Annotated in this window: 51 protein-coding genes (1 of these 51 only partly in view); 33 read left to right on the plus strand and 18 right to left on the minus strand. The window is 46.8% G+C overall.

What is annotated here, in order from left to right; genetic code table 11:
* From K5Q92_RS00280 to K5Q92_RS00310, 7 genes are all read left to right on the plus strand, one after another.
* Positions 1-1,359, plus strand: partial view of a YhdP family protein gene (locus K5Q92_RS00280; RefSeq protein ID WP_220767056.1) — the final stretch only. 2,919 nt of this gene lie to the left of the window's left edge; the window shows 1,359 of its 4,278 coding nt (coding positions 2,920-4,278); the start codon falls outside the window, past its left edge; it ends in the stop codon at positions 1,357-1,359.
* Positions 1,283-2,113 (plus strand): carbon-nitrogen hydrolase family protein, encoded by an 831-nt coding sequence (locus K5Q92_RS00285; RefSeq protein ID WP_220767057.1) that lies wholly within the window; start codon positions 1,283-1,285, stop codon positions 2,111-2,113. The genes K5Q92_RS00280 and K5Q92_RS00285 overlap by 77 nt, the downstream gene beginning before the upstream one ends.
* Before the next feature lie 87 nt (positions 2,114-2,200).
* A complete protein-coding gene (tldD, locus tag K5Q92_RS00290) occupies positions 2,201-3,649 on the plus strand; it encodes a metalloprotease TldD (protein ID WP_220767058.1) in 1,449 nt (482 codons plus the stop codon).
* Positions 3,650-3,768: 119 nt separating this feature from the next.
* Entirely contained in the window at positions 3,769-5,160 is a 1,392-nt protein-coding gene (locus tag K5Q92_RS00295) for a TolC family protein (RefSeq protein WP_220767059.1), read from the plus strand.
* A complete protein-coding gene (locus K5Q92_RS00300) occupies positions 5,150-6,121 on the plus strand; it encodes an HlyD family secretion protein (protein ID WP_220767060.1) in 972 nt (323 codons plus the stop codon). The genes K5Q92_RS00295 and K5Q92_RS00300 overlap by 11 nt, the downstream gene beginning before the upstream one ends.
* Before the next feature lie 30 nt (positions 6,122-6,151).
* Positions 6,152-7,315 (plus strand): ABC transporter permease, encoded by a 1,164-nt coding sequence (locus K5Q92_RS00305; RefSeq protein ID WP_220767061.1) that lies wholly within the window; start codon positions 6,152-6,154, stop codon positions 7,313-7,315.
* A 1-nt stretch (position 7,316) separates the two neighbouring features.
* Positions 7,317-8,453, plus strand: coding sequence for an ABC transporter permease (locus K5Q92_RS00310; protein ID WP_220767062.1), 1,137 nt, complete (start codon positions 7,317-7,319; stop codon positions 8,451-8,453).
* Between the two features lie 79 nt (positions 8,454-8,532).
* On the opposite strand, the gene K5Q92_RS00315 is transcribed toward K5Q92_RS00310, so the two are convergent.
* Both K5Q92_RS00315 and yjgA read right to left on the minus strand, forming a co-directional pair.
* Entirely contained in the window at positions 8,533-11,091 is a 2,559-nt protein-coding gene (locus K5Q92_RS00315) for an Ig-like domain-containing protein (protein WP_220767063.1), read from the minus strand.
* A 171-nt stretch (positions 11,092-11,262) separates the two neighbouring features.
* Entirely contained in the window at positions 11,263-11,805 is a 543-nt protein-coding gene (yjgA, locus tag K5Q92_RS00320) for a ribosome biogenesis factor YjgA (protein ID WP_220767064.1), read from the minus strand.
* Positions 11,806-12,011: 206 nt separating this feature from the next.
* Between yjgA and pmbA the strand changes: the two genes are divergently transcribed.
* A complete protein-coding gene (gene pmbA, locus K5Q92_RS00325) occupies positions 12,012-13,352 on the plus strand; it encodes a metalloprotease PmbA (protein ID WP_220767065.1) in 1,341 nt (446 codons plus the stop codon).
* 119 nt (positions 13,353-13,471) lie between these two features.
* Here pmbA and K5Q92_RS00330 read toward each other — a convergent pair whose 3' ends face one another.
* Positions 13,472-14,776, minus strand: coding sequence for an alpha/beta hydrolase (locus tag K5Q92_RS00330; RefSeq protein WP_259649441.1), 1,305 nt, complete (start codon positions 14,774-14,776; stop codon positions 13,472-13,474).
* A gap of 191 nt (positions 14,777-14,967) precedes the next feature.
* Between K5Q92_RS00330 and K5Q92_RS00335 the strand changes: the two genes are divergently transcribed.
* From K5Q92_RS00335 to K5Q92_RS00355, 5 genes are all read left to right on the plus strand, one after another.
* Positions 14,968-15,312, plus strand: coding sequence for a metalloregulator ArsR/SmtB family transcription factor (locus tag K5Q92_RS00335; protein ID WP_220767129.1), 345 nt, complete (start codon positions 14,968-14,970; stop codon positions 15,310-15,312).
* Positions 15,313-15,370: 58 nt separating this feature from the next.
* Positions 15,371-16,408, plus strand: a complete 1,038-nt coding sequence (arsB, locus tag K5Q92_RS00340; RefSeq protein ID WP_220767066.1) for an ACR3 family arsenite efflux transporter — start codon at positions 15,371-15,373, stop codon at positions 16,406-16,408.
* Between the two features lie 97 nt (positions 16,409-16,505).
* Positions 16,506-17,516: an ArsJ-associated glyceraldehyde-3-phosphate dehydrogenase gene (locus K5Q92_RS00345; RefSeq protein WP_220767067.1), complete on the plus strand. Its 1,011-nt coding sequence runs from the start codon at positions 16,506-16,508 to the stop codon at positions 17,514-17,516.
* Positions 17,517-18,298: 782 nt separating this feature from the next.
* A complete protein-coding gene (gene arsJ, locus K5Q92_RS00350) occupies positions 18,299-19,525 on the plus strand; it encodes an organoarsenical effux MFS transporter ArsJ (RefSeq protein ID WP_220767068.1) in 1,227 nt (408 codons plus the stop codon).
* A 251-nt stretch (positions 19,526-19,776) separates the two neighbouring features.
* Positions 19,777-21,156, plus strand: a complete 1,380-nt coding sequence (locus K5Q92_RS00355) for a sodium:alanine symporter family protein (RefSeq protein ID WP_220767069.1) — start codon at positions 19,777-19,779, stop codon at positions 21,154-21,156.
* A 64-nt stretch (positions 21,157-21,220) separates the two neighbouring features.
* Here K5Q92_RS00355 and K5Q92_RS00360 read toward each other — a convergent pair whose 3' ends face one another.
* The 5 genes from K5Q92_RS00360 to K5Q92_RS00380 form a co-directional block, all read right to left on the minus strand.
* Complete coding sequence (locus K5Q92_RS00360; protein WP_220767070.1) at positions 21,221-21,400, minus strand: PA3496 family putative envelope integrity protein; 180 nt, start codon at positions 21,398-21,400, stop codon at positions 21,221-21,223.
* Positions 21,401-21,730: 330 nt separating this feature from the next.
* Positions 21,731-22,423: a TorF family putative porin gene (locus K5Q92_RS00365; protein ID WP_220767071.1), complete on the minus strand. Its 693-nt coding sequence runs from the start codon at positions 22,421-22,423 to the stop codon at positions 21,731-21,733.
* Positions 22,424-22,769: 346 nt separating this feature from the next.
* Positions 22,770-23,042, minus strand: coding sequence for an HU family DNA-binding protein (locus K5Q92_RS00370; protein ID WP_202721201.1), 273 nt, complete (start codon positions 23,040-23,042; stop codon positions 22,770-22,772).
* 136 nt (positions 23,043-23,178) lie between these two features.
* Positions 23,179-23,976: a response regulator gene (locus tag K5Q92_RS00375; protein WP_220767072.1), complete on the minus strand. Its 798-nt coding sequence runs from the start codon at positions 23,974-23,976 to the stop codon at positions 23,179-23,181.
* A gap of 100 nt (positions 23,977-24,076) precedes the next feature.
* On the minus strand, positions 24,077-24,469 hold the full coding sequence (locus K5Q92_RS00380) for a hypothetical protein (RefSeq protein WP_220767073.1): 393 nt from the start codon (positions 24,467-24,469) through the stop codon (positions 24,077-24,079).
* A 166-nt stretch (positions 24,470-24,635) separates the two neighbouring features.
* Here K5Q92_RS00380 and K5Q92_RS00385 point away from each other — a divergent pair, with 166 nt between their 5' ends.
* A complete protein-coding gene (locus tag K5Q92_RS00385) occupies positions 24,636-25,145 on the plus strand; it encodes a DUF4240 domain-containing protein (RefSeq protein ID WP_220767074.1) in 510 nt (169 codons plus the stop codon).
* An 83-nt stretch (positions 25,146-25,228) separates the two neighbouring features.
* Here the strand turns inward: K5Q92_RS00385 and K5Q92_RS00390 are convergent, their stop codons facing one another.
* Together K5Q92_RS00390 and K5Q92_RS00395 are read right to left on the minus strand one after the other, a co-directional pair.
* Complete coding sequence (locus tag K5Q92_RS00390) at positions 25,229-25,537, minus strand: hypothetical protein (protein ID WP_220767075.1); 309 nt, start codon at positions 25,535-25,537, stop codon at positions 25,229-25,231.
* A gap of 315 nt (positions 25,538-25,852) precedes the next feature.
* On the minus strand, positions 25,853-26,194 hold the full coding sequence (locus tag K5Q92_RS00395; RefSeq protein ID WP_259649442.1) for a hypothetical protein: 342 nt from the start codon (positions 26,192-26,194) through the stop codon (positions 25,853-25,855).
* Between the two features lie 210 nt (positions 26,195-26,404).
* On the opposite strand from K5Q92_RS00395, the gene K5Q92_RS00400 reads away from it, so the two are divergent.
* A complete protein-coding gene (locus K5Q92_RS00400; protein WP_220767076.1) occupies positions 26,405-26,929 on the plus strand; it encodes a DUF3016 domain-containing protein in 525 nt (174 codons plus the stop codon).
* Between the two features lie 3 nt (positions 26,930-26,932).
* Here the strand turns inward: K5Q92_RS00400 and K5Q92_RS00405 are convergent, their stop codons facing one another.
* On the minus strand, positions 26,933-28,687 hold the full coding sequence (locus tag K5Q92_RS00405; RefSeq protein WP_220767077.1) for a bifunctional diguanylate cyclase/phosphodiesterase: 1,755 nt from the start codon (positions 28,685-28,687) through the stop codon (positions 26,933-26,935).
* 103 nt (positions 28,688-28,790) lie between these two features.
* Positions 28,791-29,102, minus strand: coding sequence for a prephenate dehydrogenase (locus K5Q92_RS00410; protein WP_220767078.1), 312 nt, complete (start codon positions 29,100-29,102; stop codon positions 28,791-28,793).
* A 45-nt stretch (positions 29,103-29,147) separates the two neighbouring features.
* On the opposite strand from K5Q92_RS00410, the gene K5Q92_RS00415 reads away from it, so the two are divergent.
* The 3 genes from K5Q92_RS00415 to K5Q92_RS00425 all read left to right on the plus strand — a co-directional run bounded on the left by K5Q92_RS00415 (position 29,148) and on the right by K5Q92_RS00425 (position 32,953).
* Positions 29,148-30,032, plus strand: a complete 885-nt coding sequence (locus K5Q92_RS00415) for a TraB/GumN family protein (protein ID WP_220767079.1) — start codon at positions 29,148-29,150, stop codon at positions 30,030-30,032.
* A gap of 104 nt (positions 30,033-30,136) precedes the next feature.
* Positions 30,137-31,003, plus strand: coding sequence for a MaoC/PaaZ C-terminal domain-containing protein (locus K5Q92_RS00420; RefSeq protein ID WP_220767080.1), 867 nt, complete (start codon positions 30,137-30,139; stop codon positions 31,001-31,003).
* Positions 31,004-31,240: 237 nt separating this feature from the next.
* A complete protein-coding gene (locus tag K5Q92_RS00425; RefSeq protein ID WP_220767081.1) occupies positions 31,241-32,953 on the plus strand; it encodes a formate--tetrahydrofolate ligase in 1,713 nt (570 codons plus the stop codon).
* A 79-nt stretch (positions 32,954-33,032) separates the two neighbouring features.
* Here K5Q92_RS00425 and K5Q92_RS00430 read toward each other — a convergent pair whose 3' ends face one another.
* Positions 33,033-34,652 carry a mechanosensitive ion channel family protein gene (locus tag K5Q92_RS00430; protein ID WP_220767082.1) on the minus strand — a complete coding sequence of 540 codons (1,620 nt, stop codon included), beginning with the start codon at positions 34,650-34,652 and terminating at the stop codon, positions 33,033-33,035.
* Between the two features lie 180 nt (positions 34,653-34,832).
* Between K5Q92_RS00430 and K5Q92_RS00435 the strand changes: the two genes are divergently transcribed.
* Positions 34,833-35,168, plus strand: coding sequence for a hypothetical protein (locus K5Q92_RS00435; RefSeq protein ID WP_220767083.1), 336 nt, complete (start codon positions 34,833-34,835; stop codon positions 35,166-35,168).
* Between the two features lie 92 nt (positions 35,169-35,260).
* On the opposite strand, the gene K5Q92_RS24155 is transcribed toward K5Q92_RS00435, so the two are convergent.
* Positions 35,261-35,386: a hypothetical protein gene (locus K5Q92_RS24155; protein WP_259649443.1), complete on the minus strand. Its 126-nt coding sequence runs from the start codon at positions 35,384-35,386 to the stop codon at positions 35,261-35,263.
* 231 nt (positions 35,387-35,617) lie between these two features.
* Between K5Q92_RS24155 and K5Q92_RS00440 the strand changes: the two genes are divergently transcribed.
* The 6 genes from K5Q92_RS00440 to rraB all read left to right on the plus strand — a co-directional run bounded on the left by K5Q92_RS00440 (position 35,618) and on the right by rraB (position 40,387).
* Complete coding sequence (locus K5Q92_RS00440) at positions 35,618-35,899, plus strand: ABC-type zinc uptake system zinc chaperone (RefSeq protein WP_220767084.1); 282 nt, start codon at positions 35,618-35,620, stop codon at positions 35,897-35,899.
* A 78-nt stretch (positions 35,900-35,977) separates the two neighbouring features.
* Positions 35,978-37,174, plus strand: a complete 1,197-nt coding sequence (locus K5Q92_RS00445) for a hypothetical protein (protein ID WP_220767085.1) — start codon at positions 35,978-35,980, stop codon at positions 37,172-37,174.
* Positions 37,175-37,193: 19 nt separating this feature from the next.
* A complete protein-coding gene (locus K5Q92_RS00450; RefSeq protein WP_259649448.1) occupies positions 37,194-38,084 on the plus strand; it encodes a metal ABC transporter solute-binding protein, Zn/Mn family in 891 nt (296 codons plus the stop codon).
* Between the two features lie 111 nt (positions 38,085-38,195).
* Positions 38,196-38,981 carry a metal ABC transporter permease gene (locus K5Q92_RS00455; RefSeq protein WP_220767087.1) on the plus strand — a complete coding sequence of 262 codons (786 nt, stop codon included), beginning with the start codon at positions 38,196-38,198 and terminating at the stop codon, positions 38,979-38,981.
* Between the two features lie 240 nt (positions 38,982-39,221).
* On the plus strand, positions 39,222-39,950 hold the full coding sequence (locus K5Q92_RS00460) for a 1-acylglycerol-3-phosphate O-acyltransferase (RefSeq protein WP_220767088.1): 729 nt from the start codon (positions 39,222-39,224) through the stop codon (positions 39,948-39,950).
* A 29-nt stretch (positions 39,951-39,979) separates the two neighbouring features.
* Positions 39,980-40,387, plus strand: coding sequence for a ribonuclease E inhibitor RraB (rraB, locus tag K5Q92_RS00465; RefSeq protein WP_220767089.1), 408 nt, complete (start codon positions 39,980-39,982; stop codon positions 40,385-40,387).
* A 97-nt stretch (positions 40,388-40,484) separates the two neighbouring features.
* Here rraB and K5Q92_RS00470 read toward each other — a convergent pair whose 3' ends face one another.
* Together K5Q92_RS00470 and K5Q92_RS00475 are read right to left on the minus strand one after the other, a co-directional pair.
* Positions 40,485-41,447, minus strand: a complete 963-nt coding sequence (locus K5Q92_RS00470) for a sensor domain-containing diguanylate cyclase (RefSeq protein ID WP_220767090.1) — start codon at positions 41,445-41,447, stop codon at positions 40,485-40,487.
* A gap of 13 nt (positions 41,448-41,460) precedes the next feature.
* Positions 41,461-42,456: a response regulator gene (locus K5Q92_RS00475; protein WP_220767091.1), complete on the minus strand. Its 996-nt coding sequence runs from the start codon at positions 42,454-42,456 to the stop codon at positions 41,461-41,463.
* Positions 42,457-42,460: 4 nt separating this feature from the next.
* Between K5Q92_RS00475 and K5Q92_RS00480 the strand changes: the two genes are divergently transcribed.
* From K5Q92_RS00480 to K5Q92_RS00490, 3 genes are all read left to right on the plus strand, one after another.
* Positions 42,461-42,625 (plus strand): hypothetical protein, encoded by a 165-nt coding sequence (locus tag K5Q92_RS00480; protein ID WP_220767092.1) that lies wholly within the window; start codon positions 42,461-42,463, stop codon positions 42,623-42,625.
* A gap of 206 nt (positions 42,626-42,831) precedes the next feature.
* Positions 42,832-43,638: a crotonase/enoyl-CoA hydratase family protein gene (locus tag K5Q92_RS00485; protein ID WP_220767093.1), complete on the plus strand. Its 807-nt coding sequence runs from the start codon at positions 42,832-42,834 to the stop codon at positions 43,636-43,638.
* Between the two features lie 173 nt (positions 43,639-43,811).
* Entirely contained in the window at positions 43,812-44,303 is a 492-nt protein-coding gene (locus K5Q92_RS00490) for a YqhA family protein (protein WP_220767094.1), read from the plus strand.
* Positions 44,304-44,334: 31 nt separating this feature from the next.
* Here K5Q92_RS00490 and K5Q92_RS00495 read toward each other — a convergent pair whose 3' ends face one another.
* Together K5Q92_RS00495 and rapA are read right to left on the minus strand one after the other, a co-directional pair.
* On the minus strand, positions 44,335-45,114 hold the full coding sequence (locus K5Q92_RS00495; protein ID WP_259649444.1) for an alpha/beta hydrolase family protein: 780 nt from the start codon (positions 45,112-45,114) through the stop codon (positions 44,335-44,337).
* A 243-nt stretch (positions 45,115-45,357) separates the two neighbouring features.
* Positions 45,358-48,264 (minus strand): RNA polymerase-associated protein RapA, encoded by a 2,907-nt coding sequence (gene rapA / locus K5Q92_RS00500; protein ID WP_220767096.1) that lies wholly within the window; start codon positions 48,262-48,264, stop codon positions 45,358-45,360.
* A gap of 330 nt (positions 48,265-48,594) precedes the next feature.
* Between rapA and K5Q92_RS00505 the strand changes: the two genes are divergently transcribed.
* The 5 genes from K5Q92_RS00505 (at position 48,595) to K5Q92_RS00525 (ending at position 57,562) form a co-directional block, all read left to right on the plus strand.
* Entirely contained in the window at positions 48,595-49,989 is a 1,395-nt protein-coding gene (locus K5Q92_RS00505) for a PhoH family protein (RefSeq protein WP_220767097.1), read from the plus strand.
* Positions 49,990-50,191: 202 nt separating this feature from the next.
* Positions 50,192-53,896 carry a response regulator gene (locus K5Q92_RS00510; RefSeq protein WP_220767098.1) on the plus strand — a complete coding sequence of 1,235 codons (3,705 nt, stop codon included), beginning with the start codon at positions 50,192-50,194 and terminating at the stop codon, positions 53,894-53,896.
* A 200-nt stretch (positions 53,897-54,096) separates the two neighbouring features.
* A complete protein-coding gene (locus tag K5Q92_RS00515; RefSeq protein WP_220767099.1) occupies positions 54,097-56,505 on the plus strand; it encodes a zinc-dependent metalloprotease in 2,409 nt (802 codons plus the stop codon).
* Between the two features lie 143 nt (positions 56,506-56,648).
* The gene (locus K5Q92_RS00520; RefSeq protein ID WP_220767100.1) at positions 56,649-57,110 is read left to right on the plus strand and encodes a hypothetical protein; all 462 of its coding nucleotides are present in this window, start codon (positions 56,649-56,651) and stop codon (positions 57,108-57,110) included.
* Positions 57,111-57,247: 137 nt separating this feature from the next.
* Positions 57,248-57,562, plus strand: coding sequence for a hypothetical protein (locus K5Q92_RS00525; RefSeq protein WP_220767101.1), 315 nt, complete (start codon positions 57,248-57,250; stop codon positions 57,560-57,562).
* Positions 57,563-57,671: the final 109 nt, after the last annotated feature.

Genomic DNA, 57,671 nt, shown 5'->3' on the forward strand with positions numbered 1-57,671 from the left:
TATCCAAACTGGGTCGATCAGGGATTAAAAGTGGTGGCGAGTAAATTCCATATGGCCCCCGAGATGCGTAGTGAAGAGAATGCTCATTATACGTCAGATACCGTCATGGCTAACCTGCCGCCACTGGCGATAGATGTGGATGATTTCTCACTTTATGGGCGCTCCTTAGGCCACTTAGTGCTGCAGGGGACTCCAAAAGGGGAGTCATATCAGATCCAGACGGTGTCTATGACGACACCTAATGTAGAGCTGAAAGGTACTGGTGCTTGGGACATGAGTGAAGGCAAGAACTTAACCTCATTTAAGCTCACGCTAGACGCCGATAAGTTTGATTACCTATCTGAGCAACTAGGTATCGATCCTGGACTGAAGAATGCACCGACAGAGGTAAAGGCCGAGATCTCTTGGGTTGGCGCGCCCTATGCGTTTTCGTTAGAGACACTCAATGGCGATGTGAGTTTTGAGTTAGGTAAAGGGCATCTGTCTGAGGTCAGTGACAAAGGGGCACGGATCTTCTCGCTGTTCAGTCTCGACTCATTATTAAGAAAGCTGTCATTGGACTTTTCCGATGTCTTCGGTAAAGGTCTCTATTTTGACTCGTTTTACGGTACATTGAAGCTCGATAACGGTGTGGTAAAAACCACTGATACCGAGATGAAAGCCGTTGCTGGTGATATGCGAGTTCGTGGCTATACCGACTTAACCACCGAGAGCCTAAATTACGATATTCGCTTCGTGCCGCAACTGGCCTCTAGCGTACCCACGGTTGTATTACTCAGCACTGGCGGTTGGACCTTCGGTTTGGGGGCATTTGCGCTGACTAAGGTACTCGAGCCTGTGATTGAGGTGATCTCTGAGATCCGCTTTAGGCTAACGGGCACCATGTCTGAGCCGAAGCTTGAAGAGCTTGAGCGCAAGAGTAAAGAGATTGAGATCCCTGAATCTGTGCTACCGAAGAAGGTCACAGAACCTGAAACAAAACAGGTGCCAGTGGGGCCGCAAGTCATAGGGCAAACCGCCACCGATGAGAGTATTCAGGCGGAGCCTCAGAATAAGATTACTTCTAAGGCTGTAACAGCAACAGGCATGCAAGCATCAGGAGTGGAGCTAAAGGTTGTTACTCCACCAAATACTGATTTTGTCGATAGTAGCAAGGAGCCTGCAAAGCTAACCCTGATAGAGGGGAAGCTAAGTGAGCAAGCTAAGCACGCTGAGCCAAGTGAGACTCAAACTGAGTCGACACCAAAGCGCTCGCTAGATGAAAATAAAAAGGGAGAGTTAGATGCAAGTCAGCCTACTGCAATGTCAAAGCAGCCGCAGCGTTTCGGACAACCTAGCGTTTATCGAATCGCAGCTTAGCCAGCTCCCCCGTCAAGCGGATGAACCACAGCTGGTGGTGCTGCCGGAATGTTGTCTGCTCTTTGGCGGGCATGAAAGCCAACAACTGCAATATGCCACCGATGCGGAGCAAAGCCCGCTCAAACAGGCACTAGCCGAGCTCGCTAAACACCATCGAGTTGTGATGGTTGCGGGCAGCATTCCCATTTTGGCCGAAGATGGCCGTGTCTATAATCGCTGTTATGTATTCGATACCGATGGCAGCGTATTAGGCCAATACGATAAGCTACATCTATTCGATGTCGAGGTGTCCGATGGCACTAAGCAGTATCGTGAAAGCGATGCCTTTTGCCCTGGCAAGCAGATAGTTGTGGTCGATACCCCGATGGGGAAGTTGGGATTGGCGATCTGCTATGACATTCGCTTCCCTGATCTTTTCAGGGCGCTACGTGAGGCGGGGGCGGAATTGATTGCTGTGCCAGCCGCATTTACTAAGGTGACTGGCGAAGCGCACTGGCAGGTGCTATTACAGGCAAGGGCTATCGAAACCCAGTGTTTCATTTTAGGCGCTGCACAGTGGGGACAACATAATCAGGGTAGCCGAGAGACCTGGGGGCAAAGTATGATAGTCAGTCCGTGGGGAGAGGTTATTGCACAGAAGCAACAACAGACTGGTTGGCTACAAGCCGAAGTGGATCTGCAAAGCCTACAAAGGATCCGCGCTAAAATGCCAGTGATGACTCATAATCGATTTGCATCACCAAGGCTAAAATAGGCTAGAAATTCAGGGTAAATCGAGAATCTCACCGAGAGTGTTCGGTCTGCCGCAGTACTTTATTGAATTAATATTAAGAGAGAATAGATGTCACTTTTAACCCAAGTTGGACAGAGCTTATTACAAGATGGGCTAGCAATCGATGATCTGCAAAGCTATTTGAAGCGGATCCATGAACATCAAATTGATTTCTCAGATCTATATTTTCAAGGTAGCCGTCATGAGTCTTGGGTATTGGAAGATGGCATAGTTAAAGATGGCAGCTTTCATATCGAGCGTGGTGTGGGTGTACGCGCCATTACTGGTGAGAAGACAGGTTTTGCCTATGCCGATGAAATTACCCCTGCAGCATTAGAGGCGGCAGCCACCGCTGCACGTGGTATCGCTATTGCGGGTGGTGAAGGGCAAGTTAATGCTTGGAAACAGCAGCAGAGTAAGGCGCTTTACATTAGCTCAGATCCTATCGCCGCAATGGAAGAGATAAAAAAGATAGAACTGCTTAAGCAGGCTGATGCCTATATTCGCAGCTTAGATAGTCGCATTATTCAGGTAGTGGTGAGCCTGTCTGGTGTTCATGAAGAGATTTTAGTCGCAGCAAGTGATGGCACGCTCGCTGCTGATATCCGTCCTTTAGTGCGCTTTAACTGTAGCGTTATTCTTGAGGACGACGGTAAGCGTGAGCGCGGTGCATCTGGTGGCGGTGGCCGTCATGATTACAGCGTGTTATTGGATGAAGATAAAGATGGCCTACCGTATTGCTTCGGTTTTGCCCGTGAGGCGGTGCGTCAAGCTCAAGTAAACCTACATGCGATCGATGCGCCAGCAGGCGAAATGCCTGTGGTACTCGGCGCGGGCTGGCCGGGTGTCCTGCTGCATGAAGCGGTGGGTCATGGTCTTGAGGGTGACTTTAATCGCAAAGGCAGCAGTGCATTTAGCGGCAAAGTGGGTCAGCAGGTGGCTTCAAAGCTTGTGACTGTGGTCGATGATGGCACGATTGCTAATCGCCGTGGTTCATTGACTATCGATGATGAAGGTGTACCGACTCAGAAGACGGTATTGATCGAGAACGGTATCTTAAAAGGATATATGCAAGATAAGCTCAATGGACGCTTGATGGGTGAGCAGTCTACAGGCAATGGTCGTCGTGAGTCTTATGCTCACCTACCTATGCCACGTATGACCAACACCTATATGGAAGCGGGAGAGTCTGATCCTGCCGAGATCATCAAATCGGTTAAGAAAGGGGTTTATGCGCCTAACTTTGGTGGTGGTCAGGTGGATATTACTTCGGGTAAGTTTGTGTTCTCTGCATCTGAAGCCTACTTGATTGAAAATGGTGAGATCACTCAGGCGATCAAGGGCGCAACCCTGATTGGCAATGGTCCTGAGTCGATGAGTCAGATCTCTATGGTGGGTAATGATTTAGCCCTAGATAAGGGCGTGGGCGTATGTGGTAAAGACGGCCAAAGCGTTCCCGTAGGTGTCGGCCAGCCTACGCTGAAACTAGATAAATTGACAGTCGGTGGCACCGCATAGCGCTATAGTTTTATAAAGCCTAGGGTTTAGTTGTAGATTTTATAGCTAGATCCTAGCGAGCAATATTTAGCAATGCTAGTATCTACCAATTAATTAGAGTAAAAACTCTAGAGGTGTTGATGAAACGTTCGCTGTGTGCGCTGTTGCTACTGTTACCTTTAACCGCTCAGGCTAAGACAATGGCCTTCGATGAGGCTTGGCAACAGCTGATTAAGGTCAGCGATAAGCTGCAAGCTGGGGCTCAAGAGGTGAAACGAGCCGAGGCTGAGCGAGAGGCGGGTGAAGATATGAATCTTCCCTCGATAAATCTCACAGGCAGCTACACTCGTCTAGAAAAGCCAATCGAATTAGATCTGCGCGATCTTAACCCTCTAGCTTCTCTCGATCCCGCCACCTTACCTCCCGCTCTTGGCGGTGCGCTTGCGGGTATTCCGGGTTCGATGTTTGTCACGCCCTTTACCGAGCAAGATATCTTCCGCTCAAGTCTGCAAGCCATGTGGCCCATCTACACGGGTGGTAAAATTACTGCCGCTCAAGGGATCCATGAGGCCGAAGTGGCCGAGAAAGAGCAGCAACTCAAGCTGACCATGCGTGAGCTTTTTGTGCAGCTCGTGGACCGTTATTATGCGGTTGCGGTGACCGAGGCATTAGCGCAAACCCAAGCGGAACTCGTCGACTCACTCACTCTGCATGCATCTCACGCCGAGAAGCTTGAACAGCAAGGACAGATCGCTCGAGTCGAGCGCCTCAACGCTCAGGTTGCACTGGAAAATGCCCGCGTGAGTTATGGCAGTGCCAAGCGTCAGTCTGAGATGGCGATGATCGCCCTGTCGAGAATGTTGCATGAGCAGCAGGTCGATACCACCTCTCCAATGTTTATGTTGAATAAGGCTCCCTCGCTGCCGCAGTTGACTCAACTGACAATTAATCAGCATCCGGCGCTTAAATTACTGGCGGCGAAAGAGGCTCAGGCTCAGGGATTAGTGGATGTGGAGAAAGGTAGCTATCTACCGACGGTTTTCCTCTACGGTAATTACACCCTCTATGAAGATGACAGCCTGTTTGCGCAGATAGAGCCTGATTGGATGTTAGGGGTGGGGGTCAAAGTTCCATTACTGAGCCGAGACGGACGCAGTGGCAAGGTTGAAGCCGCTAAGAGCGCTCTGTTACAGGCGAGATACACCAAAGCGCAGACCCAACAGGATTTGAACTTATTGCTCGACCAGAGCTATCGCCAGTTGCTACAGGCGCAAGAGGAGGTGGTGTCGTTAAATACCTCCATGAGCCTAGCTGAAGAGAATAAACGCCTTAGGGATATCGCCTTTAAGCAGGGGTTATCGACTTCAATCGAAAAGGTGGATGCGGAGCTGAAGTTGAATGCGGTAGCCACCCAACAGTTGGGGGCGCAATATCGTTATGTACAAGCCTATGCAAGATTGATGGCCATCAGTGGTCAATTAGATGAATTTATTGGTAGAAGTATTAAGCAAGGGGAACCTAATGCGCACTAACCGTATCTTGGCCGCAGTGGCCTTAATCGTATTAATTGGTGCGCTGGTATATGGGTTAATCCTTGCTTACACACCAAAGCCGCAGCTGCTACAGGGGCAGATTGAGGCCCGTGAATATAACGTCTCCTCTAAGGTGCCGGGTCGAGTCGAAGAGGTATTGGTTAGACGTGGTGACAAGGTTAGCGAGGGCGATCTACTGTATGCCATCTATAGCCCTGAACTGAAAGCCAAGTTGATGCAGGCTGAAGGCGGACGTGATGCAGCACTAGCGATGCAACAGGAAGCGGATAACGGTGCGCGTAAGCAGCAGGTTGCGGCTTCAAAAGAGCAGTGGCTTAAGGCACAAGCGGCAGCAAAGTTAGCTCGTACCACCTTCGATCGGGTCGAAGTGCTGTTTAACGAGGGCGTGCTAGCCAGACAGAAGCGCGATGAGGCCTTTACTCAGTGGCAAGCGGCCAAGTATACCGAGCAAGCTGCACTGGCCATGTATCAGATGACAGATGAAGGTGCCCGTGTTGAGACTAAGGCTGCGGCAGCGGGTAATGCACGCATGGCGGAAGGTGCGGTAAACGAGGTTTCTGCAATCCTCGCCGATAGCCAGATGCGCTCACCTAAAACAGGTGAGATAAGTGAGGTATTGCTGCAAGCGGGCGAGTTGGCTCCTAGTGGTTTCCCTGTAGTGAGCTTGATCGATATGAGTGATGCTTGGGCGGTGTTCCAAGTGCGCGAAGATCAGCTGAAGAAATTTAAGCAAGGTGATCTGCTTAAACTCAAAATCCCTGCTCTAGATCGAGAAGTGGAGTTCACCGTGAGCCATATTAGCGTCATGGGTGACTTTGCCACGTGGCGAGCGACAGAGAGCGGTCATGACTTCGATATGCGCACCTTCGAGGTAGAGCTACGTCCGAATGAGACAATCGCCGATCTAAGAGTCGGTATGTCGGTGCTATTCACCCTTTAAGGTGAGTCGTACAACTAAGAGGTTAAGGCTTTGATAAAGGTGCTCAAACGAGAGTTTACCGCCCTGCAAGATGACCCATGGCAGTTGGCGTTGATAAGCTATATCCCGCTACTGAGCATTATCGGCTTGTGGCTGCTGTTTAGTGCGGGTTTACCAAGGCAGCTCCCGGTTGCAGTGGTCGATCTGGATAACAGTCAAGTGAGCCGCTCTTTAGCAAGGCAGTTACAAGCCAATCCTGTGACTAAGCCCGTCAGTTATAGCGAACTTTCGAGTGCAGAAGCAGCAATGAAGCAAGGGGAAGTTTATGCCTTGCTCGTATTGCCATATGGCCTTAATCGCGATCTACTCACCTCAAAAACGCCGATTATTGATATCCGCTATAACAGCCAATTTCTGCTGGTGGGTAAGTTGTTATCTAGCCAGCTGCTTGCAACGATGGCCGATGGACTCAAACCGCTCGGTGAGCTGAAACTGCTCGCTGCCGGAGTGCCTGCAGAGCGGCTCGCAGTTAACTTAAGCCCTGTTAGTAGCCAAACTACGGCGCTGTTCAACCGTAATACTAACTATGTGGGCTTTTTGGTGCCGCCAGTGCTGATCGCGCTGCTGCAGTTGTTGGCCATGATGGTATTTGCCAACAGTCTTAATAGGGAGCTGCGCTGGAACACCACTAAGCAGTGGTATGAACTGGGCATATGGAAGGTGATTGCGGCTAAGGTGTTGTTCTATACGCCGCTAGTATTACTCCATGGCAGCTTTATTCTAGCGCTTATCTATCTGTTTCTTGATCTACCTATAGCAGGCAGTATCGCTGTGTTATTGCTTGCCCAAATCGTGATGTTACTTGCGGTTTGGTTGATAGTGCTTACCATCTTCTTCGCCCTTAAAGATAGCGCGAGAGTGATTAGCTTTTGCACCGCGATGTTTGCGCCGGCCTTTGCCTTTATGGGGGTGACCTTCCCTGTGCATGAGATGCCTATTGTGGCGCAATGGTGGCGAGTTATCATGCCAACCAGTCACTATATCGAAACCCATATTGCGGTGGTCAGTTATGGCCAAGGCTTATTGGCTAGCTTGTCACAAATGAGTGGTTATTGGGGATTCCTGTTGCTGCTTATTCCAATTGCTCTGCTGGCTAAAAAAGGCTTGCCTGAGACTGAAGAGAGCGAGCTCAGCACGTTGGCAAAGGAGCAATAACATGAGCCTTTTACAACTCATTTGGGCTGAAATAAAAGCGGTACTGGCGGATAAGACTATCGTAATCACTGTGTTCGGTGGCGTGCTGTTTTACTCGATCCTTTATCCGTTGCCATACCTGAATCAGGTCCCCACCGAGCAGCAGGTAGTGGTGATCGATCATGATCACTCATCACTCAGCCGCCAGCTTATCCGCGATGCCAATGCCAGCCCTAAAATTGAGGTGATAGCTCAGCTAGGCTCCATCGATGAGGCTAAGAGATGGATTGAAACCGGACGGGCTCATGGCCTACTGGTGATCCCAGCGAACTTTAGACGTGATCTATTATTGGGTCGCGGCGTCACCTTAAGCTATGGCGGCGATGCCAGTTACTTCTTGATTTATTCAGCTGTTGTGGAAGGTCTTGTTTCTGCAGGCTTAGATATAGGTAAAGATGTTCAGCGTTTAGGGTTATTGGCTAAGGGCGATAACGCTACGGCGGTAGAGCAGAGCCTTAATGTGGTCAAACTCAATAGTATTCCAGCGTTTAATCCAAGCTTAGGTTATACGCCCTATGTGGTACCTGGGTTATTTCTTTTGATATTGCACCAAACGTTGCTCATCGGCACCGGAATTTTGGGGGCAAGCCAATGGAGAAAGCAAGGCTACTGGCAGCAGGTGAGTCCGTTTAAGTTGATCTGTGGTCGCATGGCTGCCTTTATGTTGATCTACGGATTACTTAGCAGCTATTACGTGGGTTATTGCTACTATTGGTATGACGTTAGCCTACAGGCAACGTTAGCTCAGGTTTGGCTACTGATGTTGCCATTTTTGCTCGCTACCAGTGCTGCTGGCATCGCCTTTAGTAGTTTGTTTAGCCGCCGAGACCTACCGACTCAAGTACTGCTGCTGATCTCGATGCCTATTCTGTTTGTTTCTGGTTTCGTGTGGCCAACGGCATTGATCCCTGAGCCCGTAGTCGCCATTTCGCAAATCGTGCCAGCGGTTCCGGCCATTATGGCCATGTTGGAGCTAAATCAGATGGGCGCGCCGTGGCAGAGCATTATGCCCCAGTGGTTGCAATTATGGGCCATGGTGGTGGTTTACTTAGGCTTGGCGTATTGGGGCGTGACAAGGCGGCTCAAGCCAACTATTTAAGTGAGATGAACTCATGATAAATAAAAGGCCCGCTGTAACCTAAGTTATAGCGGGCCTTTTGTTACCTGAAGCCGCAGCTTTAGGTTCCGCTAAGCTCTACGATGAATGATATGCCTGACTTAACCGCTTTTGGTGTCTCAACCTTGAGTGAAACTGTGCTGCTCTTGGCTGGTTCACCAACGCTTGTTGGATCAATATCATTGGTTAATACAAAACTGGTGTAACTGCCGCCTTCGTGCGTAAGGTTTTGTACTTCATAGTTATCGGCGTCTAGCTCACCTTTAGTCGCCGTTGTCGTTAGCGTGGTCCCTGCTGGCATGATCTGGTTGGCACTATCGAAGAACTGAATACCAAAGGTCATTGACTCTCCGGGAGCGATAGTAACTACGTCCATAGATTGCTTGCCATTTTCGTAAATAGTTCTATTACCTTGAGTGACTTTAAAGTGAGCTTCTGAGCCTGACATAGTCATGACTAGAGCCTTCCGGATATAGGTCTTGTTAGCTTGGTCTTGTCCGCATAGTCCATTTGCTAAATCTGATGTTTGACACTGAGGACCGTTAAATAGTCCATCTGCAACAGAGTACGTTGGATTAGAGGCTGTATTGAAGTACGGCTCGCCCGATGTGTGAGTACCTGATTCATCATCATCACGGAATGCATCACCCAAGTCGACAAAACCTTCTGAGTGGTATGTTTCGATATCCATGCCGTTACCTGAGCAGACTTTAGCTTTACCATCTGAATCCAAACAAGCTTCGATAATTTTGCCTCCGTCATCGAGCGGAACAGGTTCGATGACATTATCATCAAACACATTATTACCGTTGGTATCGAAGAAGGTTTCATGGCCTAAGGCATAAGCCAGTACCGTGATGCGATGGTCGGGTACACGTGGATCGGCAGAGGTCCACTCTACGCTACAGTTGCCGTTAATCGTGACGCAGCTTGGTTCAATCTGGCCGCCTTCTGCCGTAAAGTTAATCGTAGTGTCATCGGGGGCCGGGTTACCAAAGCTATCTGAGGCATAAGCGGTAATCGTTACTTTTTCACCATTGTGTTTTGCTGCTTCTGGGTTAAACAAGCTGCTTGATAAGCTAAAGCCCAACTGCTGGGGCAAACCTGTGTTAATAGTGAGTTGCTCGGATTGAGTTGTAACCGACTCATCGTTAGCCGTTGCGGTTGCGACTACGCGCACTGGGGTAGGCATGGTGCCTGATAATACCGTAGCGCTCACAAGACCCGCCGAGTTACTGGTGTTGCTAATCGTCGTCTTACCATTGGCGAAGCTAATGCCGCCAACACTGGTATCTAGTGAGAACTCTACCGCTTGCTGAGCGATAGCCTGACCATTGGCATCAGATACCTTAAAGGTGATCAGCGATGACTCACTAGAACCTGTGCCGCCAGCGCCTTTAATACGAATCGATGTCGGCTCGGCAGAGACAAAACTCAGGTTTGCTAAGGTTTGGCTCGCCAGTGAAAAGTCGAGTGTGGCAGACAGAGTTTGGTTACCGGCAACAACCGATGCGATGATCTGATCATCACGCTCACTGTTGCCGCTACAGTTGGTGTTTTGAAAGGTTGAGCTCGCCGTACCTGATAAGGTGGTAACGGGGGAGTCGATGCTGGCATCACTGCTTGAAACACAGCTAGAGCTGAAGTTAACGCTGGTTGGGGTTTGTAGTCTTGTATAGCTACCGTCATCATTTTTAGTAGCCAAGTCGGCAGTTACGCCGAATGTGCCGCCTGCGCTGACAATATATTTACCAGCCTCTAAAGGCAGTGTGGTCGCCAATTCATTCTCTGTAAAAGTGCTGCCGTCTGCTGAGAAGTGACCGATAACGAAAATTCCCTCGTCACTTACGGCGTCTTTTGCTAGCACTTCATAGAGGCCTGAACTCTGATACGTCTTGCCGTCATCTTCTAAGATGACAGAGAAGTTAGCCGCGCCAAGCTCGTTTTCACTTGGTGTATAGCTGACCTGAGCAATACCATTGTCTTTAGTGAGAGCTGAAGCTGGATTGAGATTGGCGCTACCAGCAGTAAAGCTGGCCATCTTACCCGCTACGCCTTGGCCCTGTTCATCTAAAAATTGAGCTTGCAACTGTACGGTTTCACCGGCTTTAAATTGAGTCACAACGGCAGTGCCGTTAATGATGGCGCTATTTAAAGTGAACTTAGGTTCCGATGGAGATGTTGCAGAAGTGAATTCAAAGTTTCGGCTAGCATCAGCACTGTTATCGCCTTCGATGAAGCTGGCGTTTAAGGTTCCTGCTCCTTCGGTTGCGGAAGCGTTACTCACTATCACCTCGGCTTTACCGTTTGAGTTGGTAAGCTTAGTCGAGACTGAAAGCTGGCCAAAACTTGTGGAGAATGAGATCAGTTGGCCGCTGCGGTCGCTATTACCTTGCTTTAAATGGGCGACGGCGCAAAAACTGCCATTGGCTGCAAAGCTGAGCGAATCTGTTGGCTCGGCACAAACGCCATTTTCGACGGTTTTATAGCTTAATGAGAGGCTGTAACTACCGCCGTTGTCGGTATCGCTATTGTCATCCGATGCGCCGTTACAGCCACCAAGTAGAGAAAGACAGAATAAAGATAGGGGAAGGGTAGCCAGTTTTGAGGGGAGGCGCATTTGCATATTCCTTAGTGCTACAAATTTTTACTGAGATAAGACCGTTCGGTATAAGCTGGGACCTTCAGTAAAAGCCTAAGAAATAGACCCATAAAAAAGCTCCCTAAGTATGGTTAATACTAAGGGAGCTATTGTGTAGCTATATAGTGATGATGTCTATATATGTAACGATTAATCTTTGATCTCGTTACGTAAATATTTAGCAAATTCTTTTGCAGTCTTAGACGCAGCGATATCAGGGTTCTTCGTTAGCTCTTTTTTAGTCTGACGAATAAACTGGCGTAGTTTCTGACGATCGAACTCAGGGTGTTGCTCGATTAGCGCCTGAACCGCTGTATCACCTTCGGCTAGCAGTTGATCGCGAGTCTTATCAGCGACGTTAGTTTTAGCACTCTCGTTACTGTTTTGGTTTAAGACATTCTTTAAGGCGACCTCTAACTCTTCGAGATCGACATAACGCATTAACTTGCCAATATATTGGATATGGCGACGATATGCTTCGGTATTGATCTTGATTGTTTTGGCTTTCAAGATGTTATCGTAAAGCGTTTCATCGAGTGCTAGCTTTTGCACTTGGCTTTTACTTAATGCGACTAACTTTTTACCATATTCCTGATAGATAGCGATCTCGCGTTTAACGTCCGCTCTACTTTCGTAGTTATCATCTTGGTCATAGGGCTGGTGGAAGTGTTCTGAGTCACCGACAATCTTCATATCTAAAAATCTCTTACAAATTCTGAGCTAATAATAACATCTATACTCGCTTATTTCCTTTCCTATTTTAATTCTAGCCTAGGCTAAAGAGGCGATATGTTTAGCTATTTCATCACGATTGTGGCTGTTATGACGGGATTATTTAATGTGATTGGCATTTGGGTTTGTTATGCTATCGCCATTGCCGATAAATAAAGAGTAGAGCTGTGTCTTCACCTAGCATTGATATTGAATTGGATTCCTTGAAAGATGCCGTTTCTATGGCACTGGAATATGCAAAAACATTAGGCACTTCTGGTGCAGAGGTTGCGATTAGTAAGCAGCAGGGACTATCTGTTTCGACTCGAATGAAAGAGGTCGAAACTGTTGAGTTTAATAAAGATGGTGCACTAGGCATTACGGTTTTTAGAGATGGCTGTAAGGGGAGTTCATCCACTTCTGACTTGAGTAAGGCGGCGATTCAACAAGCGGTAAAAGCGGCCGATGATATTGCGCGCTTCACCTCTGCCGATCCGTATAATGGTTTGGCTGAAAAGTCTTTGATGGCGACAGAGTTCCCGGATCTTGACTTGTATCACCCACAAGAGATCTCGCCTCAAGAGTTAACCCATTTAGCGGTTTTGGCTGAAGAGGCCGCCTTAGATACCGATAAACGAGTGCAAACTTCTGACGGTGCCAGTGCTAACGCCCACTCTAGCGTTAAGGTATACGGGAATAGCCATGGCTTCCTCAATGGTTTTTGTAGCTCACGTTACAGCTTGAGTTGTGTCGCCATTGGTGAACAAGATGGTGGTATGCAACGTGACTACGATTACACGGTTGCACGTAAATTTAGCGACATGCTTGATCCTGAGCTGATTGGTAAGAGAGCGGCAGAAAAAACCGCGGGTCGATTAGGCGGACGTAAAATTGCTACGACTCAACTCCCTGTACTGTTTTCACCAGAGATCGCTACAGGCCTGATAGGTCACCTAGTTGGTGCGATTAGCGGCGGTAGCCTATATCGTAAGTCGAGTTTTCTGCTCGATGCCATCGACACCCAAGTCTTCCCTGACTGGTTTAGCATTCATGAAGATCCGTTATTAAAAGGCGCGCTGGCAAGTTCTGCTTACGACAGCGAAGGTGTTGCCACTAAGGCCAGAGACATTATCGATAATGGTCGTCTTGCGACGTATCTATTAACCAGTTATTCGGCGCGCAAGCTGGGCTTGACCAATACGGGGCATGCTGGTGGGATCTATAACTGGACCCTGTCCACGACCGGGCAGACCTTCGACCAGCTGGTGAAAGAGATGGGCACTGGCCTGATTGTCACCGAAGTGATGGGGCAGGGGGTGAATACGGTAACCGGTGATTACTCTCGCGGTGCGGCTGGATTCTACGTTGAAAATGGCGTAATTATGTACCCTGTCGAAGAGATCACTATCGCGGGTAACCTAAAAGATATGTATAAGAATATCGTCGGGGTTGCGAAAGACAGAGATCTACGTTCATCGATCCGCACAGGCGGGATCTTAATGGATAAGATGAAGATCGCGGGTAACTAAGAACCCGTGAGTCTAAGGTTAACTTAGACGATTCGAGTACTAGAAGGCTTCCCTTGGGAAGCCTTTTTTATTGCATCTTGGTTAACACCTGTCATAGCTCGTTGCGGATTAGAGCTTAATTACTGGGTATTTGCCTTATGGGCTTGTTCGCTGGTTTGCCAAAACTCATGTAGCGCCTTGGCGAGGTTGTCATTAGCAAGAATGCTAACGTGATCTTCATTTAATCCGTATATTCGATCGGCCTGCTGCTGGGCGCGATCTCTTAATTGACTGTCTAGGCTTATCACTCCATCGCTGCTCTTTTTGTTGATGATGCCACTGACTCTATAACCGAAAATAAGTTGATGTGGCGGGCGACTGAAGTCATCTTCATGGCCTGTAAATCTATCTGTAAATAACTTCGCAATAAACTCACTGTTTGGTGCAAGATCGCGCCAAGCGGGCATCACTACTGGGGCGTAATCTAGCCCGCTTTGTGCCGACTCGACGCCGCCAAAGGGCGATGATATCGAGGTGAAGCTGGCGATATCATCACAGCCTAGTTGGTTACGGCACAGATCTAAATATCCTTGGGTGACGAGCCCTCCCATGCTATGGGCCACCAAGTGTAAGGTTTTAACGTCATAACGATAATCGATGATCTTAATCAGGCTATTAAGGCCATTGGCTAACAGCTCTAAGGGTAAACCACTGGGGTAATTCATGACCCAAATCTGGTACTTTTGTCTGTCTACCTTAGCGATGATCGGCTCAAAATCTCGTGCCGCGCCATTCATGCCATGAATAAAAAGCACAGGGATCTTACTCTTATCGAAATCATCGAGAAAGAACACGCCGCTGTTGCCTTGTTTGAGATGGGTGACAGGTTTCCACATACCTAAGTTAGCACTTTCTCTATCAAATTGCGGCGCAGCTAGAGTGGCCATTTCACCTATTTTTGCGGGACTAAATTTGACGTTAAGCAGATTTATTAAAGGGCGATCGACTAGGGCTTGCGGGTAATTGCCTTGGGTATTGCTGAGCTGAAGTTGTAGTGGCTTATCAGCCTCTTCGGGTAGCGCTATAACGGAAAATGCCTCGCCGACTTGAAAACGGAGATCGTTATTGGCGTCATTAAAGGTAAACAGGTATTGGCTCATGCTATCACCCGTCACGGTAATTGGTTGATTACCTATCACGACTTCATAACCATCGATGGTGTTAGCGCTGGGCTCTTGTAGCTGAATGAATACGAAAGACTCGGTTTCATGTTGTGACTCAATAATCACTCTATATTCGACATAGATGTTATCGAGCATATCGACCTCTTTGGCCAGATGGCGAAAGTTAGCGCAGCCGGTGACGAGCATTATCATGGTCACCGTGACAATAATTTTTAACCCCTGCATGCTGGCTGCTTCCTTGGTGCCTAATGTGAATGTCATCTAAATCATATAGATAACTTAGCAGTAATTTTACTCTATGTTTACTATTTCACCTTTTTCATTTTAATAGTCCAATTATTGCTTGTATATATGAAAATTCATATATATTATTTTGCATATATATGGTTTTTCATATGCGCCTGTTTCATAGAAATTGTCGGGCGCATATTAGAGTTTATCGAGAGATGATGATGACACCTTTAACCTTTTTTAAGGCGCTGGCCGATGACACCAGACTGCGTAGCTTGCTGCTAATCCAGTCTGAATCAGAACTGTGTGTTTGCGAATTGATGACTGCGCTTGATGAGAGTCAACCTAAGATCTCTCGCCATTTGGCACAGTTACGAAAGCTTGGCCTGTTGGTCGATAGGCGCCAAGGTCAGTGGGTATTTTACCGTATCAACCCTGAGCTTCCCTCCTGGGCGAATGACATTTTACATACCTTAGCTACCGAGCAGGCAGGGTTAATCGACAGTAACTTAGCTAAGCTATTGCAGATGGGTGATCGCCCGGAAAGAGCTAAGAATTGCTGTTAGTTGTCGATTTTATTGAGCAAAGGTTTTTGCTTTTTTTACTCTAATTAGGTCAAACATTATGGGTATTTTTGAGCGCTATTTAAGTGTGTGGGTGGGTCTAGCTATCCTTGCGGGTGTTTTTCTAGGTAATTTATCTCCGGATACCTTTGCCATCGTTGCAGGACTTGAGTATGCCCATGTGAACTTGGTTATCGCGGTACTGATCTGGGTAATGATCTATCCTATGATGATCCAGATTGATTTCTCCGCTATTAAAGATGTGGGCAAAAGCCCGAAAGGCTTGATGCTAACCTTAGTCATCAACTGGCTGGTGAAGCCTTTTACCATGGCCGCCTTAGGTTGGTTGTTTTTTAGGGTGTTCTTTGTCGATTTGGTCGATCCACAAACCGCAAACGAATATATTGCTGGCATGATCTTGTTGGGGGTTGCGCCTTGTACAGCCATGGTGTTTGTATGGAGTCAGCTGACTAAGGGCGATCCTAACTACACCTTGGTGCAAGTGTCGGTGAATGACTTGATCATGGTGGTGGCCTTTGCGCCAATTACTGCCTTGCTGCTTGGGGTGAGTGACATTCAAGTACCTTGGGCAACCCTGTTATCTTCTGTGGTGCTCTATGTGGTGCTGCCCCTTGTTGCAGGTGTGGTAACAAGGCAACTGTTACAGAAAAATGGTGATGAAACGCAGCTGAATGGGTTTGTGGCTAAGCTAAAGCCTTGGTCTATGTTGGGGCTACTCGCTACGGTTGTATTGTTATTCGGTTTTCAGGCTGAGACCATTATCGCCCAGCCACAGAATATTGCCCTGATTGCGATCCCGTTATTAATCCAGACCTACGGTATCTTCTTTATTGCATTTTATGCTGCTAAGAAAATGAAGCTGACTCATAAAGTGGCTGCACCAGCTTGCATGATTGCGACCTCTAATTTCTTTGAGCTCGCTGTCGCCGTTGCAATTTCATTGTTTGGTCTACATTCAGGCGCAGCACTTGCTACTGTCGTTGGCGTGCTGGTGGAGGTGCCTGTGATGTTATCGCTGGTGGCGATAGCTAATCGCAGTCGCCATCTGTTTGCGGATGAGGCTACGGCAGCGAGTTAATTGAGAAAAACACTATTAGCTCGAGTCATAACGGTTCGCAGCTAGCTAAACGACAGCATTGACTGACACCCTTTTAAAATTAGGTTGAGAGATAATTATGACTATTAAAATTGGTATCAATGGCTTTGGTAGAATGGGACGCCTTGCATTGCGCTCGGCATGGCACAATAGCGAAGTTGAATTTGTACAGATCAACGATCCCGCTGGTGACGCAAACACCTTAGCGCACCTGTTAACGTTTGACTCGGTACATGGCCGTTGGTCGGAAGAAGCAACGGCAGACGGCGACAGCATAGTGATTGGTGACAGCCGTATTATGACCACTCGCAATAAAGCGATCGCTGATACCGATTGGTCTGCTTGTGACGTGGTAATTGAGGCATCGGGCGTGATGAAGACTAAAGCCTTGCTGCAAGCTTATCTAGATCAAGGGGTAAAAAGAGTCGTGGTTACAGCGCCTGTGAAAGAAGAGGGCGTACTCAATATCGTCATGGGGGTTAACCATGATCTCTACGATAAAGATATTCACCCTATCGTGACCGCCGCATCTTGTACCACTAACTGTTTGGCCCCTGTGGTTAAGGTGATCCATGAGAAGATCGGCATTAAGCATGGCTCGATGACCACTATCCATGACATCACCAATACTCAGACAATTTTAGATGCGCCCCATAAAGATCTGCGCCGCGCTCGTGCTTGTGGCTTGAGCCTTATTCCAACCACCACTGGCAGTGCGACAGCCATTACCCATATCTTTCCAGAGTTAAAGGGCAAGCTAAATGGTCATGCTGTGCGTGTACCGCTGGCGAATGCCTCGATTACCGACTGTGTGTTTGAACTTAATCGTGAAACTACAGAAGCCGAAGTGAACCAGTTGCTTAAGGAAGCGGCTGAGGGGGAGCTTAAAGGCATTTTAGGCTATGAAGAGCGTCCGCTGGTGTCTGTGGATTATAAAACCGATCCGCGTTCAAGTATCGTTGATGCACCATCGACCATGGTGGTTAATGGCACCCAAGTCAAACTCTATGTCTGGTATGACAATGAGTGGGGCTATGCAAATCGAACCGCAGAGCTGGCGATCATGGTAGGTAAGTTGGATCAAGCTTAAAGGGAAAGGCAGGTTTTAGGTTTTAGGTTTTAGGTTCTAGGAAAAGCAGGAAAGCTGAGATGAGCGGCCTGTGGCCTTACGGAACGTTCGCCGGCTCACTCACGGAACGCTTCGCTTACGGTAAAGAAAAGATAGAAAATTGACTGTAGGTTGGGCTTTAGCCCATCAAGCTAAGATGGTGCAAGCTGAGATGAGCGGCCTGCGGCCTTACGGAACGTTCGCAGGCTCACTCACGGAACGCTTCGCTTACGGTAGAGAAAAGATAGAAAATTGACTGTAGGTTGGGCTTTAGCCCATCAAGCTAAGACGGTACAAGCTGGTGTCTGTTTTTTTAGTTTTTGTCTTTGCTTTTCCTAGCAGCGTAGCGTCCTAGATTCTAGGTTCTAGGTTCTAGGTTCTAGGAAAAGCAGGAAAGCTAAGACGGTACAGCTGGTGTCTGTTGTTTTAGTTTTTGTCTTTGCTTTTCCTAGCAGCGTAGCGTCCTAGATTCTAGATTCTAGGTTCTAGGTTCTAGGTTCTAGGAAAAGCAGGAAAGCTGAGATGAGCGGCCTGTGGCCTTACTGAACGTTCGCAGGCTCACTCACGGAACGCTTCGCTTACGGTAAAGAAAAGATAGAAAATTGACTGTAGGTTGGGCTTTAGCCCATCAAGCTAAGACGGTACAGCTGGTGTCTGTTGTTTTAGTTTTAGTTTTTGTCTTTGCTTTTCCTAGTAGCGTAGCGTCCTAGTAGTGGCGTAGCCACGTCCTCGCATCCTAGTTCCTTTTTTTAAGGTGGTAAGTCGTGTTAGCAAAATATCGTTCTTTGCCTGATAGCGTTAAACAATACTTGATTGTAACGGGGAACTACTGGGCATTCACACTCACTGATGGTGCTTTGCGCATGTTGGTGGTGCTGCACTTTTATGATTTAGGTTATACGCCGCTGGCAATTGCCATGCTGTTCCTGTTTTATGAGATCTTTGGCGTGATCACTAACCTTGTTGGTGGCTGGTTAGGTGCGAGACTTGGCCTCAATAAAACCATGAACATTGGCTTAGGGCTACAGATTGTCGCGCTATCTATGTTGTTATTGCCGGCGGCAATGCTCACTGTACCTTGGGTGATGGCGGCGCAGGCGCTATCGGGGATCGCTAAAGATCTCAATAAGATGAGTGCCAAGAGCGCGATAAAAACCTTAGTGCCTAAAGATGCCGAAGATAAGCTCTATCGATGGGTCGCGATATTAACCGGTTCTAAGAATGCGCTAAAAGGGGCTGGTTTCTTCTTAGGGGGCTTATTGCTGTCGCTTGCTGGCTTTAGCGGTGCGGTGGCGATAATGGCTGCAATGCTGTTGATTGTATGGCTTGGCAGTATGCTCAGTTTGAAAGCCGATCTAGGCAAAGCTAAGTCAAAACCTAAATTTACTCAGATATTTTCGAAGAGTGATAGCGTTAATATCCTCTCTGCTGCACGTCTATTCCTGTTCGCCGCGAGAGACGTATGGTTTGTTATAGCATTGCCAGTGTTTCTCGCTAGCCAGCTTGGCTGGGAGCATAGCAGTGTAGGGGCTTTTCTTGCGCTCTGGGTAATAGCCTATGGCATGGTGCAGTCCATCGCTCCCACTTTTACAGCACGCAAGCAAGCGCCCGATGGCAAAGTGGCAACTTGGTGGGTGGGCTTACTCACATTAGTAACCGCCATCCTTGCCGTGTTGATATTGACTGGCTGGGTTGCTCCTCAATTCGCACTGATTGCCGGGCTAATGATTTTCGGCGCCGTCTTTGCGATTAACTCCTCTCTACATAGTTACCTGATTGTTAGTTATGCCGGAGAAGACGGTGTTTCGCTGGATATTGGCTTCTACTACATGGCTAATGCGATGGGACGGTTACTGGGAACAGTACTTTCTGGTTGGGTCTATCAAGAGGCTGGCTTGTCGGCTTGCTTGTTTATTTCAGCAGCCATGTTGTTTGTTACCTTTATTATCTCCTTCAAATTGCCTCGGACTAAAACTCAAATTAAAAGTTGAGTGCCGCTGTATTGCCATAGTGCCGCAAGGTGCTATGGCAAAACCATTCAAGTTTATTTTTCAACCTTTCCAAACGTTAACCATTCGTTGTACTCTGTTTGAAAGTTTGAGTGTGTTTTTCATTCTAGATTACGCACTCACTTTATTAGGACCTTTTGATCTTGCTAAAACTACGGAAGATCAAAAAGCCCTAAATACATGATTATAAATATAAATAATAACGATAAATTCTCTGTATCGACGAGGTTTGAATGGAAGCTATTACGAATTTTGTAAGCATGATCAATGGTGTGGTCTGGGGGACGCCCATGCTGGTCATGATTTTAGGGGTAGGATTATTCCTGACTTTTGGTTTGCGCCTGATGCCAATTTTAAAGCTCGGCACAGGTTTTAAACTCCTGTGGTCTGGGCGTATTCCCGATAAAGATAAGAGAATGAAGGGCGAGATTAGCCCCTTTAACGCTTTGATGACATCACTCTCAGCCACCATAGGTACGGGTAATATTGCCGGCGTGGCAACCGCGATTTTCATCGGTGGTCCCGGTGCGCTGTTTTGGATGTGGTGTACCGCGTTGGTGGGGATGGCAACCAAGTTTGCCGAGGCTGTGTTAGCGGTAAAGTATCGTGAAGTCGATGACAATGGTAACCACGTTGGTGGCCCGATGTACTACATCAAAAATGGTCTTGGATCCAAGTGGGCTTGGCTAGGCACAGCCTTTGCGCTGTTTGGTTCATTAGCTGGATTTGGGATCGGTAATACGGTTCAAGCTAACTCGGTCGCCGACGCGCTGAGCAGTAACTTTGGCGTGCCAACATGGATTACCGGTGTGGTACTTATGGTGCTGGTGGGTGCGGTATTAATGGGCGGTATTAAACGTATTGCCGATGTCGCCGGTAAGCTGGTGCCTATGATGACGGTTTTCTATCTCGCAGCGGGTGTGGCGGTATTAGTTGTCTACGCCTCAGAGATCCCTGCGGCAATTGAGTTGATCTTATATAGCGCCTTTAATCCTGTTGCTGCACAAGGTGGCTTTGCTGGTGCTGCTGTTTGGGCCGCGATTCGCTTTGGTGTAGCTAGAGGCGTATTCTCGAATGAAGCCGGTTTGGGGAGCGCACCTATTGCCCATGCCGCGGCGCAGACCAATAATCCTGTTGCCCAAGGCTTAGTGGCTATGCTGGGAACATTCATCGATACCTTAGTAGTATGTAGCATCACTGGTCTGGCGATTATCGTCTCTGGCGCATGGACTTCGGGTGAGAACGGTGCTGCGCTAACCTCTTTCGCCTTCTCTCACGCCTTCCCTATGGGGAACTATGTAGTAGCTATCGCTTTGAGTATTTTCGCCTTCACCACTATCTTGGGCTGGAGTTTTTACTGTGAGAAGTGTGTGCAGTTCCTATTTGGCATTAAGGCGATCAAGCCATTTAGGATCCTTTGGACAATAGTGGTGCCTTTGGGAGCGGTCAGCTCGCTGGAATTTATCTGGTTATTGGCAGATACGCTGAATGCCATGATGGCGATCCCTAACTTGATCGCCTTGGCGTTACTCAGCCCTGTGGTATTTGCACTTACCAGAGAGTATTTCTTGAAGAAGCGCCAAGCGGATATGGAGTCACAACAGGCTAAATAGTCGCGGCTGTATAAACTAAAAAAGCTCCTGATATGTATTCAGGAGCTTTTTTTATCACGCTAGGCTATGCCCAAAAGTCATCTTCACTTAAATCGCGCTTTAATTGTGCGCGTTCAAGATAATCTTCAAGGCGCTTTTTTACCGCTTTTTTGTGTGCTAACTCATCAGCAGCTTGCTGATTCTTAGGCGTTGTTAATGCCTCAATTTCTGCATCGTTGGGCACAAAGTCAATAGTCTGAGCCATCACGAATTCCTCTTAGCTAGGTATCCATTGGCCCGAATCGCTCTATTAGCGTGTAGGGAATGCTGTCGATACCTTCAGGTTAATAACTAAACAATGTAAGCGCTCATTGGCTTGCTTGGTTAAACCTTATTAGTGAGTGCTTAATTTGGAATTTAGCAGGGAGTGATTTAAAAATATGCGATCAATGTAACAAAATTACATTTTTAGTTCGAAATTTATTATTTTGGATGTTTTTTAGTTGCTTAATGAAATTAAGCAACTAAAAGTCTTATGTTAGGGCTTTGGTCATTTACCCTAAATAATAATTAAAATAGACCTTTAAACAGTGAGTTATAGCTCAAAACTGTAATTGTATCCGAGCAAAATCTTGGCATCGTCATTTTTAAGATCTGTATCACTGACAACAAAAGATACCGTTCCGAAATTGGTATCTTTACTGAGAGTCAGTGAGTAATCGGCATAGTCGTTGACGCCGTACCAAGCGGTTACTACGTCGCCACTGGAGTATCCATAGTGGGCTGCAATCAAGAGGGTGTCAGACAGGGCATAGCTCAAGGTGGTTTGCAGATATCCCATGTCGGTGTTATCCAGTGGCTCAGTCGTGACATCATCTCCTGCATTGACTAGGTGAGAGTAGCTTATTTCGATCCATTTCCAGCTAATCGCAGCACTGACTTCACCTAGGTCTATGTTGCCATCGCTATCAGGGTAGGCGTAGTAGAGATAGCTCACGTCATAGCCAAACTCCTCTCCTATGCTGCCAGCAAACCCACCATAGAGATCGATTTCATAGCTAGTGTCATCGCCAAAATCGACATTCGAAGCCCAGGTGCCAAGATAAAAGCCTGAGTCGTGGCTGTAGTCGATACCGCCTTGCACTGCAGTGCTGTCATCGGTCTGAGTGATCCCACGCCATAGGTAATTAGAGGTTGCACCTATGTTCGCTTCAACGGCTGCTTGTGCAGCGCTACTCAGTAGTGTCGCCATTAAAACTGCAGTGCTCTTTAAAAGTAACTTGTTCATTCTATTCCCCTTCGTAGAAACATTATTGTGGTTTTACTTCAGATAAGAATTAGCAAACTCTAAGCCAATAATTTTATCCTTTAAAAACAGGTGTTTGAGTTTCTTGATGTCGGAGGGGGTGAAATATATGATTCAGCTTGGGGCAACAGGCACCGTGATAGGGCAGCTATAGCAATAGCATTAAATCTTTATACTGATTGGTATTAGTCAATTCAGCAGCACTCAAGAATTTGAATTCCCACAGAATGAACAGATACTCAATGCAATTGGTATTATATGAAGGCTGATTTAGGATACAAAAAAACCTCCATAAGGAGGTTTAGTTATTTACTGCGGAAACAGTGATTTAGTTAACGCTATCTTTAAGCGTCTTACCTGCTTTGAACTTAGGTACGGTAGCCGCAGGGATCTGGATTTCTTTACCAGTCTGTGGGTTACGACCTGTACGCGCTGCACGCTGTGTTGTTTCAAAAGAGCCGAAACCAACGATAGAGATCTTCTCTCCACTCTTCATTGCTTCAGCAACTGCTTCTTCAAAAGATTTTAAGGCGCGAGCGGCTTCAGCTTTAGTTAGTTCTGCAGATTCAGCCATTTTTGCAACAAGTTCAGTCTTATTCATTTGAATAGTCTCTTCTTTCCGTAGATTTATTTGTTAGTAGCGTTATGTAACATGCCACAAGCTTCTGCAATTTAAAAGCGCTTTAACCCTATGAAATAGGGCTTAAAGTCAAAAATAGGGGCGATTTCTCAGTTTTTTACTCTTCAAGTAGCTGATAAATGATCTGTTTCACGGTATTTGGCTCGAAAGGTTTATCGCACAGGGCATTCACACCAGCCTGAGAAACGTTATTTAAGTGGGTCTCATTGGCCTCCGATGAGACCATTAAGATCGGAATATGTGATTGTTGGCTATCGTTGCGAATAAATTGGGTTAACTCGAGTCCATCGACACTTGGCATGTTGTAATCGGTGATGACTAAGTCAAACATCTGCTGCTGCATCAGTTCAATGGCTTGTTGGCCGTCTTCAGCCTCGGTGATGAGCCTTAATCCAAGGTTGGTGATGGTGCGTTTAATGACGTTGCGGGCCATTTTGCTGTCATCAACCACCAGGACGCGTAGATCTTGCACGTCAAAGTGGGTCAAATCTAATTCATCATGGCTGAGTAGATCGATGGTGGCGTTTAATGCCTTACCTAAGTGTTCTGCTGTAAAAGGTTTAGGCAATATGGCGACCACGCCAGATTGGCGGTAGCTCTCTAACTGTTCACGACGACACTCGCTGGAGACCAACATAAATTGAATATCGTTAAAGTGCTGGGATGACTTGATCTGTTGTAGTAACTCCAGCGCGGTGCCATCTTCGTAGTGCATGGCACTTGCCACAAGATCCGGCTGGTGGCGATTGATGATCTTTAGAGCCTGAGCAAGATTGGTGGCTGTTTGGATCTGTTGGATCCCTTCCTGCTCAAGACGTTGGCAGATGATTTTTCTTTGAGTATCAGATGGTTCTACCAATAAGATTGAAAGTTCGCTTGGCTGTAAATGGCGCATAGATTCAATTACCGATTATTAGTTATTGCTATTCATGACTGCGATTTTGGCGTTTTCTAGCTTAAGTGCTAACGCAGGTGCCCCTATGGCAATGCTTTATTTAGTCAAGAGGTTCAGGCTTTAAATAGAGGCGAGTCTTGGGGCTGAAGGCCACCCAGAACTGAAATGTCATAGCGGTAAGTGCGGCCACTACGATGGCGCTGATAGGGATATTCTGACCCTTGACGATAACCACGACATCTTCTGGGGTAATTTGATAGGCGATAATGGCTGCGGTTGCTAGTGCAAGCAGCGCAACGGTTTGAATTGCCAGATAGATCTTGAGTACGACACCTGCCCAGAAACGGCGCATGATAAGACCGTACAGTACTGGGAAGACGCCGAGAGTTAGCAGATCGAATGCTTGCGTGCTCAAAGTGCGCCACAGTGCAGCAATTGCGAGTAGAGCATAGAGAAACATCAAAATAGCTAACAGAGGATGTGGTTTTGTCATTGGGTACCTAAAGTCGTCATATTTTTTATATTCTTGTTGTGTGGAGTTTAAAAAAAACCACGGGTCGCGTCTATAAAACAAGCCGCTTCGCCGTGAGATTGTTTAGCTAAGCTGGCGGTGAATGCGTTAGAATAGCCAGCATTACAAGGTACGATTAGAGAATCCAATGACAGAATCTGAGTTTTGGGCATTAGTGACCCGAACATCACCACAACAAGATCAAACAGAGCTTGCCGAGGCACTAAAACAGAAGTTGAGCCCGCTGAGTAATGAAGATCTGAGAGATTTTGACAAGATATTTGGTCAGCAGATGCGTCGTTCATATACTTGGGATGTATGGGGCGCGGCCTATATCGTCACGGGCTGTGATTCTGAGTATGCCTTTGCCGAGTTTCGTTGCTTCTTAATCTCTTTAGGCAAAGAGTGGTACGACAGGGTGGTTGAAACCCCCGATGAACTTGGAAATCTAGCTCAATGGCCGGAAAAAGATGGTTATGCCTATCCGTTTGTTGATGAGTACGATCTGATCGCTGGTCAGCTTTATGAGGAACGTGCCGATGATGAGCTACCTTATGTGCCATCAGGTCAGGCAAACCCTGCTGGGAAAAAGTTCTCCCATAAGAAGAAGCAGCTTAAGGCGGCTTACCCTCAATTAAGTGCGGCCTTTCCATTTTAAGTTGCACTGTTTAATAGCAAAACGAGGCCAAAGGGCCTCGTTTTGTATTCAAGCAGCTGTAATTGATTGTGCTAGTCAGCTCTTTATTCATAGCAGACTTCAAATTCGCTGTCGAAATCGAGTCCGTGGCTGGCACAGGTTAGCTCCATAAACTCTTGCTCTGAATCTAGCACCTGTTCATCAAACTCCGCTTGTAACTTTGACTCTAATGCTTGGTCTGACTCGGCTTGATGTTCAGCGAGAATTTCGTAGTGTTCGCTGATCGCTGCTTTCTCTTTAGCGGTAAATTCTTGGGCGTTAGCCTGACCGATAAAGCTAAATGCTATCAGCAGTGCAGCGATAAATGCCATGGGGCCAGAGAATGAGATCTTGCTAGTCGTTGAGTAGTTCATATTTGACTCCAAACAATAAAATGAGTGACCAGTTTCAGTTGCTTACTCTATCGCTGCATCTGTGTTGGCAGCTTAAAGAGCGCTGTTCAATGTTTAACTTGATACGAATGTTAGCGGATGTAACATGTACCAAAGCTGAATAAAAAGTGAACAACTAGTTCGAAGGGCGGTCATTACCCGTTTTGATTATTGTTCAGACGGGCTGAGGGAAAAGGGATAGAAAACTGGGGAGCAGAGTTAACGCTTGTACAATTTGTGGTTATCAAAAGTGAGAGTAGGCTGTAACTGACCCATTTTCATATCACTTATCATTTGTCACTCATTGGTCATGGTCTGGCAGTGGAAGCCTTGTCGCATAGAGTCAAAGCCACAATTTAAGCCGCACTCCCAAGCCACACCATTAAGCTTGTCAGATGCTTGCTGGGCATAGGCTTTACAGCTTGGATAGCTGTCGAAGCCATCTTTCATCTCATACCGTCCTGAGTTATAACCATTTTTATAGATAAAAGCCGACCAACTTTCAGGTTGTGAAGCCGTCTCGCCTTGATTGATGCTAATAATCGCCGCGACAAGCGCAGTAAATAAGATAACGACAAAGATGATGGGAGTGAACTTTTGCATGGACTCGGTTTCCTGAGACTTACGGATAACGCTCATAGCTTAACGGCTCATTATAAAAACCTAAAGAGCCGTACTGATGCTGTGTGATTCTGATGCAATTTGATGCAACTAGTTTGTTTACAATCTGGTCTACTAATATGATTGTATGAATGACAAAGATCTAATGTACTAGGTTAAGCGGCGATTCAGGAACTGTGTTATATAGTTCAATTGTTAATCACTCGCTTATGTTCAAGGGGGAAGCATATGAAATTGAAAACTCTATTTGTAGCCGGGATACTCGCATCTAGCTCAGTTTGGGCGGCAGATGAAGCGGCTGAGAATCCAGTGACCGAAGAAGGTGTGGTGAAAGTTGAGTGGCAAGACCCAAATAGTTTTCGTGATATTCGCTCTAGTGGCGATATTCAATCACGCTTCGAGACGCGCACCTTTGATCAACTAACCAAGAACCTGAATAAGGAAGCTAGCAAAGTGCTAAAACCGGATCAGAAGCTTGAGATGGTGGTAACCGATCTGGACTTGGCTGGCGATGTGAGACCTACATTTGGTGCAACCACTAACGACTTACGGGTAGTCAAAGATATCTATCCACCACGTATAACCTTTAGTTATAAAGTGATCGAGGGAGAGCAGGTGATTATCGCGGGCGACGAAAAGCTAACAGATATGAACTTTATGCATTCAATCAATAAGATGAATAACAAGCCATATCGATATGAGAATGAGATGCTAACATCTTGGCTTAAAACATCGATCGCCCCTCAGTTGTAGACGTTAACCGCCAACTTGTGCAGCAATAGCGTTATCGACTGTAAACAGGCTAAATGAGCTTACTGCTTGTTTCGCCTGTTTTTTTGCTTGGGCGCTATAAAGTGACAGTTGATGTTCATTGCAATTGATCGTCACGTTAGGAGGCAGGAGCCCCGCTGTGAGGGAGATGAGGCCATGGTAACAGCTTTTGCCATCCCTATCCTCAGCCAGCATCCGCTTAGCTTGCCAGTGCTTCGCTGAATAGAAAGTTGCTTTCACTGCGTCGAAATCCTCGATAACTTGTACAGCCTGGCGCTCAATCTCTGGGCTGGTGCTTATTATTACAAAGTCATCTCCGCCCACATGACCAATAAAGTTGCTATTGGTTTGTTGGCGTAAGAGTAGCCGAGAGACTTCCATAATCACTTCATCACCTCGGCAGAAACCGTAAATATCGTTGTATGGCTTAAAATGAGATAGGTCAAAATAGGCCAGATAGAAGGGCCTTTTTTGCTGGCGTAGCCTCTGTAGCTCCTCTTGAATGGGGATGTTTCCGGGGAGTCCGGTTAGTGGATTCGCATGCCTCGCCATGGCAATTTTCTGTTCAGTTATCTTAGCTAACAGATCTTTGGTTTGGCCGATACCGAGTAGCTTGCCTTGCTTGAGGATGATAAATTGCTGCACGACAAGATCGCTCGATTCTTTAGTGAGTCGTTGGCTAACCTGAGAGATGGGCATATCGGCTTCGATATGGATAAGCTCAGTGGTTAGCACCTCATTCACGCTTCTATTTTCGTGCAAAGCTCGGCCATAGGGAGTGCTAAACAGCTCTATGATTTGACTCCTTTGCACCATACCTATCACGCGTTCGCTTTGCATTACAACGATAGCTTGCAGGCTAGGATTTTGATTGAACTGCTCACCAATAAGCTTAAGTTTGCTGTGAGATAGGCAGGTTGTGGCCTTGCTACACAGGCTCTGGGCTGATTCGGCAAAGCGCACCTTTTGCGTAGTGGGTTCTAAGGCGGGGTCAAATGGGATATGGCGGTTGGGCGAGGTGGCTGGACGGCCGAGCAGAAAACCCTGGCAATAGATGATCCCCAATTGCTTCAGAACCGCGAGTTCTTCATGAGTCTCAATGCCCTCGGCTATTACCTTGCAACTGAGGTTTTGACACAGGGCAATGATGGAGCGAACAAACTCCTGTTTTACTGAAGAGGTATCGATTGATTCGATAAAGTGGCGATCGATTTTTACATAATCGGGAGCCAATTCTGACCATAGCCTTAATCCAGAATAGCCCGCCCCGAGATCATCAATCGCTGTTAAAAAACCTTGGCTCCGGTAGTGATTGAGACAGGACTTAAGCAGATCTATGTCATCGGCAGGATACTGCTCCGATAACTCGATGACAACCTGAGAGGGATCTAGCCCTAGATCTTGTACTAGGCTTAGCGTGAGCCCTTTAGCATGGTTGGGCTCAAGTAGCGCCTTGGGAGAGATATTGAGAAAGAGTTTGCCGGGGAGCTGGGTATTTTTAAATTGCTGAATGGAGATCCGTCGACACAAGGTTTCGAGTTCCGATAGGCGTCCCTCGTAGGCAGCCGTTGTAAATAGTGGTACAGGTGAAAATAGTGGACTATGCTCAGGCCCTCGGCTTAGTGCTTCATAGCCGTGAATTTGATGGGTAGAGAGATTACATATAGGTTGAAAGACTGCTTTGATTTTTTCTTTATCGATGATCTTTGAGAGTTCTAGTTGCAGATCGATTGCGGACATCCTTTCCTACCCAATAGTGTGTGAGGTAGCAAAGTGTATGACACAGGTGTGACAGTGAGATGACAGATATCAATCCGCTTTTAACGGATTGATATTCTAGGTGTTACTTTGAATTTGACTTAAAAGCCTGCATGGTTTGCAGCAATAAACCAAGCTTAGGTACATGGCTTTCAAGGCCCTTAGCCATAGACTCTGGATCTTGAATAAAGCCTTCCATCTCGGCAGCTAGCTCTTGCACGTATGGGGTAAAGCGATTGCTTTTAGTGGTGAAGCCCTCAGATGGACTGAAAATGGCATCAAATTTTACGTGGCCAGCCTTTTTAAGCTCGTCGAGTCTCGCATCGGCATCAATGGCTTGGCGGTAGGCGGTTTGCAAACTGGCTTTAAGTTGCTCGATAACCTGTGTGTGTGGCATAACAGCCTCTCAATTAGAAATTTTGCTAAATTATAAGGGGCAAGCATGATAGCAACAAGTGTCGTTAAGCGTTTATTCGCCATGGTAGGCTCAGCTATGCTGTTTGTGGCATTCACTACTCAGGCTGCACCGAGTGATAAGCCGCCTTTTTATCAAATATCCTATCAAGGAAAGGTTGCCTACCTATTAGGGTCAATTCATGTCGGTGAAGCCAACTTTTTTCCACTCGCACAGCAGATTGAACAGGCGTACAAACAGTCGGCTGCTGTGGTGGTAGAGGCGGATGTACGTGATGCCGATGTGCCTGCGTTGTTAGCTAAATATGGCTCAAAGTCACTGCCTATAGATGATAAGACTCAATCGGTTCTTAGCCAATATTGCCAAGATAAGCAGCCCTTCTGTATGGCGATTGAAAACTATGCCCCTTGGCTACAGTCGATGCAGGTGAGCATAGGTCGTTATGCTGCATTGGGCTATAGCGGTGACTACGGGGTGGATGCCGTATTAGTGAGTAAGGCTGGCGCTAAACCAATATATGAGTTGGAAAGTACCGAGTTTCAATTTGAGCTCTTGGCATCTTTCGATGCCAGCACTCAGTGGAGCATGGTGCGCGAGGCAATAGAGGCGCCAGATACCGATATGCTTAAGCTCATTTCGGCGTGGCGTAGCGGTGATGAAACCGAGCTGGCCGACTTGATGGAGGGGGAGATGCTTCGCGAAGGTGAGATCGAGATGGTTGAGAAAATGCTCTGGGGGCGTAACCAGACTATGGCGCAAGGGATTGTTAATTTAATGGAGTCTCCCGAGACGGCGCAGCCACTATTTGTTGTGGTGGGAGCCGGACATCTGGTGGGGCAAAAGAGCGTACAGTCATATTTGCAACCTCTAGGTGTGAAGACTAAAAATTGCTGGCAGCAGCAGTGTTTGTAAGCTGAATATTCTTCATTCTGGATGTGATTATCGGGTTTGGCCGTTTTGGGGTATAATGCGCCGCTTATTTTAGTTTTCCTGTCATTTTGAAAGGTTTTATCGGTTTGAATAAAGAATACTGTATCGATTTGAAGGCGTTGCCATCGCTATTCACTCTTTATCGCAAGATATTTTTTGGACGCAAGCCCGGCTGGGATGAGCAGCCATTGCCGATGATCAAAGTGAGCAGTGAGAATGTTGCTCTGTCTCAGGACAAAGTGGCGCAATACGCTAAAGTGTGTGGATTCGACTTCGATGGCAAAACACTGCCGCCGACCTACCTTTATGTGATGGCGTTTAGGCTGCATGCGGTTATCTTTACCCATGATGCGATTACTTTTCCATTACTTGGGATGATCCACCTAAAAAATAGCATCACCTTACATCGCAGTGCGCGTGTGGATGAGAAATTCGATATCCAATGTGCGTTGACAGATAGCCGTATAACGGACTCTGGACTCGAGTTTGAGTTAGTCTCTAAAGCTTACATTGCTGGTGAGCTGGTATGGGAGTCGGTGTCGACTTATCTGTACCGCATAGAAGGAAAGACTAAACGAGTTCGTCCACCTAAGGCTAATGATATGGCTTGGCAAGAGCCTGTAAGCTGGAGTTTGGCGGAAGACTTAGGTCGTCGCTATGCCAAGGCATCGGGTGATTATAACCTGATCCACCTTCATCCTGTTATGTCTAAACGCTTCGGTTTCGATCGCGTTCTCGCTCACGGCATGTGGTCGAAAGGTCGCTGTATCGCACAGTTGATGCCAACTATTGGTGATCGTGCCTGTCAGATTGATGTGGCCTTTAAGTTACCGCTGTTTATGCCTAGCAGCGTTAGTTTTGCAGCCGAGCAGCTTGAGGATAAAACTGTATTTGAGCTCAGAGATCAAAAGGGTCGCCGTCCACATCTGAGTGGCGAAATCACTTTTTTATAAGCAGTCACATCAATCAATGAAAGGCGCTTTTAGCGCCTTTTTAAATGCTATTTTCAGTGTCATGAAAAAACCTCACCTTGCCAGTTTGAGCGTAAAATCGGCAAAAAAATAACCAGTTTATTGACGTAGATTACAGAAAGCTAAAATAACACCCTATTGTTATTTTCTCGCTATCTGAGATCACCTATATTGCAGCGGTAACTACCCTACATAAAAATAAAACGTGGAAAAATTCGAATGCATTCAGATATTGAAATTTCGCGCCAACATACCTGTTTACCTATAACCGAAATCGCCAATGAGTTGGGCCTACAGCCCGATGAAATTTCCTTGTGTGGTGCCAACAAGGCGAAGGTTTCATTGTCAGTCGCTAAAAGATTAGCGGATAGACCAAATGCCAAGTTAGTGATTGTGACGGCTGTGACACCGACCCCTTTTGGCGAAGGTAAAACCGTAACGACCGTAGGCTTGACCCAAGCCATGAACCTTAATGGTATTAAGACCTGTGCCTGTATTCGTCAGCCTAGTTTAGGGCCTGTATTTGGCACTAAGGGCGGGGCAGCGGGCGGTGGTTATGCGCAAGTCGTCCCGATGGAGGAGCTGAATCTGCATTTGACCGGTGATATCCATGCGGTCAGCAGTGCCCACAATTTAGCGGCAGCCGCTATCGATGCACGTCTATTCCATGAGACTCGTCTAGGGGCGGAAGCCTTCGTTCAAGAGTCTGGTTTAACTGCACTCGATATCGACCCTGATAATATCCTTTGGCGCAGAGTGGTTGACCATAATGAACGTAGCCTAAGACAGATTAAAGTTGGTTATGGCGCAGTCAATGGCCCAGTACATGAGTCGGGATTCGATATTACCGCCGCATCAGAGTTGATGGCGATTCTAGCGCTGAGCCAAGATCTAAAAGATCTTAGGCAGCGTATTGGCCGCCTAGTGTTGGCGCTTAATACTCAAGGTGAACCTATCACCGCCGAAGAGCTAGGCGTAGCGGGTGCGATGACGGTGATTATGCATGATGCGATTGAGCCAACCTTGATGCAAACTCTGTCAGGTGATCCTTGCTTTATTCATGCGGGTCCGTTTGCCAACATTGCTCACGGTAACTCCTCGATTATCGCCGACACCATTGCGGCAAAGCTTGCGGATGTGGTCGTCACAGAGGCGGGCTTTGGCTCGGATATGGGCTTTGAAAAGTTCAGTAACATCAAGGTGAGAGAGTCGGGCTATGCTCCGAGTGCGTCTGTCGTTGTGGTGACACTTAAGGCGCTTAAAGCTAATAGCGGCATCGAGTCTAGCAAAGATATTAATCTACCCGATATGGAGCGCCTGCAGGCGGGGTTTGCCAACCTAGAGTGGCATATTAACAACGTCAGTCAGTATGGCGTGCCAGTTGTGGTTGCGATTAACCGCTTCCCAACCGATACCGACGAGGAACTTGAGTGGCTGAAGCAGGCTGTTGAGCAGACCAAGGCCTTTGGTAGCGAGATCAGCGAAGCCTTTGGTAGAGGTGCCGAGGGAGCGACTAAGCTTGCGGATATGGTTTACCGAGCGACACAAACCGCATCTGACTTTAACCTGCTTTACCAGAGCAACAGTAGTCTTGAGTCTAAGCTGATGACGCTGGCGGAAGTGGGCTACGGTGCATCGAGTGTCACGTTATCTGAAAAGGCTAAGACACAGCTAAGCTGGCTGACTAAGCATCACTATGGTGAGTTACCTATTTGTGTCGCCAAGACTCCGATGTCGATAAGTCATGATCCTAACATTAAAGGGATCCCTACAGGCTTCGAACTGCCAATTACCGAGCTAAGACTCAACGCAGGGGCGGGTTTTGTAACTGCGCTGGTGGGCCAAGTAATGACCATGCCAGGGCTTGGGTTAAAGCCTGGCTACCTCAATGTCGATATCAATGATGATGGTGAGATAGTCGGCTTAGCTTAAGGACGATAGCAATAGATAATAAAAAGCCCCGACAACATAAGTTGTCGGGGCTTTTTCATATCAGAGCGCGAGAATGAATTTATTCTGCAGCGGTTTGATAGATATGCACATCGCGTTGTGGGAACGGAATGCTGATCCCTTCTGCGTCGAAGCGCATTTTAACTGTGCGAGTGATATCCCAGTATACATCCCAATAATCTTCAGGCTTAGCCCAAGGACGGACGATAAAGTCCACCGAAGACTCACCTAAGGTGTGTAGCTTAATCATAGGCTCAGGATCTTTAAGCACGAGTGGATGTGCCATTACGATATCGGTAAGCACTTTCTCTGCATGCTCGATATTATCGCCATAGCCGATACCAAAGGTCATATCCACGCGACGCTGATGCTCAACGGTGATGTTGTTGATGGTATCGCCCCAAATCTTATTGTTTGGCACGATAAGTCTTTGGTTATCTAGGGTCTTAATGGTAGTGGATACTAAGCTCATGTGGCTTACACGGCCCGTTACGCCGCCAGCGTTGATCAGATCGCCCACATCGAATGGACGGTAGATCAGAATCATCATGCCAGAAGCGAAGTTAGATAGGGTGTCTTGCAGCGCAAAACCGATAATCACACCGGCGATACCGAAACCGGCAAGCAGTGGAGCTAGCTCAAAACCAAGCTGAGATAGGGCGATTAGTAGACCCAGAGCAAATACGGCTTTACCCGATAGCGAGATAAAGAAGTCTTGCAGTAGCATACTGAATTTAAGCTTAGAGTTGCTAACAGTCTTTTGTACTACGCGCTTAACGACTTTGCCGACTAGGCTCGATAGGAACAGGATTAGGCAGAAAATGATCAGCTTAAATAGAATGCCTGCGCCATTTTCCATCGCTTGATTCTTAGCGATAGTCATCCACTCAGACAATAAGCTGCTAGCTACATCGAAGTTCAATACGTCTTGGGTGATATCTCCGGAAATGCTAAACAGCGTTTGTTTATAAAGTGCGGTATCTTGACCTAGAGAATCAAGTAGCTCGATTGTGGTCGAAAGGCTAGTTGAACTCTGATCTAAGCGTTCCTTTAGCTCAACAACAAGCGACTTTTGCTCGCTACTCACATCGGCGCCAGCGACTTGCACATCGGCCACAGCCTGAGTTAAGCGCTCTTGGTTGTAGTAGACAAAACTGTTGAGATCGTCGGCACGAGTAATCAGGGTGGCGATAAAGGTTTTGCTTTGTGCATCGGTATCGATCCCTGCATCTTTAGCCCAGCTCAATAGACTTTTTTCAGCCGTGAACAGTTTGTCTTGCTCGCGCTGGATCTGCATCAGACCCACCATGATCTTATTGTCGTCGCCGCTACCGACTTGACCCATAAGGTTAGCTCTTTGTTTTTCAAAGTAAGCTTCAACTTCGTTGGTAAAGGCTAATTGCTTAACGATATAAGGCTTTAGAAAAGCGTAATCAGGATCGGCTTTGTCCACCTGAGTCTTTAAAGTTTCCTGAAGTAAGGCTGCATTGCGACCAATGCGGTATTCAAGGAAACTCTTAATTTCGCCTTTAGTATTCGGTAGTGCTTTTACATCAGCATCGATCAGGCTTTGAATTTTGTTTAGGTTATTGGTTAATTCAGTATTCTCTGTGTTTGCTGTTGCTGCATATGAGCAGAAGCAGAGAATAAGCATTAAAATTTTGGGGAGCATTCTATGCATTGGGTGTGTCCGATAGGTCTCAGGATCTAGTAATAATATTACGACATTGGAAAACTGTCGATTTGTTATTGTGATAGCGGTAAACAAAATAGCGAATATACAGCGAAACCTGCTAAACTTTGCGGCCTTTAATATTGGCGCAAAAGTTAGCCAATATGCAGCCTAAGAGAGATTGCCTCAGTGATATGCGCCCATTGTTCTAAATCATTTGCGATAGATAAAATTGAAAACCAAAGAGGAAAGGGACTGAGTACTGAGATCCAATGCCCTTTTTGTCAGGCTTGGTTAGGTAAAAGTGTGATTTTATCTTGGGTTAAAATTATTAGTTTTTATACTGGAGCAATACTATTCGCGTGGAGTTACTTCGATACAGAGGTAAGAGCTGTGGGGATCCCTGTGGCTATTTTTGCTATTTTATTGATGCTGGTGAGCCATATCATGGATAACTTGAAAGTAAGGCAAGCGCCCGAAGTTGAAGTTGTTGATAACAGCGAACATCTTAAAAAATATCGTTAGCAGCTGATATTCAGACATTCACTCTGATGGCATCGGGCCATCAGAGTATAAATACAGAGCTACTTATTTGAGCTAATTAGTCAATAACTTGTTTAGTCAATGACTTGGACTTGCGCTTCAAGTGCCGCTTCTACGTAATAAATACCGCCGAGTATCGCAACAAAAAATAGCGTTGTCATGATGATAAACTTTAAGTTTCTACGAATTACTTCAAGCATGATATTTGCGCCTTTTTAAAAGATAAACTCTTGTTTGATATCACTATGGATATCATTTTACGCTAGCAATATTAGTGGTTAGAGCTTAAGACAGTATTAAATGCTATTCAAGTTTAGGTGATCTAGCTCACAAACACTTTGTAACTCTTTCATCGTTCTAAGGGTTGACTTCAATTCTCAGCCACATAAACTTGTCTCGTTTTAACACACAAGGTTAACACTGTGATTCTAATGAGTAACGTAAAGCAGAAACTGGTAATGGGGCTTCTAGCCGTATTCCTGTGTCTGTCATTTGCCGCGTCCGCTCATAGTTTGAGTCATTTGGACGATGGCGCTAAAACCCATTGTACTCTGTGTTATCACCAACACCAGGTCAACAACCTGCTTCCCAGTTGTGAGCTTCATATCGCTGTAGAGCGTCAGGGAGTTGTCAGCCAAGAGTACATCCTTCCAAAGTCTGACTCGCGTCATGTGAGTTTCTTTAATAGCCGCGCCCCTCCAGTATCAGCGTAATTCTTCATATCAAACAATAACTAAGAATTTTTTTAAGTATTCCCAAGGGGAAGGCTTAGCTGTATTTCGGAGAATAAAATGACTATTTCAACTATGCGCTTATCAGGCGTAGCTGCAGCATGTGCGCTACTTTCAACTCAAGCTTTGGCAAGTGATCCTAGCCTGACAAATCCTGCCATTAGTGCCGTGTTAGACGGCTATTATCAAAGTGGCGAGCGACCGATGTCAGAACGGGTTGAAGGCTTTGGTTTAGGCCATACCGAGCTGGCGATGAGCGCCAATATCGATGATATGTTCTACGGTAAGCTCACTGCAGTGGTCGAGATGCATGACGGTGAAACTGAGCTAGGCTTAGAAGAAGCCTTCATTCAGACCTTAGCAATGCCAGGTGGCTTTTCTGTGCGTGCTGGTCGCTTTTTGTCAGACATTGGTTACTTGAACAATCAACACGTACATACAGATTCATTTTCAGATAGACCTGCCGCCTATCGTGCGTTTTTAGGTAGTCACTATTTCGATGATGGTGTGCGTTTGAGTTATGTTGCGCCAACGGATCTGTATTGGACCATGGGTGTTGAAGCCTTCAAAGGCGACAACATGCGCGCCGCTGACGAACATGGTGAGCGTGACTTTAAGAACCTAGGGGTATATACCGCCTTTACTAAACTTGGTGGCGATGTGGGAGCTAATGGTTCTTGGCAAGCAGGCCTAAGCTACTTGCGTAATGAGAACGGTCGTCTGACTGCGGACGAACATGATCATGAAGAGCCTGCGGTGGATGATGGTCATGACCATAGCCACAGTGCGCAGTACACAGGTGAAAACACTTATGTTGCGGACTTCGTCTATAAATGGGCGCCAAGCGGTAACTATAAATACCAACACTTAACGTTAAGTGGTGAGTATTTCCGTGTTACAGACTTTAAGCCTCTGGAAGAACACGATGATCACGATGACGACGATGGACATGGCGATGAAGGCAAAGACTACCAAGAAGGTTGGTATCTAAGCAGTGTTTATCAGTTTTCCCCTCACTGGTCGGCAGGCATACGTTATGGTCAGGTCGATACTCAGATGATGCATGATGATCATTTTGACCCACAAAAGCTGAAAGAAACCGAAGTGAGTCTTGCGTGGCATCATAGTCACTTCTCAACAGTACGTTTGCAGTATACCAACCAGCAGGGTACCAACTTTGATGGTTTCGAAGATGACAATATCATCACGCTGCAATATGTAATGACTCTGGGGGCTCACGGTGCGCACCAATTCTAAGCAGTTATTATCAAAGAGCCTGAAGGCGCTAACACTCACATTAGCATTGGGCACAGTTAACAGTGCCGTTGCCGGGCTTAACATTTTTGCATGTGAGCCGGAATACGCCGCATTAGCGAAAGAGCTTGCACCAGATGCCAAGATCTACTCGGCTACCACAGCGATGCAAGATCCTCATCAGGTACAGGCTCGCCCAAGCTTGATCGCTAAGATGCGTCAGGCCGATCTGGCTATCTGCGCTGGTGCCGATCTCGAAGTGGGTTGGCTACCTATGCTGCAGATGAAGTCGGCAAACGCCAAGGTGAGATCGACGGATCAGGGCTTGTTCTTTGCCGCGGAGCAGATTGACACCCTCGATCAGCTCACCTCGGTGGATCGCTCCATGGGGGATGTGCACGCAAAAGGTAATCCGCATCTGCATTTCGATCCCAATCGTTTACTCGATGTGGCAACAGCCTTGACGGGCAAACTTGTGCAGTTAGATCCCGATAATAAAGCACAGTACCAGTCGTCATTAGCTAGCTTTAGTGAGCGTTGGCAGGCTGCTATCCCTAAGTGGGAGGCGAAAGCCAAGCCCTTAGAGGGAAGCAAAGTGATCGCCTATCACTCAAGCTTTAAGTATTTGTTTAACTGGCTGGGGCTAGAGCAGGTTGCCGATCTAGAACCCAAACCGGGGATCCCGCCGAGTAGCTCCCACCTAGCGAGCTTACTTAACCGGGCAAAACAGGGAGACATATTGGCGATCGTGATCGCGTCATACCAGAGCGAGCGCGGTGCCGATTGGTTAGCTGAGCGTTCAGATCTTCCCGTGCTGGTGCTACCTATGTCGGTTGGTGGTAACGAGCAGAGTGTCGATCTGTTTACCCTATACGACAGTGCAATTGCGCTCTTGTTGAGTGCCAAGCAGTAATTGTTAGTTGCAATGCTACACGCCTAATCAGTCAAGGTTAGGCACGAATAGGACGGATCACGATTAAGGGATCCGTCCTAGATTTATCAATTATGATAAGAGTCATTACCTATGTTTGATCTCGATCTTCTCTCTATCTTGCTGCCTGCTTTCGCAGCGGGGATCTTGGTGTTATCCACCCATGTTGTCTTAGGGCAACAGGTATTAAAGCGAGGCATTATCTTTATCGATCTGGCAATCGCTCAGGTTGCAGCATTGGGTGCGATTGTTGGCCATCTAAATCATGACATCGAAGCTCTGCCATTTTCAAATGTGTGGATGCCAGCACTATTTGCCATCGCTGGGGCCGGCTTTATCGCTTGGCTATCTAAGCGGATGGCAGATGAACTGGAAGCCATTATCGGCTGCTTCTATGTATTAGCGGCTGTAGCGGCGATGTTACTGCTATCAAACGATCCCCATGGCGCAGAGATGTTGAAGCAGTTGATGTCAGGCCAGATCTTATGGGTGAGTTGGAGTCAGCTAATCCTGCCAGTTTGTGTCTACTCGGCTATTTTGCTAGCCCTAATCTACCGCCCCTCTTTACTCGAAGGGCGAGCTTTCTATCTGCTCTTCGCAGTGGTAATTACGCTTTCTGTTGAGTTGGTTGGCGTATATCTGGTGTTTAGTAGTTTGATCTTGCCTGCGCTGGCGGTGAATCACTTCAATGGTCGTTTCAAGTTAGCTTGGGCTTATCTCGTTGGTTTGGTCGGTTATGTCGCGGGTTTAGTCCTCTCTGCCACTTTAGATCTTCCTAGTGGCGCTGCCATAGTGGCGACGTTAGCTGTGACTGCAATACTGTTTAGGCTTTGCCTTTCTATGAAGGGCAGGCATTCGCTTTTAGAGGGTGGCGGATAAACTAGAGTTATGTCAGGTCAGACCTTTTAGCTAAATGAACTAAGCTAAAATCCTTGAATTAAAAATGCGAGATTAAAGTTCGCTTAAGCTATTTAAGCTAGAGTCCCGTGATTTTAATTTCGTTTAGCCTATCTTCAGGCTACACGTGTAAACTATTGTTCATTGACATAAGTCGTATTTATATTGAGTCGCATCTAGTTGGTGGATATACTGGCGCCAATTAAATCGCGGGAGATTATAGTGCTGTTAATCCTTAGATGTTTGATCTTGTCTATCATGCTGGTATTAGCCTTTATTATCGGTGGCTTAGCTTGTATTTTACGTCCTCGTCATCGAGACAACGTACATATGTTCGCCAAAGTATTCTCTTGGGCGGCCCCAGTGTTGGGTATTAAGGTCATTGTACGTAACCCGCAAAATCAAAGCGGTAAGCCATGCATTTTCTTGGCAAACCACCAGAATAACTTCGACATGTTTACCCATACCGCAGTTGTACCAAAAGGCACTGTGAGTCTAGGTAAAAAGAGTCTTGCTTGGATGCCGTTATTCGGACAGATCTATTGGCTGTCGGGCAATATTCTTATCGATCGTAAAAACCGCAGTAAAGCGTTTGACACTATGGCGGCTACGGCGCGTAAGATTAAAGATAAGTGCTTATCGGTATGGATTTTCCCAGAGGGCACACGCTCTCGTGGTAAAGGTCTGCTGCCATTTAAAGCCGGTGCATTCTATACGGCGATTGCCGCTGGGGTGCCTATGGTGCCGGTGTTAGCCTCAAATCAATGTCATATTAAGCTGAACCGTTGGAATAATGGTGTAGTGATCATTGAGATGATGGAACCAATTGAAACTACAGGCATTGATAAGACACAGGTGAAAGAGCTCTCTAAGCGTATTCACACTATGATGTCGGAAAAGTTGTCACAGTTGAACCAAGAAGCTTCTGCATTAATGACTAAAGCGGTATAATCGGTCGCGAAATTTTTGAGGAGTCATCGATGTCTATTGAACGCCAGTTAAACGAACAGAAACAAGAAAACCGTGAGATCGTTGAAGCGATTCTTGCTGACGGTTCATTACCCGATGCCGAGTACACTATCGAGCATCACTTTTCATCGACAAATTTCGATCGTTTAGAAAAAGCGGCTGTTGACGCATTTAAGCTAGGCTATGAAGTCAATGACGCCGAAGAGATGGAGCTAGAAGATGGCTCTGTGATCTACTGTTTCGATGCCGTAGCTAACCATGAGTTAAATACGGATCTGTTAGATAGCGCTTGTGAGAAAATGATCGAGCTAGCGGCTAAGCAGAAGATCGATTACGACGGTTGGGGAACTTATTTCATCGATGAAAATGGCGAAGAAGTCAGAGACGAAGATGAATATGAGGACGAAGAACTGCACTAGTCTTCAAGCATAAGCATACCAATGAAATGCCCATCGATATGATGGGCATTTTTGTTTTCAGCGTTTATAACCAATGAGCAATTTATATTGATTGGTATTACTCGTGAACAATAGTGCAATTGCGGCCAGCCTCTTTCGCCTGATACAGGGCTTGATCGGCTTGTGACACCCAAGTGTCGCTATCGATTATGCTCGGGGTGAGCTCGCAAATACCTAGACTCACAGTGATCTTGATAAGGTGTTCTTCATACCAGATCTCTGACTGCTCGAGTTTCTTACGCAGACGTTCGGCAAAGAAGCGTGCGTTAGCCGCCGGTGTATTTGCCAAGATGACGCCAAACTCTTCTCCACCATAACGCCCAGCACAATCGGTTTCTCGTAGCGATTTTTTAATGGTGTGAGACACATTTTGGAGCACTCTGTCACCCGCTTGATGGCCATAGGTATCGTTGATCGATTTGAAGTGGTCGATATCGAGCATCACTAAAGTCGTGTCGCAGCTATAACGTGCATGGCGATCAAACTCTTTCTGCAGGCATAACTCCCAGTGACGACGATTAAACAGCTGAGTAAGACCATCTACCTGACTTAAGTATTCCAGACGTTCATTAGCAGACTTTAACTGCAGTTTATTGATCGCAACATCGGTAACATCATAGACAATCATGCTGATATGGGTCACTTCACCTGTCAATGACGACAGTGGTAGCAGAGTGACGTTTTGGTACATGAAATCGGCTCTACCAGTAATAGGTCGATAGTTCTTGAATTGGAACACGAATGGACGCTGTTCCCAGCTAATAAAAGCCCTGTTTTTCAGTAGGTAAACTGATTCCATCTTCTGCTTCAGCCACTTTGCTGGTAGGTAATCAAACTGCTCAAACAGGTTTTTGTCTTTGATCGAGTTAGGGGTGACACCGCTGTGGTTTTCCATAAAGCCGTTCCACAGCTGGATGTTGTAGTCTCTATCAAGAACGACTAAGCCCACCTCTATGGTCTGTACCATATCGATGAGCCAGTGGAGTTCGTTCATTGCGGTTAGATCTGTATTTTTATCCATCTTATCAGGTATCTTAATCCAGCAAGTAGCCGAGCTTATAGTTGAGTGTTGGTAGCGAGTCTTCGGTAAACAGAAGCAAGAGATCGCATTGAATATCATGGTCTTCGATACGGTAATTGATCTCCATCGCCAGTGTTCGGTTCCATTTATCGGAGTTTTCGCTGATCAGGTTATTGACGCTGCAGTGTCGCCCCAGTACGACCGGGTGACTTTGGCTGAACTTCATGTGCAGCTGTTCAGAGATCCCATTGAGAAAGGCGCCAATAAGCACATTGGCGGTATCTATCATCACTTCGAGCTCTGTTTGCTCATCTTCAGGGTGATCAAGCTTCATTAGCTTGGCCATATCCTGAAATGATGAGTCATGGAAAAGCAACAAGGCTTCGCCTGCCACCCCTGCGCCGATAAAGCCTTGGCACAGTGCCGATACCGTACTCTGCTCCTCAGTGGCCTTTAGCGTCATGGTGAGCTCACTGACCTCCAATACGTTTACATTTGGGATTGGCAGCTTCACAAAGACATTTAATAGCTTAGAGAGTAGATCCGCTGCGCGTCCCATGGCGACGTTGGCCACCTCTTGGCAGGCATCACGCAGATCGACTTTGATCATGGGGGAGCGCTCTTGCTCTGCGCCCTGAGCTAATTCCAAAATGCCGTACTCTTGCAGAATGTGGCTGATGGAATCGGCACTGACTGGTTTTTGAATAAAGTCGAGGGCGCCTAAGTTTTTGACTCGCTCATGAGCCTTAATCTGAATATCGCCAGAAACTACAATCACCAGCGCGGGCAGATCTTCTTTCTGGATCGCCTCTAAAACTTGATAACCGTCCATCACAGGCATGTTCAGATCGAGAAAGACAACTTCGCCTTTACCTTCACGAATTGCTTCTATGCCTTCTAAGCCATTGGTGGCATAGGTGATCTCGACATCCCAGTCTTTAGGGAGAGTGCGTGCCATCTGCTTACGAGCTAGCGCAGAGTCATCGCAAATTAATATGGGGAGCGGCATTGCTATGGTTATTTCCTATTCATCAACTACTGAGATCTTCGCAGCCAATAAAGTCCTAATCTTGGTCGCTAGAGTCTGTGTCATCTATATAGAGCCAGTGGGTCGCAGCTGGAATATCGATCATTCAGTAGCGCGTCCATGGATTGTGTCGTCAAAACGGATACTCTGACTACCTTCCATGACGTAGTCCCTTAACATAGGGTAGCACTACAACCCGATTATTCATCATCAACTTAGCTAATAGAAAGCTATTTGCGGTGACAATAAAATGACGAGCGTCAGAATTACCGCTTTATGTTATAGCTATTAACGAAATATTCCAAATGTGTTAACTTGCTCATCTGGACAGACCACTTACCAAGAAAGGACGCAAAGATGAGTCATGACTTAGTACGAGTAACCAAAAACGGTGGCATTGCTTATGTGAGTCTTAATCGACCTGAAAAGTATAACGCATTGAATTATAAGCTATTCAAAGAGATTGATATCTGTATTAAAAAATTAGCAAAAGACAGATCGCTTACCGCTGTGGTGCTTTTTGGTGAAGGCAATAATTTTAGCTCAGGTTTAGATGTGAAAAGTGTGATGAGCTCGCCATTAGACGCGGTCAAATTATTATTTAAGTTTCTTCCTGGTAACGCTAATTTAGCTCAGCGAGTCTCTATTGGTTGGCGTCGATTGCCAGTTCCCGTTATCGCGGTGCTCGAGGGAGTCTGCTATGGCGGCGGCATGCAAATAGCGCTAGGGGCAGACTTTAGAATCGCCGATCCAGATTGCAAAATGTCGATAATGGAAGCTAAGTGGGGGCTAGTTCCTGATATGGCAGGCCTTGCAGGTTTACGAGAGTTAATGCCAAAAGATCAAGCGCTTAAGCTTACTATGTCGGCAGATGTCTTATCGGCCGAACAGGCTCTATCCATCAATTTGATCACAGCAGTAGAGAATGAACCTTTGGCGGCGGCGACAGCGTTAGCTACTCAATTAGCGCGTACATCCCCCGATGCGAATGCCGCGATTAAGCATAGTATTAACAAGAACTGGTCGAGCTCAATTAGACAATTATTGGGACGTGAGTCTTGGTATCAGGTGCGATTACTCATGGGGAAAAATCGCGTTATTGCAGCATTAAGACAGAGTAAAAAAATCGACAAAACTTATCGAAGTCGGCAATCAGGTTGGTAATTTTTAGGGAATAGTATAATACGTGATCTAACTCACGATTTTTTGTGAATTTTCTGTAGTAGTTAGAGGCTTATTTTACACTCCAGCTTATTCTAGGGTTTTGATGATTAAGCTATCACTTGCTAATCACTTCTTAAAACCTCCCTATCTTAAGTATTGGAATTTATTGAGCTATGCGCGAACTGTTTGAACGTTTTCTCTGGAGCAGCCGTTTATCGGTTATGTTTGGTGTCTTGTCATGTATCGTGGCTGCGTTTGTCGTATTTGCCATGGGACTGAGAGATGTCGTACATATGATTGATCTTATTCTTGGTTATATCTTCAGCGGTAGTCATGCGGTGCGTAACGATTTAGTTATGGTAGTGGTGGAGATTTTAGATACTTTCCTACTCGGCGCGGTATTACTCATTTTTGCATTCGGTTTGTATGAGCTGTTTATCAACAATCTTAAAGGTGCCAGTCAGAGTGAAGCGGCAGGTAAGATCTTGATTATCAGTAGTATCGATTCACTAAAGAGCAAGTTGGGCAAAGTGATCTTAATGATGTTAATCATTAAGGTGTTCTCTTTCTTTACCGATATGAAACCGACCTCTATGTTGGAGCTGCTTTATATGGGCATTACTGTGGTATTGATAGCTGGGGCTTTGAAGCTGAGCAAAGATTAAATTCCACAGGTCATATTTAATAAGATAAAGCCTATCCATTTGGATAGGCTTTATTGATCCTAGTGGCAAACCCTTCGATTAACTCAAGGCAGTTACCCCAAGCCACCTTAAGGGTTAAGTCTAAGGCTAATACTTGCTGACTATATCGGCTGGGCATATTAGCTGGTGCCAGTGTTAATCGCTGCACCTGAGTGGCAAGGGATTGTGCTGTGCCATCTTTAGATTGAATATCTAATACCGGAATGGAGAGTGCCGCCAGTTTTTCTGGTAGCGCTTGGTTAGCCGATTCCAGCTCGCTATAGGGATTCACTATCACCATCAAGTCGGGCTTAGGTAGACGCTTGGTGTCTAGCAATTCAATGATCAAATCCGCGCTGTCACCTATCGTCACTAGCATTCGCTTACCCGCAAAATGTTTGCCTAAGGTATCGAGTTGAACCATGGAGGCGAGCATAAAGTCTTGCTGCTTAAGTTGGATTTTTTGTGACTCTAAAAGCGCCTGTTGCGTGTCTGGAGTTGTTGCCGTATTAGCAGTATCAGACGCTTCTATTTCAGTGCGGGTATCCAATAGTGGCGGTGGTGTCACCGCCAGAGTTGCCCAGCCTACACTATTTAGCTCGCGCCTAAGGTAGCTGGCTAAACCTGGCGCATCAGCGCGCTCGCCTATGGCGGGCACGATAATGGCTAGCCCAAGCTGTTTCTTACCTATCCAGGGGCGCAGCAGTGCAGGAACGATCTCTTCTTCAACTTGCAGTTGTTTGACTTCATTGGCTGGAAGGTAGTTGTATTCAGGGTGAGATGCCGATGCCATAAAAGAGCCGAGGCAAAGTAGGGCAGCACAAGTGAGACTCATGAGTGACAGGGGCTTAGCTAAAGTAGACAAGAATTTCATACTGGCGACTTAATTTACTGAGATAAGAAGGCGGCTTCAGTATATATGTTTATGGTATTAGCATCATGTGTTTGTAAAAACAGGGCATAAAAAAGCCCTGAAACATCAGGGCTTATTTTAGCTGCGCTAAGTTAGGCTTAGATCTAGCTGACTCGCTTGATCTTAGGCGTGGCTAACTAGTACCAATCTAATCGCGTCAAGTTGTAGCTTGCTGCTGTCTAAATAACGGTTTAGCTCGCTCATCTGTTCGCTTAGGTGGCTTAGCTCTTCGTCACGAATGTTCGGGTTCACCGCTTTTAATGCCTTTAATCGTTCTAGTTCGCCTGATAACTGACTGGTCATTTTTTCACGTGCACAATCGGTTAGGGTTTGCAGCTCGGCAGTTGCCACACTCTCGGCTTTAGCAAGCAGAGGGTGCAAAATTGCCTGTGAAGCATTAACCAACTTGCTGGCGATATGGCGATTCACCGCGCTTAACTGTTTGTTAAAGCTCTCGTAAGTCACGTTGTCAGAGAGGTTGTTGCCGTTCTTATCCAATAACACACGGATAGGTGTTGGTGGTAGGTAACGGTATAGCTGGCTAGACTTAGGCGCTGACGCATCGGCTAGGTAGATAAGCTCTAGGAACACGGTACCCGCAGGCAGTGCCTTGTTCTTCAGTACTGCAACGCTAGTGGTGCCCGTTTCAGATGAAGTGATCAGATCCAGACCAGTTTGCACCAGTGGATGTTCCTGAGTGATCAGTGCGATATCATCACGAGACAGTGCCATCTCACGGTCGAAGGTGACGGTAATGCCATCTTCAGGTAGACCAGGGTAAGTCGGGAACATCATGTGCTCACTTGGATGCAATACGATGGCGTTTTCACCGCTATCTTCCTGCTCGACACCGATAATATCCCACAGACGGATAACCGAGCCGATAAGCTGAGTATCTTCATCTTTGTCTGCTAGGCTTTGCACTAACTTGTTAGCACGCTCACCGCCGTGAGAGTTGATCTCAAGCAGTTTATCGCGGCCTTGTTCCATCGCGACTTTTAGCTCTTGATAACGAGTCTTAGTGCTATTGAGTAAGCTCTCTAAGGTTTCTTGGTCGTTATTAAGCAGACTCTCTAATAGCTCACCAGAGAACTCGTTAAATAGAATATGACCACTTGGACAAGTGCACTCAAAGGCATTTAGCCCTTGGTGATACCACTGCATCAATCTCTCTTGTGCCGTATTAGCTAAGAAAGGTAGGTGGATCTCAACATCGTTCTTCTGACCGATACGATCCAGACGACCGATGCGTTGCTCCAGTAGATCTGGGTTTAGCGGTAGATCGAACAGTACCAAGTTGCTAGCAAACTGGAAGTTACGACCTTCAGAACCGATTTCGCTACAGATAAGTGCTTGTGCGCCGCCAGTTTCTTGCGCGAAATAGGCACCCGCTTTGTCGCGTTCGATGATTGACATGCCTTCATGGAACACGGTTGCTTGAATACCTTCACGGGTACGTAGCGCTTCCTCTAGGCTCAAGGCAGTTTCGGCTTGGCTAGCAATAATGAGTACTTTCTTGCTGCGGTTATTTTTTAAGAAGTCGATTAACCAATCCACACGTGGATCGAACTTCCACCATGCAGCACTGCCACTGTCGAAGTCTTGGTAGATCTTCTCAGGGCTTAATACTTGGCGAACTTTAGCATTAGTGTCTAAATGCTTGTTCATCATAGAGCTAACGCGAGAAGCCGTGATGTATTGCTCAGGCATCTTTTGTGGATGCACATGCAAGTTACGCACAGGGAAGCCTTTTACCGATGCGCGGCTGTTACGGTAAAGCACGCGGCCTGTACCATGACGGTCGAGCAGGTCTTGTAGCAGTTCATCGCGAGCTTGGAAGCGACTATCAGCATCGGCTGCTTCGTCTTGAATGAGAGCGATTGACTCACTGATATCTTTCTCAGACAGTAGCTCGGTTAAGCTGGCTACAGACTCATCCGATAACGACTCGCCAGAGGCTAGCGCATCGGCTGCAGTGGCAACGTCTTTGTAGCTATCCTCTTCTTTAAGGAAGGCTTGGTAGTCGTAGAAGCGATCTGGATCCAGTAGGCGCAGACGAGCAAAGTGGCTCTGGTGACCAAGTTGATCCGGCGTTGCGGTAAGCAGTAACACCCCAGGAATTTCTTCACTTAAGGCTTCAACAATTTGGTAAGCACGGCTTGGTGCTTCTTCCGACCACTCTAAATGATGGGCTTCATCCACTACCATCAGATCCCAGTCTGCATCCAAGGCTTGCTCTAAACGGCGTTTCTTACGCAATAGATCCAGTGAACAGATCACCAGCTGCTCGGTATAGAAAGGGTTATCGTGGTCGGCATAAGCCTCAACGCAGCGGTCTTCATCGAATACCGAGAAGCGTAGGTTAAAGCGGCGCAGCATCTCAACTAACCACTGATGACGCAGAGTATCAGGTACGATAATCAAGATACGCTCGGCGCGTCCTGTCAGTAGTTGCTGATGGATGATTAAACCCGCTTCGATGGTCTTACCTAGGCCCACCTCATCGGCAAGCAATACTCGCGGCGCAAAACGCTGACCCACTTCGTGAGCAATCCACTGTTGATGTGGGATCAATCCAACACGAGGCCCTTGCAGTCCTAGTAGATCAGAGGTCGCTAACTTATTGCGTAGCTGTTGACATTGGTAACGCACATTAAATCTGTCTAGGCGGTCGATTTGCCCGGCGAATAGACGATCTTGTGGCTTATTAAAACGGATATTGTGATTCAACAGGGTTTCACGCAGGCTTACTTGCTCGCCAGTTTCACTATGGGTGCCGTGGTAAATAATCAGTGAATCTTTCTCTTCAACTTCGGTCACTGTTAATTTCCACTCTTCGTGGCTCTCTACGGTGTCGCCCGGGTTGTAAATAACACGAGTAAGTGGGGCTTCGGTACGAGAGAACAATCTGTTCTCGCCTGTCGCTGGGAAAAGAACGGTCACCATGCGACCCTCTACTCCAACTACGGTACCTAAACCTAATTCTGATTCGGTGTCACTGATCCAACGTTGACCTAAGGAAAACGGCATTTAAAACTCTCATATACTGGGTGAATCACAAGGGGCGCGTATGGTATACCAATCGTGAGCATATTGAAAATTGAACCCACTAATATTCGCCCCAATCTGAAATAGTAGTGTACAAAATAATCAGTTGTTCTGGAGTATTTTTTTGTTTCACAGCGCGGTCACATTCCCTCGATATTAATGAATCAAGTTTTACAGCTTAAAAACTATACTGGGCATTGAAGCCGAACAATATTGGTGGCAGTATGAGATAAGGGTTAACAAAAAATTTACAATAAAGGGAGCTAGGCTGAACTCATAATCACAAAAAATTAATGCACAATTGGAGGCGCCATGGAACAAGACGACAGAAAGTTGTTTGTACTGGATACCAACGTATTACTGCATGAACCTTTGGCTATATACTCGTTTAAAGAGCATGACGTAGTCGTGCCTATGACAGTTCTAGAAGAGCTGGACTTAATTAAAGATAGAAAGCGAGATGTGAGCCGTGATGCAAGAGTTGCGATTAGAGCATTAGAAGATATTTTAGGAGGACAGACGACACCCGAACAGATAGTACAAGGCGTTCCGCTGCCAAGCCGAGAAGGCCATGGTGACGCTTCAGGCACCCTGTCGATTTTCCCCGACCATCAGATAGAGTTTACCATCGGCAGTATGCCCGGTGACAACAACGATAACCGCATCATCAATACCGCGCTGCATCTACAGCAGTTACATCAACCCCGTAAAGTGGTGCTGGTCACCAAAGATATCAATATGCGTCTCAAGGCCAAGGGCGCGGGCATTCAGCAGGTAGAAGATTATCGCACTGACCAGTTGATTGATGATATTCGTTTCCTTACCAAAGGTTTCCACCGTTTCTCTGGGAGTTTCTGGGAGAGTACCGATGATGTCACCACCGAAAGCGATGGCCGCCATACGGTGCACAGCGTGCCGATAGATAAGCTCGGTGATGACACCTTCTATACCAATCAGTATCTATTGGATGATAGCGATGATTTTTGTGGACGCATTGTCGAGAAGACTGATGCTGAACTAAAATTTTTAGATTTGGGGCAAGAGAGATTACTTAACCTTGAGGCGTGGGGGATCAGGCCGAAGAATGTCTATCAAGGTATGGCGATGCAGGCCTTACTGGATCCAGCGATAGATTTAGTCATCTTAACGGGTCCCGCAGGGTGTGGTAAAACCTTGTTAGCTTTAGCCGCAGCACTGGAGTTGGTGGTCGAGCGAGCTCAGTATGAAAAGGTTATCGTCACTCGAAATACCCCAGAGATCGCCGAGTCTATCGGTTTCCTCCCCGGTACCGAGGAGGAGAAGATGGCACCTTGGTTGGGAGCGATCACCGATACCCTAGAGGTATTGCATAAGCATGATGTCAATCCTAATGGCAGTATGAATTACATTATGGATAAGGCCAATATTCAGTTTAAGTCGATTAACTTTATGCGCGGCCGCTCGATTCAAAACTCTGTGGTTATCCTCGATGAGTGCCAAAATCTAACTGCATCGCAAATTAAGACTATGATCACCCGAATGGGTGAGGGTACTAAGCTTATTTGTAGTGGTAACTTGGCGCAGATCGACTCAAACTACTTAACTGCAGTCACTTCGGGGCTTACCTATATCGTTGAACGGTTTAAGGATTTCGATGGTAGTGCCAATATCTATTTAAATGGTGTGGTTCGTTCTCGTTTAGCCGAGTTTGCCGAAGAAAACCTCTAGTGAATGTTGTAATTTGCTATTCAAGTTACGCTTAACAAAACCGTAGGAATTGGCCTCATTGGATATGGGGCCTTTTTATCACCTATTAGTTATGTTTTTAGGCTATGATTGAAAGCTATCTTCCTGATATTATTGGTTCGAGCCGAGAACTGTTTGGCGCATATTTTGATTGCTCACGAGAGAGAATTACCAAGGGTTGTAAATGAAACGGAATGAGCCGACTCTTCAGCTAAAGTCAACGATTCAAAAGAACTATAACAGAGCGGTTTTTTACACCTATATCGGGGTAATCATCATGGCTTTGGCAACGGCTTGGATGTCGTTTGACCGCCAAAAAGCGCAACTGATCCAGCAGACCGAAGAGTTGGTTGAGCGTCATGTTTTGCAGGTGGATCTACTACTCGAGTCGAGCATTCGTGCGGTTAAGAGCCTGCGCAACGTGGCGGTAGATCATCTCAGGTTAGGCGAGTTGGTGCGTAAAGAGCGCTTACCTCAGTATGAAAAGTTTAACGAGAGTGGCCAGTTTTTTACCCTAGAGCCTAGTTACGCCAAGAGTGGCGAGCCCTTTACCAACATGGGACGCATCACAGGCGCGGGTTCACTCAATGGCCGCAGCGATAAGTTTTATCAAGAGTTGGAGATGCTATTCGAGCTATCTCTGTCTTTTCCGGTCGCCAATGAAGCAGCACCTAAAGCCTCTTCTATCTATTACATCTCTAAACGCCGCATCATGTCTTACTTTCCGTGGCCGTCGGATGAGCAGCGCTTTCGTGATGAGCTGCTGAATAAGAAACAGTTTCAGTTAGTAACTCCGGCTAACAACCCCCAGCGCAGCGTGGCTTGGAGCCCCGCCTATGTTGAAGCCACGGGGAAAGGGCTATTAACCACCCTAGGTGTACCTATCTATCTCGAAGATGAGTTTATCGGTTCGATCAACTTAGATATGACGTTGGCATCGCTGCGTAAGCAAATTCGTCTCTATTTTAAGATGCCGGGCACGGTGATCTTGCTGGATCAGAATAATAATATTCTGACCCACAGCGATATCGATAACTCGGATATTAATCGGGTCTATCATATCAGTCAGAAGATCCCATCAGAACTGCACTCGATCCCTGAGTCAGAACTCTTCGATGCCCATGACGGCATGATCCGCAATGGTTATTACATTCACTCGGTGGCGCTGCATAATGCTCCGTGGCGCTTGCTCTACCTGCAAGATGTCGATGAATTATTTAAAGATTCATGGGAAAAATTGGAGCTTACCTTCGTGTTGGTGGTGATGGCGTTATCGGTATTGGTAACGATCGTTCACTGGTTGACTCGTCGTTCATTCGTCAACCCAGCCTCTAGATTACTGACCCATCTAGAGGAGTGCTCGGCCGAGCCAATCAAGCCGCCAGAGAAAATAACCGTTGGTTGGGCGCCATGGTTCCAGTTGGTGAGCCGGATCTTTGAAGAGAACAAGCAGTATACTCGACACCTCGCGGAGCAGAATCGTCGCCTAGATAAGCTGGTGGCTCAGCGCACCGAACGGCTAAAAGACACCACTGAGCAACGTGAGAAGGAATACGCCTTGCTACGTTCTTTGCTGGACTCGATCCCAGAAGCGATTGTCTTTAAAGATAAAGAGGGGCGTTATCTCGGTTGTAACAAATCGGCTGAGCGGATGTTGGGCTTTAGTGAGAGTGAAATGATCGGTCAGCTTTCCGATGCGCTAACACCTGATGAGCAATCAGTGCGTATTCGCGCCGAAGATGAGCGTGTATTGACGGAAAGAACGCCAGTGCGCTATCAAGAGAAGGTTGAGCTTGCGGGTAAACCTGTACTGCTAGATACCTTGAAGCTGCCGTTTTATAACCGTCATGGTGAGCTATTAGGCTTGATTGCCGTCTGGCGTGACGTGACCCGAGAGTACGAGTCTGCAGAGCAACTGCGTCTTTCCGAAGAGCGTTATCATCTTGCCATGGATGCGGTAGAAGATGGTCTATGGGACTGGTATCTAGACTCAGAGCAGATCATCTGCAACCCAGCTTACTATTCGATGCTGGGCTATAAGGTCAATGAATTCCCAGCCTTAGTATCAACCATCGATGAGCTTATCCATCCGGACGATCGTATTCGAGTGGAAGAGTATCGTGAGCAATATCTAGCTAATCCGGTTGGTGCCTATGACATCGAGTTTAGAATGCTAGGTAAGAGTGGTGAGTACCATTGGCTGCTTTCCCGTGGGCGAGTGGTGGAGTACACCCCGAACAAAGAACCTAAGCGTATGGTGGGTACTCATAAGGATATTACCCGTCATAAGCGTAACGAAGTGGCGATGCTCGAGGCTAAGCAGGACGCTGAGATGGCGAACCTGTATAAGAGTGAGTTCCTAGCTAACATGAGCCACGAAATTCGTACACCGATGAACGCCATTATTGGTATGTTGCAGCTGGCACAGCGCACTTCACTCACCGCACAGCAAAAAGATTACCTTGAAAAGGCGGGCTTCTCGGCGCACTCATTGCTACGGATCATCAACGACATCTTGGACTTCTCTAAGATTGAAGCGGGTAAGCTGGAGCTTGAACGTGTGGCCTTCCCGTTAGATAAGGTGCTAGATCACGCGCTGGATCTTAACGCGCTTAAGGCGCAAGAGAAGGGGGTAGAGCTTCTGCTTTATGCACCCGTGACCGCTGGGCTTATCCTAGAAGGTGATCCGCTGCGTCTGGGACAGGTGTTAATTAACTTACTGTCTAATGCGGTTAAGTTTACCCAGTCCGGCGAAATTGAGCTTGGCTGTGAAGATGTGGGTGAGCGCGATCACCGTATCACCCTTAAGTTCTGGATCCGCGATACTGGGATCGGCATTAGCAAAGAGCAGCAGGCGACCCTTTTCGATGCCTTTGCGCAGGCTGATGGCTCTACCACCCGTAAATATGGTGGTACCGGACTTGGCTTATCTATCAGTAAGCATTTAGTGTCTATGATGGGCGGTCAGATGCAGGTTGAAAGTGAGATGGGGGTGGGCAGTACCTTTAGCTTTACCATCAGCTTTGAGATTGCCGAAGAGGCCGAGGTACAACCTTTAGTCGTGCCCGAAACCTTAGGTAACTTAAAGACCTTGGTTATCGATGATAACCCAACTGCGCTGCAGATCTATTCGAGTGTGATGCGCGACTTCCACTTTAATGTCGATACTGCCGCCAGTGGGCCTGAGGGACTGTATAAGTTAACTAAGAATCCTGTCGATCTTCTACTCGTTGATTGGATGATGCCAGAGATGGACGGCATAGAGGTGATCAAAGAGATCGATGAGATGGTGGCCGATGGTCGCTTGGCAAAACGGCCGATCATCATGATGATGACAGCTTATGCTGCAGAGCCGATACAAAAAGACGTAGAAGGTGCCAATGTGTTCGCCTTGCTACAAAAGCCATTTAAGGCTTCAACACTATTCGATGAGGTTATCTCAGCCTTCGCCGATGAGCCGAGCTTAAACCCACTCCCGGAAAGTGTTGAGGAGGCGGCCGATGAAGACACTGGCTATGTGTTATTAGTTGAAGATAACTTTATCAATCAGCAGGTGGCGACCGAGCTACTCAAGAGTGCGGGTTATACGGTGGATGTGGCTGAAAATGGCCAGATAGCCTTGGATATGATCGATAAAGCCAACTATGACGCGGTGTTAATGGATATTCAGATGCCAGTGATGGATGGCCTCACCGCCACCAAGGAGCTGCGTAAGCGTTACTCTGCAGAAGAGTTACCTGTGATTGCTATGACGGCCCATGCCATGTCAGGCGACAGAGAGAAGAGCTTGGCGGCGGGCATGAATGCGCACATTACTAAGCCTATCGTGCTCACAGAGCTGTTTGATACCTTAAGCCATTGGATCGCAGAATGCGGTAGGAAATCTTAAGTCCTGAGTTAACTCAGTCTGTGCTGGGTATGAGGCGCTAATTGATACTTATTCAAATAGACTAATATAGGCTTGCTAAAGTGCAAGCCTATTTATTAAGCTAAACCCCATTCATTATATAAAGTAAATAAACTCATTAATAATAAAGGCTATTGTAGGCAGCGAATACGATAGCGACCAACAAGGATCAAGGAGATCGAATGAGACCCTACAAGCTCGCACTGGCAATTGCGCTCGCCGTCGTGCCTATGACTAGTGCTGTGGCTGCCACCACGACAAACACTGCCACATTGATTAAAAAAAGTCAGGCAGCAACAGGTTTCATCAATCTGTTTTACGAAGAAGCATCGGGGGAACTCTACCTCGAAGCCAATAAATTAGATCAACCTTTTTTAATGCTCACCAGCCTGCCCCATGGTGTCGGCTCCAATGATATCGGTCTCGACAGAGGTCAGCTTGGCCGCACCCGCATGGTGCAGTTTGAGCGCCACGGCCCCTATCTGATTTTAAAGCAGCTTAATACCTACTACCGCGCCAATACTGACAACGCCGCTGAGCAGCGCGCGGTAAAAGAGGCCTTTGCCGAGTCAGTTTTATGGCGTGGCAAAGTGGTAACGGGTAAACGTAATCTGGTGGCGATCAATGACTTAGTTGTTAACGATCTACATGGCATTAGCGATGTACTAGAACGAACTAAGCAGGGCAACTATCAGCTAGATCCATCAAAATCGTTGATCTTGCCTGAAGGGGTAAAATCCTTCGAGCGCAACAGCGATATCGACGTACTTCTGACCTTTAATGCAGCTAAAGGAGGCAACTACGTCGCTCAGGTGACCCCCGATGCTAAGCACCTATCTGTGCGTCTGCGCTACTCATTTGTTGCGCTACCCGAAGAGGGCTATCAGGCACGCGCTTATCATCCTTTAAGTGGCTACTTGTCAGATGAATATCTCGATTACGGCACCCGTGTCGATGAAGATATTCGTCAGCGCTTTATTCTACGTCATCGCTTAGAAAAAGTGACTCCAGGTAGCGCGCCAAGCCAAGTGGTTAAACCTATTACCTATTATCTCGATCCTGGCGTACCTGAGCCGATTCGAACGGCACTTCTAGAGGGAGCAAGCTGGTGGGAGGAAGCATTTACCGATGCGGGCTTTATCAATGGTTTTAAGGTTGAATTACTGCCGGAAGATGCCGATCCGCAGGATGTGCGTTACAACGTGATCCAGTGGGTACACCGCGCGACTCGTGGCTGGTCTTATGGTTCTGCTGTGACCGATCCGCGCACTGGTGAAATTATTAAGGGCCATGTGACACTCGGTAGTCAACGTGTGCGCCAAGATCACCTGATCGCACGTGGCCTAACCGCAGGTTGGGAAGATAGAGCCGCTGCAGACGAGGCTTCGATGGAGCTGGCGCTGGCGCGCATTCGCCAACTGTCAGCCCATGAAGTTGGCCATACATTAGGACTGGATCATAACTTCGCGGCATCGAGCAATAACAATGCCTCGGTGATGGACTACCCGCACCCTATGGTGACTATCAATGACGACAAAATTGATATCAGTAAGCCTTACGATGAAGGTGTTGGCGAATGGGATAAATATACCGTGGCCTATGGGTATGGCGAGTACGGCGCAGCCGAAGAGCAAGCCCAAGGACTCGCTAAGCTCAGAGACGATGTCGCTATACAGGGGCTGAGATATATAGGTGAGGCTGACTCACGTAGCGCGGGGGCGAGCAATGCTTACGCTAGCCTTTGGGATAACGGCAGCGATCCTGTGGCGGAGCTGACACGACTCGGCGAGGTGCGCGCCAAAGCTATTGAGGACTTTTCAGCAGAAGCCTTACTTGCAGAGCAACCACAAGGTGAGCTGCAAGATGCGTTTGTGCCTATCTATCTACTGACGCGCTTTCAGATCGCTGCAGCAGCCAAAATGCTAGGCGGCACTGACTATAACTATAGTGACAATATCGATGGCAGTACTTGGCACTATATTGCGCCAGCCATTCAGCAACAGGCATTAGAAGCCCTGTTAGCGACTCTGTCGCCTGAAGCGCTAGTGGTCGATGAAGAGCTGCAACAGCTATTAGTACCAAAGGCGGGTAACTATTATAAGACTCGCGAGAGCTTCGATTCTGGCTTAGGCGTCATTACCGATCCTGTCGGTATGGCGGAAGTTTTGAGTCGCTTAACCCTGTCGCAAATCTATGCGGCCGAGCGCATCAATCGTGTCAATCAGGCTTACCTGAGTGATAAGGAGCAGCTGTCGGTGACTAAGTTGACCGATAAGGTATTGGCGGCCACGCTATTTAGCGATATTCCAACAGGGGCTGAACTGGGCGTGTGGATGCGGGTGAATACCGTGACTGTCGATAGTCTGTTAGCGGCTTTGCATGATCCCAAGACCAGACCCGAAGTGAAAGCTCAATTAGCAGAACGATTAGCTTATACGGTGAAGCAGCTTAAGCGTAAGGTGAAGCGAGTGAGTAGTTATGAAGCCGCTCATTATGCATGGCTACAGCAAGGCATCGAGAAGGGGCTTACGGATGCTAAGCATAAGCTGATTACTAAGCCATTGGCGCTGCCTCCGGGATCGCCGATCTAACCTCTGTATTTAGTTAGTGAGTTACTCGATAAAAAAAGCGCGAATATTCGCGCTTTTTTTATCTTAGAAATTTGTGCTGCCGTTGAAACTATTTCACTATCTCTTTGTCTACCCTGTAGATTTAATTTTTCAATTATTGATTAATGGCCAGACGTATAGCTCATTGGGTATTACTTATCTCCTTGCTGGGGCAGTTTTTGCTGACTCCGGCAATGGCGTTGCCCGATCAGTTACACTTGCTCGGTCAGCATCAACTACAACAGCTTGAAGAGCACTTGCAGCAATCTGTTACTCAGACTGATATAGAGCCTAGTTTAGCTAAGGGCGAGCTTTCGCTAAATGATATGAGCGCCGCTATTAAGGACTTGAGTCTATATAATTTGGTTGCTGAAATTGGTGAGCAAGTGAGTACAACCCTGTGTGAAGCCAGTTGTCAGATGCTGTCTTCTGGTCACTGCACTAACCACAGTAGTTGCGCACCTGGGCTAGGTTCAATGTGTGTTTTGTTGCTAAAACAGAACATTAGCCAAGAACAAATAGACGGACCAAGCTGGTCAGTTAAAACCGTTAAGCTTCATGTTGTTACGCCTCCTCCAAACGCATAACTAGTTGTTAAATTTTCAGCTTTTTATGTTCAAATTGTATCAAAATGCAAAATTTGCTTCTTTTTTATTCTCTAAAACAGATAGATCACGTAGACTGTTTGTTAAGCGAATGTAGGCAAATAAGATTGGAGTTGTATATGAATAAGTTAACCAGCGTAGCCTTAACACTAGCGATTGGCTGTATCTCTACTTCAGCAATGGCAGAACGACCAGATTTTTCGAAAACTGAAGCAGCACGTGCTGATTATGATTTTTCAAAAAATGTATCAGCAGCTTTAAAGGTAAATGATATTAAGCGTATCTCTACGCGTCATGATTTTTCAAAGACATTAGCCGCCACCAGTAGTTACGACTTTTCAAAAAATCCTCACGTTGAGCCTGTGAAGCATGCTCACCCTTCTAGCCAGCACGATTTCTCTAAAACGGAAGCACTGCTCGACGGCAGTTTATAAGCGCTGGATCTAGATTGCTAAATTTAGCTTTTTAGCGAAATGAGAGAGTAAAAGGGCTACTGCAAAGTAGCCTTTTTTTGTGGTTGAAGCTTAAGCGAGATTAACGCCA

Source organism: Shewanella sp. MBTL60-007 (assembly GCF_019654915.1).
GTDB lineage: Bacteria > Pseudomonadota > Gammaproteobacteria > Enterobacterales > Shewanellaceae > Shewanella.

Coding starts and splice junctions, on each gene's coding strand:
- K5Q92_RS00485 (WP_220767093.1), top strand. CDS start 42,832: ATGAGTCATGACTTAGTACGAGTAACCAAAAACGGTGGCATTGCTTAT.
- K5Q92_RS00510 (WP_220767098.1), top strand. CDS start 50,192: ATGAAACGGAATGAGCCGACTCTTCAGCTAAAGTCAACGATTCAAAAG.
- K5Q92_RS00505 (WP_220767097.1), top strand. CDS start 48,595: ATGGAACAAGACGACAGAAAGTTGTTTGTACTGGATACCAACGTATTA.
- K5Q92_RS00415 (WP_220767079.1), top strand. CDS start 29,148: ATGATAGCAACAAGTGTCGTTAAGCGTTTATTCGCCATGGTAGGCTCA.
- K5Q92_RS00355 (WP_220767069.1), top strand. CDS start 19,777: ATGGAAGCTATTACGAATTTTGTAAGCATGATCAATGGTGTGGTCTGG.
- rapA (WP_220767096.1), bottom strand. CDS start 48,264: ATGCCGTTTTCCTTAGGTCAACGTTGGATCAGTGACACCGAATCAGAA.
- K5Q92_RS00315 (WP_220767063.1), bottom strand. CDS start 11,091: ATGCGCCTCCCCTCAAAACTGGCTACCCTTCCCCTATCTTTATTCTGT.
- K5Q92_RS00375 (WP_220767072.1), bottom strand. CDS start 23,976: ATGCGCCATTTACAGCCAAGCGAACTTTCAATCTTATTGGTAGAACCA.
- K5Q92_RS00495 (WP_259649444.1), bottom strand. CDS start 45,114: ATGGCATCGGCATCTCACCCTGAATACAACTACCTTCCAGCCAATGAA.
- K5Q92_RS00390 (WP_220767075.1), bottom strand. CDS start 25,537: ATGAACTACTCAACGACTAGCAAGATCTCATTCTCTGGCCCCATGGCA.
- K5Q92_RS00480 (WP_220767092.1), top strand. CDS start 42,461: ATGGTTATTTCCTATTCATCAACTACTGAGATCTTCGCAGCCAATAAA.
- K5Q92_RS00310 (WP_220767062.1), top strand. CDS start 7,317: ATGAGCCTTTTACAACTCATTTGGGCTGAAATAAAAGCGGTACTGGCG.
- K5Q92_RS00295 (WP_220767059.1), top strand. CDS start 3,769: ATGAAACGTTCGCTGTGTGCGCTGTTGCTACTGTTACCTTTAACCGCT.
- K5Q92_RS00400 (WP_220767076.1), top strand. CDS start 26,405: ATGAAATTGAAAACTCTATTTGTAGCCGGGATACTCGCATCTAGCTCA.
- K5Q92_RS00475 (WP_220767091.1), bottom strand. CDS start 42,456: ATGCCGCTCCCCATATTAATTTGCGATGACTCTGCGCTAGCTCGTAAG.
- K5Q92_RS00455 (WP_220767087.1), top strand. CDS start 38,196: ATGTTTGATCTCGATCTTCTCTCTATCTTGCTGCCTGCTTTCGCAGCG.
- K5Q92_RS00285 (WP_220767057.1), top strand. CDS start 1,283: ATGCAAGTCAGCCTACTGCAATGTCAAAGCAGCCGCAGCGTTTCGGAC.
- K5Q92_RS00430 (WP_220767082.1), bottom strand. CDS start 34,652: ATGCATAGAATGCTCCCCAAAATTTTAATGCTTATTCTCTGCTTCTGC.
- K5Q92_RS00385 (WP_220767074.1), top strand. CDS start 24,636: ATGACAGAATCTGAGTTTTGGGCATTAGTGACCCGAACATCACCACAA.
- K5Q92_RS00380 (WP_220767073.1), bottom strand. CDS start 24,469: ATGACAAAACCACATCCTCTGTTAGCTATTTTGATGTTTCTCTATGCT.
- K5Q92_RS00410 (WP_220767078.1), bottom strand. CDS start 29,102: ATGCCACACACACAGGTTATCGAGCAACTTAAAGCCAGTTTGCAAACC.
- K5Q92_RS00365 (WP_220767071.1), bottom strand. CDS start 22,423: ATGAACAAGTTACTTTTAAAGAGCACTGCAGTTTTAATGGCGACACTA.
- K5Q92_RS00335 (WP_220767129.1), top strand. CDS start 14,968: ATGACACCTTTAACCTTTTTTAAGGCGCTGGCCGATGACACCAGACTG.
- K5Q92_RS00425 (WP_220767081.1), top strand. CDS start 31,241: ATGCATTCAGATATTGAAATTTCGCGCCAACATACCTGTTTACCTATA.
- K5Q92_RS00470 (WP_220767090.1), bottom strand. CDS start 41,447: ATGGATAAAAATACAGATCTAACCGCAATGAACGAACTCCACTGGCTC.
- K5Q92_RS00345 (WP_220767067.1), top strand. CDS start 16,506: ATGACTATTAAAATTGGTATCAATGGCTTTGGTAGAATGGGACGCCTT.
- K5Q92_RS00520 (WP_220767100.1), top strand. CDS start 56,649: ATGGCCAGACGTATAGCTCATTGGGTATTACTTATCTCCTTGCTGGGG.
- yjgA (WP_220767064.1), bottom strand. CDS start 11,805: ATGAAGATTGTCGGTGACTCAGAACACTTCCACCAGCCCTATGACCAA.
- K5Q92_RS00395 (WP_259649442.1), bottom strand. CDS start 26,194: ATGAGCGTTATCCGTAAGTCTCAGGAAACCGAGTCCATGCAAAAGTTC.
- arsB (WP_220767066.1), top strand. CDS start 15,371: ATGGGTATTTTTGAGCGCTATTTAAGTGTGTGGGTGGGTCTAGCTATC.
- K5Q92_RS00370 (WP_202721201.1), bottom strand. CDS start 23,042: ATGAATAAGACTGAACTTGTTGCAAAAATGGCTGAATCTGCAGAACTA.
- rraB (WP_220767089.1), top strand. CDS start 39,980: ATGTCTATTGAACGCCAGTTAAACGAACAGAAACAAGAAAACCGTGAG.
- K5Q92_RS24155 (WP_259649443.1), bottom strand. CDS start 35,386: ATGCTTGAAGTAATTCGTAGAAACTTAAAGTTTATCATCATGACAACG.
- K5Q92_RS00525 (WP_220767101.1), top strand. CDS start 57,248: ATGAATAAGTTAACCAGCGTAGCCTTAACACTAGCGATTGGCTGTATC.
- K5Q92_RS00330 (WP_259649441.1), bottom strand. CDS start 14,776: ATGACATTCACATTAGGCACCAAGGAAGCAGCCAGCATGCAGGGGTTA.
- K5Q92_RS00490 (WP_220767094.1), top strand. CDS start 43,812: ATGCGCGAACTGTTTGAACGTTTTCTCTGGAGCAGCCGTTTATCGGTT.
- K5Q92_RS00300 (WP_220767060.1), top strand. CDS start 5,150: ATGCGCACTAACCGTATCTTGGCCGCAGTGGCCTTAATCGTATTAATT.
- K5Q92_RS00445 (WP_220767085.1), top strand. CDS start 35,978: ATGACTATTTCAACTATGCGCTTATCAGGCGTAGCTGCAGCATGTGCG.
- K5Q92_RS00515 (WP_220767099.1), top strand. CDS start 54,097: ATGAGACCCTACAAGCTCGCACTGGCAATTGCGCTCGCCGTCGTGCCT.
- K5Q92_RS00405 (WP_220767077.1), bottom strand. CDS start 28,687: ATGTCCGCAATCGATCTGCAACTAGAACTCTCAAAGATCATCGATAAA.
- tldD (WP_220767058.1), top strand. CDS start 2,201: ATGTCACTTTTAACCCAAGTTGGACAGAGCTTATTACAAGATGGGCTA.
- K5Q92_RS00360 (WP_220767070.1), bottom strand. CDS start 21,400: ATGGCTCAGACTATTGACTTTGTGCCCAACGATGCAGAAATTGAGGCA.
- K5Q92_RS00440 (WP_220767084.1), top strand. CDS start 35,618: ATGAGTAACGTAAAGCAGAAACTGGTAATGGGGCTTCTAGCCGTATTC.